General features: G+C 66.1%; 47 protein-coding genes and 1 pseudogene. 16 read left to right on the forward strand and 32 right to left on the reverse strand.

Going from position 1 to position 49,282, the window contains the following annotated elements; all coding sequences use genetic code 11:
* Nucleotides 1-155: 155 nt before the first annotated feature.
* The 13 genes and pseudogenes from IR187_RS14420 to IR187_RS14480 all read right to left on the reverse strand — a co-directional run bounded on the left by IR187_RS14420 (nucleotide 156) and on the right by IR187_RS14480 (nucleotide 11,588).
* Nucleotides 156-605, reverse strand: coding sequence for an HK97 family phage prohead protease (locus IR187_RS14420; protein WP_194955281.1), 450 nt, complete (start codon nucleotides 603-605; stop codon nucleotides 156-158).
* Complete coding sequence (locus IR187_RS14425; protein ID WP_194955282.1) at nucleotides 602-928, reverse strand: DUF6127 family protein; 327 nt, start codon at nucleotides 926-928, stop codon at nucleotides 602-604. Before IR187_RS14425 ends, IR187_RS14420 begins: the two co-directional genes overlap by 4 nt.
* Before the next feature lie 169 nt (nucleotides 929-1,097).
* Nucleotides 1,098-2,215, reverse strand: a pseudogene (locus IR187_RS14430) (phage portal protein).
* Nucleotides 2,216-2,330: 115 nt separating this feature from the next.
* The gene (locus IR187_RS14435; protein ID WP_194955283.1) at nucleotides 2,331-2,543 is read right to left on the reverse strand and encodes a hypothetical protein; all 213 of its coding nucleotides are present in this window, start codon (nucleotides 2,541-2,543) and stop codon (nucleotides 2,331-2,333) included.
* Between the two features lie 30 nt (nucleotides 2,544-2,573).
* Complete coding sequence (locus IR187_RS14440) at nucleotides 2,574-3,884, reverse strand: DNA-packaging protein (RefSeq protein WP_194955284.1); 1,311 nt, start codon at nucleotides 3,882-3,884, stop codon at nucleotides 2,574-2,576.
* Nucleotides 3,881-4,477: a hypothetical protein gene (locus IR187_RS14445; protein ID WP_324187701.1), complete on the reverse strand. Its 597-nt coding sequence runs from the start codon at nucleotides 4,475-4,477 to the stop codon at nucleotides 3,881-3,883. The genes IR187_RS14440 and IR187_RS14445 overlap by 4 nt, the downstream gene beginning before the upstream one ends.
* 64 nt (nucleotides 4,478-4,541) lie before the next feature.
* Nucleotides 4,542-4,940: a 30S ribosome-binding factor RbfA gene (gene rbfA / locus IR187_RS14450; RefSeq protein ID WP_194955285.1), complete on the reverse strand. Its 399-nt coding sequence runs from the start codon at nucleotides 4,938-4,940 to the stop codon at nucleotides 4,542-4,544.
* Nucleotides 4,937-5,494 carry a DUF1697 domain-containing protein gene (locus tag IR187_RS14455; RefSeq protein ID WP_194955286.1) on the reverse strand — a complete coding sequence of 186 codons (558 nt, stop codon included), beginning with the start codon at nucleotides 5,492-5,494 and terminating at the stop codon, nucleotides 4,937-4,939. The genes rbfA and IR187_RS14455 overlap by 4 nt, the downstream gene beginning before the upstream one ends.
* 36 nt (nucleotides 5,495-5,530) lie before the next feature.
* On the reverse strand, nucleotides 5,531-8,059 hold the full coding sequence (gene infB / locus IR187_RS14460; protein WP_194955287.1) for a translation initiation factor IF-2: 2,529 nt from the start codon (nucleotides 8,057-8,059) through the stop codon (nucleotides 5,531-5,533).
* A gap of 17 nt (nucleotides 8,060-8,076) precedes the next feature.
* A complete protein-coding gene (locus IR187_RS14465) occupies nucleotides 8,077-8,847 on the reverse strand; it encodes a DUF448 domain-containing protein (RefSeq protein ID WP_194955288.1) in 771 nt (256 codons plus the stop codon).
* Nucleotides 8,828-10,438, reverse strand: coding sequence for a transcription termination factor NusA (gene nusA, locus IR187_RS14470; RefSeq protein WP_194955289.1), 1,611 nt, complete (start codon nucleotides 10,436-10,438; stop codon nucleotides 8,828-8,830). The genes IR187_RS14465 and nusA overlap by 20 nt, the downstream gene beginning before the upstream one ends.
* Nucleotides 10,438-10,983 carry a ribosome maturation protein RimP gene (gene rimP, locus IR187_RS14475; RefSeq protein WP_194955290.1) on the reverse strand — a complete coding sequence of 182 codons (546 nt, stop codon included), beginning with the start codon at nucleotides 10,981-10,983 and terminating at the stop codon, nucleotides 10,438-10,440. Before rimP ends, nusA begins: the two co-directional genes overlap by 1 nt.
* Nucleotides 10,984-11,144: 161 nt before the next feature.
* Nucleotides 11,145-11,588 (reverse strand): hypothetical protein, encoded by a 444-nt coding sequence (locus tag IR187_RS14480; RefSeq protein ID WP_194955291.1) that lies wholly within the window; start codon nucleotides 11,586-11,588, stop codon nucleotides 11,145-11,147.
* 238 nt (nucleotides 11,589-11,826) lie between these two features.
* Between IR187_RS14480 and IR187_RS14485 the strand changes: the two genes are divergently transcribed.
* Together IR187_RS14485 and IR187_RS14490 are read left to right on the forward strand one after the other, a co-directional pair.
* Nucleotides 11,827-12,957, forward strand: coding sequence for a cell wall hydrolase (locus IR187_RS14485; protein WP_194955292.1), 1,131 nt, complete (start codon nucleotides 11,827-11,829; stop codon nucleotides 12,955-12,957).
* Between the two features lie 43 nt (nucleotides 12,958-13,000).
* Complete coding sequence (locus IR187_RS14490; RefSeq protein WP_194955293.1) at nucleotides 13,001-13,387, forward strand: VOC family protein; 387 nt, start codon at nucleotides 13,001-13,003, stop codon at nucleotides 13,385-13,387.
* A gap of 279 nt (nucleotides 13,388-13,666) precedes the next feature.
* On the opposite strand, the gene IR187_RS14495 is transcribed toward IR187_RS14490, so the two are convergent.
* The 5 genes from IR187_RS14495 to IR187_RS14515 all read right to left on the reverse strand — a co-directional run bounded on the left by IR187_RS14495 (nucleotide 13,667) and on the right by IR187_RS14515 (nucleotide 19,812).
* Entirely contained in the window at nucleotides 13,667-15,256 is a 1,590-nt protein-coding gene (locus IR187_RS14495) for an ATP-binding protein (protein ID WP_228765966.1), read from the reverse strand.
* Nucleotides 15,257-15,450: 194 nt separating this feature from the next.
* Nucleotides 15,451-16,224: a TIGR02186 family protein gene (locus tag IR187_RS14500; protein ID WP_194955295.1), complete on the reverse strand. Its 774-nt coding sequence runs from the start codon at nucleotides 16,222-16,224 to the stop codon at nucleotides 15,451-15,453.
* Nucleotides 16,221-17,129 carry a sulfite exporter TauE/SafE family protein gene (locus tag IR187_RS14505; RefSeq protein WP_194955296.1) on the reverse strand — a complete coding sequence of 303 codons (909 nt, stop codon included), beginning with the start codon at nucleotides 17,127-17,129 and terminating at the stop codon, nucleotides 16,221-16,223. The genes IR187_RS14500 and IR187_RS14505 overlap by 4 nt, the downstream gene beginning before the upstream one ends.
* A gap of 104 nt (nucleotides 17,130-17,233) precedes the next feature.
* The gene (locus IR187_RS14510) at nucleotides 17,234-18,382 is read right to left on the reverse strand and encodes a hypothetical protein (RefSeq protein ID WP_194955297.1); all 1,149 of its coding nucleotides are present in this window, start codon (nucleotides 18,380-18,382) and stop codon (nucleotides 17,234-17,236) included.
* On the reverse strand, nucleotides 18,379-19,812 hold the full coding sequence (locus tag IR187_RS14515; protein WP_194955298.1) for a glycosyl transferase family protein: 1,434 nt from the start codon (nucleotides 19,810-19,812) through the stop codon (nucleotides 18,379-18,381). Before IR187_RS14515 ends, IR187_RS14510 begins: the two co-directional genes overlap by 4 nt.
* A 135-nt stretch (nucleotides 19,813-19,947) precedes the next feature.
* On the opposite strand from IR187_RS14515, the gene nhaA reads away from it, so the two are divergent.
* From nhaA to IR187_RS14530, 3 genes are all read left to right on the forward strand, one after another.
* Entirely contained in the window at nucleotides 19,948-21,234 is a 1,287-nt protein-coding gene (gene nhaA / locus IR187_RS14520) for a Na+/H+ antiporter NhaA (RefSeq protein ID WP_194955299.1), read from the forward strand.
* Complete coding sequence (locus tag IR187_RS14525; protein ID WP_194955300.1) at nucleotides 21,234-22,586, forward strand: hypothetical protein; 1,353 nt, start codon at nucleotides 21,234-21,236, stop codon at nucleotides 22,584-22,586. Before nhaA ends, IR187_RS14525 begins: the two co-directional genes overlap by 1 nt.
* 244 nt (nucleotides 22,587-22,830) lie before the next feature.
* The gene (locus tag IR187_RS14530; protein ID WP_194955301.1) at nucleotides 22,831-23,595 is read left to right on the forward strand and encodes a tryptophan 2,3-dioxygenase family protein; all 765 of its coding nucleotides are present in this window, start codon (nucleotides 22,831-22,833) and stop codon (nucleotides 23,593-23,595) included.
* A gap of 27 nt (nucleotides 23,596-23,622) precedes the next feature.
* Here the strand turns inward: IR187_RS14530 and IR187_RS14535 are convergent, their stop codons facing one another.
* Nucleotides 23,623-25,362 carry an N-acyl-D-amino-acid deacylase family protein gene (locus IR187_RS14535; RefSeq protein ID WP_194955302.1) on the reverse strand — a complete coding sequence of 580 codons (1,740 nt, stop codon included), beginning with the start codon at nucleotides 25,360-25,362 and terminating at the stop codon, nucleotides 23,623-23,625.
* 125 nt (nucleotides 25,363-25,487) lie between these two features.
* Here IR187_RS14535 and IR187_RS14540 point away from each other — a divergent pair, with 125 nt between their 5' ends.
* Both IR187_RS14540 and IR187_RS14545 read left to right on the forward strand, forming a co-directional pair.
* Complete coding sequence (locus IR187_RS14540) at nucleotides 25,488-26,237, forward strand: class I SAM-dependent methyltransferase (protein ID WP_194955303.1); 750 nt, start codon at nucleotides 25,488-25,490, stop codon at nucleotides 26,235-26,237.
* Nucleotides 26,238-26,244: 7 nt separating this feature from the next.
* Nucleotides 26,245-26,550 carry an alkylphosphonate utilization protein gene (locus tag IR187_RS14545; protein ID WP_194955304.1) on the forward strand — a complete coding sequence of 102 codons (306 nt, stop codon included), beginning with the start codon at nucleotides 26,245-26,247 and terminating at the stop codon, nucleotides 26,548-26,550.
* 150 nt (nucleotides 26,551-26,700) lie between these two features.
* Here the strand turns inward: IR187_RS14545 and IR187_RS14550 are convergent, their stop codons facing one another.
* Nucleotides 26,701-27,990 (reverse strand): acyl-CoA dehydrogenase family protein, encoded by a 1,290-nt coding sequence (locus IR187_RS14550; protein WP_194955305.1) that lies wholly within the window; start codon nucleotides 27,988-27,990, stop codon nucleotides 26,701-26,703.
* 132 nt (nucleotides 27,991-28,122) lie between these two features.
* Here IR187_RS14550 and IR187_RS14555 point away from each other — a divergent pair, with 132 nt between their 5' ends.
* Together IR187_RS14555 and IR187_RS14560 are read left to right on the forward strand one after the other, a co-directional pair.
* Entirely contained in the window at nucleotides 28,123-28,341 is a 219-nt protein-coding gene (locus IR187_RS14555) for a hypothetical protein (RefSeq protein WP_194955306.1), read from the forward strand.
* Complete coding sequence (locus tag IR187_RS14560) at nucleotides 28,341-28,661, forward strand: HPF/RaiA family ribosome-associated protein (protein ID WP_194955307.1); 321 nt, start codon at nucleotides 28,341-28,343, stop codon at nucleotides 28,659-28,661. The genes IR187_RS14555 and IR187_RS14560 overlap by 1 nt, the downstream gene beginning before the upstream one ends.
* A 19-nt stretch (nucleotides 28,662-28,680) precedes the next feature.
* Here the strand turns inward: IR187_RS14560 and IR187_RS14565 are convergent, their stop codons facing one another.
* Nucleotides 28,681-30,018, reverse strand: coding sequence for a phosphotransferase family protein (locus IR187_RS14565; protein WP_194955308.1), 1,338 nt, complete (start codon nucleotides 30,016-30,018; stop codon nucleotides 28,681-28,683).
* A 99-nt stretch (nucleotides 30,019-30,117) separates the two neighbouring features.
* The gene (locus tag IR187_RS14570) at nucleotides 30,118-31,146 is read right to left on the reverse strand and encodes an energy transducer TonB (RefSeq protein WP_194955309.1); all 1,029 of its coding nucleotides are present in this window, start codon (nucleotides 31,144-31,146) and stop codon (nucleotides 30,118-30,120) included.
* A gap of 121 nt (nucleotides 31,147-31,267) precedes the next feature.
* Here IR187_RS14570 and IR187_RS14575 point away from each other — a divergent pair, with 121 nt between their 5' ends.
* Nucleotides 31,268-32,056 (forward strand): energy transducer TonB, encoded by a 789-nt coding sequence (locus IR187_RS14575; protein WP_194955310.1) that lies wholly within the window; start codon nucleotides 31,268-31,270, stop codon nucleotides 32,054-32,056.
* An 84-nt stretch (nucleotides 32,057-32,140) separates the two neighbouring features.
* Here IR187_RS14575 and IR187_RS14580 read toward each other — a convergent pair whose 3' ends face one another.
* The 10 genes from IR187_RS14580 to IR187_RS14625 form a co-directional block, all read right to left on the reverse strand.
* Nucleotides 32,141-33,490 carry a DUF389 domain-containing protein gene (locus IR187_RS14580; protein ID WP_194955311.1) on the reverse strand — a complete coding sequence of 450 codons (1,350 nt, stop codon included), beginning with the start codon at nucleotides 33,488-33,490 and terminating at the stop codon, nucleotides 32,141-32,143.
* Between the two features lie 6 nt (nucleotides 33,491-33,496).
* Nucleotides 33,497-34,426, reverse strand: a complete 930-nt coding sequence (locus IR187_RS14585) for an electron transfer flavoprotein subunit alpha/FixB family protein (protein ID WP_194955312.1) — start codon at nucleotides 34,424-34,426, stop codon at nucleotides 33,497-33,499.
* Nucleotides 34,427-34,454: 28 nt separating this feature from the next.
* Entirely contained in the window at nucleotides 34,455-35,204 is a 750-nt protein-coding gene (locus IR187_RS14590; RefSeq protein WP_194955313.1) for an electron transfer flavoprotein subunit beta/FixA family protein, read from the reverse strand.
* Between the two features lie 230 nt (nucleotides 35,205-35,434).
* A complete protein-coding gene (gene sucC, locus IR187_RS14595; protein WP_194955314.1) occupies nucleotides 35,435-36,643 on the reverse strand; it encodes an ADP-forming succinate--CoA ligase subunit beta in 1,209 nt (402 codons plus the stop codon).
* 103 nt (nucleotides 36,644-36,746) lie between these two features.
* Nucleotides 36,747-37,052 carry a hypothetical protein gene (locus IR187_RS14600; protein WP_194955315.1) on the reverse strand — a complete coding sequence of 102 codons (306 nt, stop codon included), beginning with the start codon at nucleotides 37,050-37,052 and terminating at the stop codon, nucleotides 36,747-36,749.
* A gap of 6 nt (nucleotides 37,053-37,058) precedes the next feature.
* A complete protein-coding gene (locus IR187_RS14605; RefSeq protein WP_194955316.1) occupies nucleotides 37,059-38,207 on the reverse strand; it encodes a serine hydrolase in 1,149 nt (382 codons plus the stop codon).
* Between the two features lie 127 nt (nucleotides 38,208-38,334).
* Nucleotides 38,335-39,027, reverse strand: a complete 693-nt coding sequence (gene msrA, locus IR187_RS14610) for a peptide-methionine (S)-S-oxide reductase MsrA (RefSeq protein ID WP_194955317.1) — start codon at nucleotides 39,025-39,027, stop codon at nucleotides 38,335-38,337.
* A 333-nt stretch (nucleotides 39,028-39,360) separates the two neighbouring features.
* On the reverse strand, nucleotides 39,361-40,572 hold the full coding sequence (locus tag IR187_RS14615) for a pyridoxal phosphate-dependent aminotransferase (protein ID WP_194955318.1): 1,212 nt from the start codon (nucleotides 40,570-40,572) through the stop codon (nucleotides 39,361-39,363).
* A gap of 199 nt (nucleotides 40,573-40,771) precedes the next feature.
* On the reverse strand, nucleotides 40,772-42,610 hold the full coding sequence (gene pabB, locus IR187_RS14620) for an aminodeoxychorismate synthase component I (RefSeq protein WP_194955319.1): 1,839 nt from the start codon (nucleotides 42,608-42,610) through the stop codon (nucleotides 40,772-40,774).
* 30 nt (nucleotides 42,611-42,640) lie between these two features.
* The gene (locus IR187_RS14625) at nucleotides 42,641-43,177 is read right to left on the reverse strand and encodes a hypothetical protein (protein ID WP_194955320.1); all 537 of its coding nucleotides are present in this window, start codon (nucleotides 43,175-43,177) and stop codon (nucleotides 42,641-42,643) included.
* A gap of 113 nt (nucleotides 43,178-43,290) precedes the next feature.
* On the opposite strand from IR187_RS14625, the gene IR187_RS14630 reads away from it, so the two are divergent.
* The 6 genes from IR187_RS14630 to IR187_RS14655 all read left to right on the forward strand — a co-directional run bounded on the left by IR187_RS14630 (nucleotide 43,291) and on the right by IR187_RS14655 (nucleotide 49,184).
* On the forward strand, nucleotides 43,291-44,976 hold the full coding sequence (locus IR187_RS14630) for a long-chain-fatty-acid--CoA ligase (protein ID WP_407699090.1): 1,686 nt from the start codon (nucleotides 43,291-43,293) through the stop codon (nucleotides 44,974-44,976).
* A gap of 112 nt (nucleotides 44,977-45,088) precedes the next feature.
* On the forward strand, nucleotides 45,089-45,520 hold the full coding sequence (locus tag IR187_RS14635) for a MerC domain-containing protein (RefSeq protein WP_324187702.1): 432 nt from the start codon (nucleotides 45,089-45,091) through the stop codon (nucleotides 45,518-45,520).
* 101 nt (nucleotides 45,521-45,621) lie between these two features.
* Complete coding sequence (locus IR187_RS14640) at nucleotides 45,622-46,086, forward strand: Fur family transcriptional regulator (RefSeq protein WP_194955321.1); 465 nt, start codon at nucleotides 45,622-45,624, stop codon at nucleotides 46,084-46,086.
* Nucleotides 46,087-46,255: 169 nt separating this feature from the next.
* Nucleotides 46,256-47,026, forward strand: a complete 771-nt coding sequence (locus IR187_RS14645; RefSeq protein ID WP_194955322.1) for a hypothetical protein — start codon at nucleotides 46,256-46,258, stop codon at nucleotides 47,024-47,026.
* Nucleotides 47,027-47,097: 71 nt separating this feature from the next.
* Complete coding sequence (locus tag IR187_RS14650) at nucleotides 47,098-48,621, forward strand: fumarate hydratase (RefSeq protein WP_194955323.1); 1,524 nt, start codon at nucleotides 47,098-47,100, stop codon at nucleotides 48,619-48,621.
* 272 nt (nucleotides 48,622-48,893) lie between these two features.
* A complete protein-coding gene (locus IR187_RS14655) occupies nucleotides 48,894-49,184 on the forward strand; it encodes a GIY-YIG nuclease family protein (protein WP_194955324.1) in 291 nt (96 codons plus the stop codon).
* The last annotated feature ends 98 nt before the right edge of the window (nucleotides 49,185-49,282 follow it).

Consider the following 49,282-nt stretch of genomic DNA (forward strand, 5'->3'; position numbering starts at 1 on the left):
AACCAAAAAAATCCTCCCCATCGACTTGCGATGGGGAGGGGGACCGCGCCCGAAGGGCGTGGTGGAGGGGCGACAACCTCGCGCCATTACCCCTCCGTCAGCGGCTTGCGCCGCTGCCACCTCCCCATCGCAAGTCGATGGGGAGGATCACCAAATCACGACCTGTACGCTTCCACCGCAATCACCCGCGCCAGCGGCTGCATCGGCATCGCCACCAAACTCACCTCGCCCAAATCCAGCCCCAGCAGCTCACGCGGATTGCCGCCGCGCGCCGCCCTCACCCGATATCCAAAGCTCAACCCCGTCAGCGCCCCGCGCGCCACCAGCCCCGCCGCGGTCGGATGCGTCACCCGCGCGACAACGCGCAGCCCGCGCGCGTCCTCGGCCAATGTCTCGATCACACCAACCACCGCCCCCGGCCGATGCTGCCACAGCAAGGGCACCGCGCGGCGCTCGCGCAAACTCACCGCAAAAGCCCCCGCCCGCACGACATCACCCCCACGATCGACCCGATCGAACACGGCGGCGTAACCCGCGAAACGAATCTCCCCCTGTCGCTTGCGGAAGGGGGTCGGGGGATGGGCCGCGGCATAAGCCCCCCTCATTTGAGCAGCCCGTCGAAACCCAGCCTCATCGCCAGCGCGACGACCAGCAACGCCAGCATCCCGCGCACCGCCCAGTCGACCACCGCCTTCCACGCGCTCGTCTTGGCATCGCGCCACGCGCGCAGCAGCTGGCGCAGATCGCCGACATCCTCGCGCGCCGCTTCATCGGCCAGCCCCAGCCGCGCCAGCGCCCGCCGCGCCCCCAGCTCGCTCGCCTCCTCGACCACCGCCCGCAGCAGCGCGGCATCGAGCGCACCGGAAGCTCCGGCCGCGCCCGTCCCCGCCAGCGCGATCAACCGCGCCAGCGCTTCATCCTCATCCATAGCGAACACTCCCTAAAGCCCGGAAAAATGCGCGCAGAGGCGCAGAGAGCGCAAAGAAACGAAAAAGGGCGGCAAAGCCGCCTCTATTCCCCATCCGTTCGGGCGTGCGCATCTTCAAGGTTAGAGCGCCGCAATCTCTGCGATCTCTGCGCCTCTGCGCGAATCCTTTTCACCCCACCCCCAACAACGCCTTCTTCTCGTCCGCGCTCAGCCAGTCCGCTGCCGACACCTCGTGCCACAGCGCCATCCGGTCCTCGGCCAGCGCCGGAACCTTGTCCAAATCGACCCGCAGCTCGGCCCCCTCGAACCATCCGCGCAGCCCCTGCGCGATGCCGCCCAAAATCTTCCCCACCAGCGGCAACACCGTCAGCCGCCACAGCCCCGGTTCGCCTCGCGATAATTGGCATAGGTCGCATCCCCCGGCAGCCCGAGCAGCATCGGCGGCACCCCGAACGCCATGGCAATCTCGCGCGCGCTCGAATCCTTCAGCGCCAGGAAATCCATCTCGGCGGGCGACAGCGACAGCGCCTGCCACTTCAGGCCACCCTCCAGCAGCAACGGCCGCCCCGCATTCGCCCCGCCCGCAAAACTCTCCGCCAGCTCCTCGCGCAGCCGCTCGACCTGCTCCGCCGACAGCGGCATCCCCTTGTCGCCCGGATCATGCACCAGCGCCCCCGACGGCCGCGCCGCATTGTCCAGCAGCGCCGCGTTCCACTTCGCCGCGGCATTATGCGCCGCAATCGCGCCCGCCGCCGCGCCCAGGCACCCCGCGCCATAATGATCATCGAGCGGATGCAGCGCCTTCACATGCACCACCGCAGTCCGCCCCGCGCCATCCTCGGCGGGCAGCACCACCGCCGACCCGCCCGCCTTGTAGCGATACGCCACGGGCCACCCGCGCGCATCGGCCTCGACCGTCACCCGCTCGGGCCGCAGCGCAAACAGCTCGGCCGGCGCCCCCGCCCCGTCGGTCAAAATCTGCACATAGCCATTGCCGTGCAGCAGCAGCTGCGACGCCAATGTCTCGACCAGCCCCTGCCCGCCCGAGGTCGCCGCGACCAGCGCCGCCAACCCCGGATCGCTCGCCACCAGCGGCGCCATCCCCGCCGCTTCGGCCACCCACCGCACACTGCGCTGGACAATCGCATTGCCCAGATACCCCGCGCGCACCTGCGCCTCGAACGACAAGGGCGCGGGCGCCGACCCCATCACCCCATAAGGCCCATACACCCGCGACAAAGCAGGCCGCGCAGCCCCCTGCGCAGCCTTCCGGCCAAACCAGTTCATGATGTTCTCCTGCATACTCCCCGCTGCCTTGAGGGAGAGGGTTGCGAAGCCTTGCGAGCATGCTCGCTAGGCGAAGCCGGGTGAGGGGGTCCCCCGCTGAACTACGGTTAGCAGCTCATCTACGCTTCGCGGCGTTGATGCCCCAAACCGACGCAAGGATTATGAGCAACAAAATAGCCAGATTAAGTCCCCGCTCTTGCCATCCTCCGGCAAGGTCGCCAGCCAGGCAAAACAAGCAGCCCGTCTGGAGGCTGTAGCTCGCCAAAAAGACCAGCGGTCCGAGCATCAGAAATGCCAGCACGATCAGTGCGATCTTGAGCTTGTCCATGCCCGGTTCCTAACATCACGAACTGGCTTTTCAAACCCGCCTAACCCCCACAACTCTGCCCACCCGCACCCCCTCCAGCAACGCCGCCAGCGCCCAAACGCAAGCATCCGCCCGATCGGGCGACCGCCCCGGCCCCGCATAGCCGCCGCCGATCTGCAACCCGCACAGCTGGTCCTCCAGCTCCACAAACGCCCCCGCATGGACCACCCGCCCGCGCTCATACGCCAGCGCCACCGGTTCCGCCCGCCTTGCCTTGCCGACGCTCGCATGCACCGCGCGCACCGGCAGCGTGCTATCCGCCTGCGCCAGCGTTTCGGCGACCATCTCGCCGCCCATATTGCTCTCCGCCACCACCCGCTCGGCGCTCCAGCGCGCCGCCGCGGCGGCGACCGCCTGCGCCCACACCCCCGGCGCGGCGCGCTTGACGCTCGCATCCTCGACCACTGCCAGCCGTCCGTCGCGCAGCAACGCCGCCACCACGATCCCGCACGCATCGCCGCGTGCGCTCGCCGGCGGATCGACCCCGATCACCACCCGCGCCAGCTTGCCAACACGGTCCGCATCGACCCGGCACCGCTCGATCAATTCCCGCGTCCACAGCGCCCCCTCGACATCCTCGAGCAACTCGCCGTCCAGTTCCTGCCGCCCCAGCCGCGTCCCGCCGTAAATCGCCGCCATCGTCGCCTGCCAGCGCGGCGACAGGTTCAGCCGGTTGCTCGCCGTCGTCCCGCGCGTCACCGCGACCCCCTTTTCCTTCATCAACCGCCGCACCAGCGGAACCCCGCGCGGCGTCGTCGTCGCCACCACCTGCGGCTGCGCGCCTATCCGCATCGTCAGCATCAGATTGTCCCACGCCGCCTCGCCCTGCGGCCATTTGGCGATTTCGTCGCACCATGCCGCTTGATGTTCTGGGCCGCGCAGGCTGTCGGGCTCGGCCGCCGAATAGAGCGTCGCGACCGCGCCATTCGGCCAGGTCAGCCGCCGCAGACTGCTCTCATAATCGGGCCGCCGCGCCTCGGGCGCGATCGCCAGCAAGCCGCTCTCGCCCTCGACCATCACCTGCCGCGCCTCGTGCAATGACGCCGCGACCAGCGCGATCCGCGTCCCCGGCGTCGCTTCCGCAAAGCCGCGCACCCATTCGGCGCCGGTCCGCGTCTTGCCGAAACCGCGCCCCGCCAGCAGCAGCCACACATGCCAGTCGCCCGCGGGCGGGCACTGATCGGCGCGCCGCCACCATGCCCAATCAGTCAGCAGCCTTTCGTATCGGTCGTCGCGAAGCCGTTTGAACCAGGCCTCATATTCCTTGTCCGACAGCGCGTGGACATCGGCCAACCCCCTCAAAAATCGTCGCCCGGCTCGCCACGCGCGGCAGCGGCGTTCGCGCGAATGGCATCCAGCTTCGCGCGCAGCCGCTCTTTCGCACTCCCCTGCGTCCCCGTACCGCCACCCGGCAGCTTCGCCCCGCGCACCGCCGCGCGATGCGCCGCCAGCAACGCCAGCCCCAGCCGATATTTCTGCGCCCGCGATTTCAGCGTCGCATCCTTCACATTGCCGCTCGGCGCCACCAGCGCCTCGGACAGCAACTCGGCCTCCAGCCGCGCAAACCCCTCGCACAGCGCCTCGTGCCACCGCGCCGCAAACCCTTCATTGCGCCGCCGCTCGCGATACATCGCGTTGCCCGTTACCCCCGCCGCGCGCGCCGACGCCGCGACATTCGACGACTCCGCCAGCGCTTCCAGAAACTGCGTCATCTGCGCCGCCCCCGGGCGCACGCTGCGCGTATCCCGGATCGCCGCCTTGCCTGTCTCCACCGCCTTGCCGATCAATGCCACCGCCCGCTCTCCCCAAACGCCAGTCGGGCCGGAACAGCCTCCCGCCAGACGGAAGGCCACCGGCCCGAATCGCAATTCTTCATGATGTGCCACCTGTGCCACATCAGCGTGACGATGTCAAGTAAAATAACCTATATGGTTATCCGGCGCGATAACGCGTAGCGCTTTATTCGCCCTCGCCACCCGCCAGATCGCGCGCAACCTTCGGATCGCGCAGCAATTTTTCGATGTGGCTCGCCTCGTCGAAACTCTCGTCGGCGAGGAATTTCAGCTTCGCGGCATATTTCATCGCCATCCGCTCCGCGACGCTCTTTTGCAGCCAGGCGGTGTTGGTGCGCAGCGCTTTCAGCACCGCCTCCTCGTCCTTGCCCAACAGCGATTTGACGAACACCGTCGCGTGGCGAAGGTCGGGCGACATGCGCACTTCGGTGATGCTCACCGGTTGCTTCGTCAGCACATCGTCATGGACATCGCCGCGCGCGATAATCTCCGACAGGATGTGGCGCACCTGCTCGCCGACGCGCAGCACGCGAACCGATGGCCCCTTGGTTTCTGCCGCCTTCATGCCGCACCCTTCTCCAATTCGTCCAGCTTCGCGACGATCCGCGCGATCGAGCGCATGTTGCGCGCGGTGCCCTTATGCTCCAGCCGCCGTTCGATCATCCGCGCGGTCAATTTGCTGTCGCCGACACCATCGCCATAATCGATATACAGCGCGCGGTCACCCGGCGCGATCCGTTCGTTCGGCCGGATCCACTTGTCGGCGGCCAGGGCGTCGAACTGCGCCTGCGTCGGCTGGCCATCCAGGAACATCGTATGGACGAACTTGTCCTCATTGGTTCCCGCAAACGGATTGTCGGCGATCGCCGCGGCCAGTTCGTCGCGGCTGCGCACCAGCGCCGCGCAATCCATGTCGAACCGGTCGGCGACCATCAGCGTCAGCTTCTCCTCCAGCCCGCGCGTCGGCCGCGCGGGGTGGGAAAAGATGACATTGCCGCTGGCCACCACGGTCTCGACGTCGGCAAAGCCCTCGGCCTCGAACGCCGCACGCAGGTCGGCCATCGTCAACCGGTTGCCGCCGACGTTGATGCTGCCGAACAGCGCGACATAGCGCGGCATGATCGTGCCTCCCGACCGGCGCCGGACGGACGCCGGTTACAGCGTCCGCTCGCGCAGCTCGACCTCGAACACCTCCAGATTGTCGCCCGGCTTGATGTCGTTGGTGTCGGCCAGCACGACGCCGCACTCCAGGCCGGCGCGCACTTCGGCGACATCGTCCTTGAACCGGCGCAGCGACGCGATCGTCGTTGCCGAAACGATGACATCGTCGCGGGTAAGCCGCGCGTGCAGCCCCTTGCGGATCGAACCTTCCAGCACCAGCAGACCCGCGGCCTTGTCGCGCTTGCCTGCCGGGAAGACGTCCTTGACCTCGGCGCGGCCGACGACATTTTCGATCCGCTCCGGACCCAGCTCGCCCGCCATTTCCTTCCGGATTTCGTCGGTCAGGTGATAGATCACGTCATGATACATGAAGCGCACTTTTTCGCGCTTCGCGATCTCGCGCGCCTTGGCGTTCGGGCGGACGTTGAAGCCGATGATCGGCGCGCCGGTGGCGGCAGCCAAGGTCACGTCGCTTTCGGTGATCGCGCCGGCGCCCGACTGGAGCACGCGGACGCGGATCTCGTCGGTCGATATCCTGTTGAGCGCATTCACGATCGCTTCGACCGAACCCTGGACATCGCCCTTGATGACCACCGGATATTCGATGACCTTCGCCTTGTCGGCGAGCGCCTCGAACATGCCCTCGAGGCTGACCGGCGCCTGCACCGTCCGCTTCTTGATCGCTTCGCTCTGACGATAGGCGGCGACCTCGCGGGCGCGCGCCTCATTCTCGACGACGGTCAGCGTATCGCCCGCCATCGGCACCCCGCCCAGGCCGAGCACCTCGACCGGCATCGACGGCGTCGCTTCCTTGATCTGCTTGCCATGGTCGTCGACCAGCGCACGGACGCGGCCGCTTTCGGCGCCGCAGACAAAGATGTCGCCAACCTTGAGCGTCCCGCGACGAACCAGGATCGTCGCGACCGGGCCGCGGCCCTTGTCCAGCTTCGCCTCGATCACCGTGCCTTCGGCATTGCGGTCGGGGTTGGCCTTCAGCTCCATGATCTCGGCCTGCAACGCGATCGCGTCGAGCAGCTTGTCGAGCCCGGTCTTCTTCAGCGCCGATACCTCGACATTCTGGACGTCGCCGCCCATTTCCTCGACCACCAGCTCGTGCTCGAGCAGGCGCTCGCGCACCCGCTGCGGGTTGGCACCGTCCTTGTCGACCTTGTTGATCGCGACGATGATCGGCACCCCGGCCGCCTTGGCATGGTTGATCGCCTCGATCGACTGCGGTTTCAGCCCGTCGTCGGCCGCGACCACCAGAATGACGATGTCGGTAACATTGGCGCCGCGCTGGCGCATGTCGGTGAAGGCTTCGTGGCCCGGCGTGTCGAGGAAGGTGACGAGCGACCCGTCCGGCGTCTTCACCTGATAGGCGCCGATATGCTGGGTGATGCCACCGGCCTCGCCCGCCTGCACATTCGCGCCGCGCAGCGCGTCGAGCAGGCTGGTCTTGCCGTGGTCGACATGGCCCATGATCGTAACCACCGGCGCGCGCGATTTCAGCTGCGCGGCGTCGTCGACATCCTCGTCGTGGCGGATGTCGATGTCGGCTTCGCTGACGCGCTTGATCTCGTGCCCGAACTCGGTGACGAGCAATTCGGCGGTGTCCTGGTCGATCGTCTGGTTGACCGTGACCGGCATCCCCATCTTGAACAGCGCCTTGACCAGATCGGCGCCCTTTTCGGCCATGCGGTTGGCCAGTTCCTGCACCGTGATCGTGTCGGGCACGACGACCTCGCGGACCTGCTTCTCGCGCGGGCCGCTCGACACCATGTGCGAACGCTTCTCCTTTTCGCGCGCGCGCTTCAGCGCCGCCAGGCTGCGCGCGCGCGCGCCCTCGTCCTCGTTCAGCGCGCGCGTGACGGTCAGCTTGCCCGACTGGCGGCGGTTGTCGCCGCCGCGGTTCGCCTTCGGTTCGGGGCGCTTGGGTTCGGGGCGCTTCGGTGCCTCGACCGGGGTAAAGCGACGCGGTGCGGGGGCGGCGGTCGCGGCGCTGCGCGCGGGGACGGCCTCGCCCTCGTCGGCCTTCGCGGGCGGCGCGTCCACTGCGGGCGCGTCCTCGGCGGGGGTCGGGGCGGCGGCGGGCGCGGCAACGGGCTCGGCCTGGCGCGCCTCGGCGCGGGCCTTTTCTTCCTCGGCGGCGCGGGCGCGCGCCATTTCCTCACGGCGGCGCGTTTCCTCGAGCGCGGCCATACGCGCTTCCTCGGCTTCGCGCAGCAGCTGCGCCTGGCGTTCCTGCCGCGTCATCAGGCTGTCATTCTCGCTCGCGCGCGGCGCGGCGGGTTTGGCGGCCGGGACGGGTGCCGGCGCCGGTGCAGGCGCGGCCTTGACCTCTTCGGCTTCGGGTGCAGGCACGGCTTCGCCCGGCCGACCGAGCACGCGGCGGCGCTTCACCTCGACCACCACCGTATTGCGGCGACCGTGGCTGAATTGCTGCTGCACCTGTCCGGCCTCGACCGTCCGCTTCAGCCCCAAAGGCTTGCGGGTCAGCGTCGGTTTGTCCTGTTCGTCACTCATCGAAACTCATCATTCCTTCAAAACGCGTCCGAAGCGGCGGAGCCTGTCGGCGCCGCCCCAATTTTGTCCTCGCCAGCAAGCGGCGGGGCGTGCAGGTCGGAATCGCGGTTGGCCGCGTCCCTACTCCATCCTGTGAAAAACTGCCAGCGGCTCAAGTGCGCCAGCACCCGGTCGGCGGCGCGGGCGTCGGTCAACGCCAGATGCACCGCATTTTCGCGCCCCAATGCCATAGATAGGGTGCCGCGGTCCACCGGCAAGACCAGTCCCTCGCGACCCGACCCTTCGGCGTCCTCGCCGACGCGCCAGGCCTGCGCCAGTTTCTTGCGCCCGTCCTCACCGGCATCGCGGGCATGGAGCAGCATACGCACCTGTCCCTTGCGCGCCGCGGTCTCGATCTTCTCGTTGCCGCTCAGCAAGGTGCCCGCGCGCGCCTCCAGCCCCAACCGGTCGAGCGTCGCGCGCGCGAGCTGCGCTTCGATCCGCGCGCCCAGATCGTCTGGGATGGTAAAATGGCTGTCCTGCAACGCCCGCACCAGCCCGCCCTTCAGCTTGCCCTTCGCCTGCGCCGCTTCCAGCGCGGCGCGCGTCACGCCGATCCACGCCCCGCGCCCCGGCGCCTTGCCATGGACGTCAGGCGCAATATCGCCGTCGGGGCTGAGCGCCAGACGCACAAGCCTTTCGGCCGGCGAAACCTCGCCGGTGATGACGCAGCGCCGCTCGGGCGCATGCTGGCCGCGCCGACCAGCGCGGTCTGGTTCGCTCAGCTGATCATTGTGCGGGGTCCGCATCAGCGGCCTCCCCGGTTGCCGGTTCGTCGTCGAACCAGTGCGCGCGCGCCGCCATGATGATCTCGTTGCCCTGTTCTTCGCTCAGGCCGAATTCGCCCAGCACGCCGCCCTTGTCCTCGGCGCGCTCGCTGCGCGCCGGGCCGCGGCGGTTGTCGGTGCGCTTCTTGGCGATCAGCTCGTCGGTGGCGAGGTCGGCGAGGTCGTCGAGCGTCTTGATCCCCGCCTTGCCCAGCACGACCAGCATCGCTTCAGTCAGGTGCGGGATGTCGGCCAGATCATCCTCGACGCCCAGCTCGCGGCGTTCGGCGCGCGAGGCTTCCTCGCGGCGCTCCAGCCCTTCGAGCGCGCGGCTCTGCAGTTCCTGCGCCAGTTCGTCGTCGAACCCTTCGATGCTCGCCAGTTCGTCGATGCCGACATAGGCGACTTCTTCCAGCTCGCTGAAACCTTCGGCGACCAGCAGCTGCGCCAGCGTTTCGTCGACGTCCAGCTCTTCCTGGAACATCGTCGAACGCTCGACGAATTCGCGCTGGCGCTTTTCGCTCGCGTCGGCCTCGGTCATGATGTCGATCTGGCTGCCGGTCAGCTGGCTGGCCAGACGGACATTCTGGCCGCGGCGACCGATGGCGAGGCTCAGCTGGTCGTCGGGGACAACGACTTCGATGCGGCTGTCATCTTCGTCGATGACGACGCGCTGGACCGTCGCCGGCTGAAGCGCGTTGACGACGAAGGTCGCGGTGTCTTCGGACCAGGGGATGATGTCGATCTTTTCGCCCTGCATTTCCTGGACGACCGCCTGAACGCGGCTGCCCTTCATGCCGACGCAGGCGCCGACGGGGTCGATGCTGCCGTCATAGCTGATGACGCCGATCTTGGCGCGCGAACCCGGGTCGCGGGCGGCGGCCTTGATCTCGATGATCCCGTCGTAAATTTCGGGGACTTCCTGCGCGAACAGCTTCTTCATGAAGTCGGGGTGCGCGCGCGAAAGGAAAATCTGCGGCCCGCGCGTTTCGCTGCGCACCGACAGGATGAGCGCGCGGACGCGGTCGCCGACGCGCATCAATTCGCGCGGGATCTGCTGGTCGCGGCGGATGACGCCCTCGGCGCGGCCCAGGTTGACGACGATATGGCCGAATTCGACCGACTTCACGACGCCCGTGATCAGCTCGCCGGCGCGATCCTTGAATTCTTCATATTGGCGCGCGCGGTCGGCTTCGCGGACCTTCTGGAAAATGACCTGCTTCGCCGACTGCGCGTCGATGCGGCCCAGGTCGACCGCGGGCAGCGGGTCGACGATGAAGTCGCCGAGCTGGGCGTCCTTCTGCAACTTCTGGCCCGCGGCCAGATCGACCTGCTTGAAATAATCCTCGACCGCCTCGACAACCTCGACGACGCGCCACAGGCGCAGGTCGCCGGTCTGCGGGTCCAGCTTGGCGCGAATGTCATTCTCGGCGCCGTAACGGGCGCGCGCGGCACGCTGGATCGCTTCCTCGATCGCCTCGATGACGATGCCCTTGTCGATCATCTTCTCGCTGGCGACGCTGTTGGCAATCGCGAGCAGCTCGGCCTTGTTGGCGGAAATGGCAGTGGCCATCAGTCCTGTCCTTCTTCTTCCAGTTCGTCCGCACCCTCGACCGAGAGCGGAACGGTTGCGGCAATCAATTTGTCGGTCAGCACCAGCTTCGCCGTGTCGATCGCGTCGAACGGCAACGGATGCTGCACCCCTTCCTTGTCCAAAATCATGACGGTATCGCCGTCGATCCCGACCAGCTCGCCGTTGAAGCGCTGGCGTCCGTCGCGCTTCTCTTTCAGCGCGATCTTCGCCTCATGGCCCGCCCAGTCGGCGAAGTCGGCGCGGCGCGTCAGCGGCCGGTCAATGCCCGGCGACGACACCTCGAGCCGGTACGCTTGCTCGATCGGGTCCTTGCCCGCTTCCTCCAGCGCGTCGAGCCGGTCCGAGATGCGGCGCGACAGGTCGGCGCAATCCTCGATCGTCAGCTGGCGCGTCTCGGGCCGTTCGGCCATCACCTGCAACGTCGGGTCGCTCTCGCCCCCGAAAAAGGCGACGCGCACCAGCGCGAGGCCCATCGCCTCGGCTTCAGGCGCGATGATCGCGTTCAGGGCGTCCAGATCGACCAAGTTATTCTTTCAAATCGGGTGACCGGAAAGCATGTGGGTATCGCCGCCGCGGCCCGCGGCCCCGACGTCCCAACTGGCTGACCATGTCAAGAAGTAGGCCGCATATAGGCAGCACAGCGTGAGTCGGCAAGGGAAAATGGGCACGACGAACTGCGCCGCGATTATCCGATATGTTCGACCTCGATGTGCGGCCAGCGCGCCGTCAGCTGCGCCGCCCAGCGGTCGGGCGGCCAGGGAACGACCTCGGCATCGAACCAGAACAGCCGGTCGCCCGCAAGGTCGTACAGGTGAATCTCGTCGGCGCTGTCGTCCTGGCGGACGATCCGAACGCGGCCGATGCGTGAGGGGTGAATGCGCCCCTCGTCGCCGCCGCTCGCACCGATCCGGCCCTGCCACCAGATCAGCTCGCCGGTCGACGGATCGATCCGGCTGCCGCGATTGGGGTTCGCGAGCAGCGCCAACCCGGCGCCGAGCGCGAACAGGGCGCCCATTCCCTGCGCCAGCGGCACCAGCCAGGGCGCGCATTCGCGGCCGTCGGCGCTGCAATTGTCCGCCGGGTCGATCGTCGAACCGGCACAGAAAAACAGCGCTCCGACGGCCAACAAAAGCCACAGTCGAAAATCACTCCGCGCGCTGCGCCAATAGGATGGAAATGGGGGGTCGGCCATTGCGGCGGTCTACCGCAGAGCGCTCAACACAATGCTAACAACCGCGGCGCCTTACGTCCCGCTGCGGAACAGGCAACCGATGCTGCAACATTTTGTTGGCGTTTGCGCGTATAAGGCGATCGGCGCCCGTCCCTGCGAATCATTGCGGGGGGCGCCGATGGAATAAGACACACGCATGAAGCCCGAACTGTCCCTGACCGCCCGCTCGACGTGGCGCGATCCGCCGCCCGAAAGGCCGGCGGGGCCGGGTCGCGGGTTCTGGGCCGCGATGGCGGCAGCGGTCATCGTCGCCTGTCTCGCGATGCTGCTGGCAAGCGGGCAGTTGCGCCCGCCTGCGATGTTCGGCCCGTACAGCGTCACTGTCCCGCTCGACTTTCGCGCCTATGATCCGGCGCGCTGGGCGATCATGAATGCAGAAGACTATCAGGACGCGCTCAAGATCGACCCGACGCTGCCCGATCCGGCGAGCATCGGATACGGGGATGCGGCGGCGCTGCCCCCCGTCGATCCGGCCCAATTGCGCGGCCAGGCGCTGGTCGGCCCGCCAGCCGCCTCTTATGCCTTTCGCGGCATCACCGCGCTCGACCGCGAGCGTGCCCATTATTGCCTGACCGCCGCCATCTATTACGAAGCGGCATCCGAAACCGACGACGGCATGCGCGGCGTCGCGCAAACCGTGCTCAACCGCGTCCGCCACCCCAGCTTTCCCAACACGGTTTGCGGCGTCGTGTTCCAGGGGTCGGAGCGGGCGGGCGTGTGCCAGTTCACCTTCAGCTGCGACGGCGCGATGGCGCGCAACCCGAGCAAGGGCAACTGGCTGCGCGCCAGCCGGGTCGCCTCTGCGGCGCTTGGCGGTTATGTCTTTCCGGGCGTCGGGCTTGCCACCCATTACCACACCACCGCGATCTGGCCGCGCTGGGGTAAAAGCCTGGTCATGACCAATATCGTCGGCGCGCATATCTTCCACCGCTGGCGTGGCCGCTGGGGCATGCCCGACGCGTTCCGCGCGCCCTATCCCGGCCGCGAGCCCGTGCCGGGTCCCTATCTGCCGCTGGCGCAGCAGCTCGCGATCCTGAAGGGTCAGGGATTGCCCCCCGGCGCGGGACCGGCGCCGCTGCTGACCGGTCCGGCAGCCACCCTGCCCGACGTCGCGCCGGCCCCGCTGCCCGGCGCCATGACGTCGGATCCGCCGGTTGCCGCGCCCGCAGCGGCTGCGGTCGCCGCACCGACCTATGCCGACCCGCGGCTCAACCAGTCGGGCCAGATCCGCGAGGAATTTCGCAGCAGCGGCGAGTGGAAACGCTGACCGGAAAGGTCTAGGCTGCCATCCGGACGACGGGGAGGCTGCGATGGGACATGTCAAAGGTATCGGCGGGTTGTTTTTTCGGGCGCGCGATCCCGATGCGCTCAACGCCTGGTACAAGGAACGGCTGGGCATCGGCGCCGGCTGCAACGCCGACGACACCGGACCGGTCAACGAATGGGTGTGGAACGTCACCGCCGGCCCGCTGGTGTTCAGCGCGTTCAAGGCCGACACCGATTATTTTGCTGCCGACAGGCAACATATGCTGAACCTGCGCGTCGACGACCTCGACGCGGTTCTCGCGCCATTCCGCGAAGCCGGCGAGGAAATCATCACCAAGCCCGAATGGGACGACCCGGCCGTCGGCCGCTTCGCGCGCGTCCACGATCCTGAGGGCAATCCGATCGAATTGTGGGAACCGCCGCAGACCTGATTTGCAAGGGCGACGGGGCGCGGCAGGTTTCGACCGGTAGCGGCCATAAGATCCTCCCCGCTTGCGGGGAGGGGGACCACCGCCGCAGGCGGTGGTGGAGGGGGTTATCGGCCTGACGCGCCGCCGAAGGACGCCACCCCCCTCCGTCAGCGCTTCGCGCTGCCACCTCCCCACAAGTGGGGAGGATTTAACGTCAACTCCCCACCCCGAAGCGGGCGCTATGCAAAAGGTAACAACCGCAAGCCTTGACGGATCGGCCGGCGCCGAAGCCGACGCGCTTTACCGTCCCTGGCTGCGCCAGCGTTTGACCACGCGCTCAAGGATTTCCGCCTCGCCGCCCGTCTCGCGCCACAGCTTGGAGAACAGCGGATCGCTCGACGCGGGGCGCTTTTCCTCTTCCAGCGTGTCGAGATAGACGCGGATCGGAATCGACACGCCCTCGCCGCACACGATGCACTCGCGGTTGCGCAGCGCCGGGATCGAATCGATGAACCCGCGCGCGCCTTCGGGCATCGCCGCCTTGACGAAATGCTGGTCGCGCTCGTTGTTGAGGCGCATCGAGATGATCGTGCCGCATTGCGACAGCACGCCTTCGGCCAGGTCGGACGGGCGCTGGGTGATCAGGCCCAGCGACACGCCATATTTGCGGCCTTCTTTCGCGATCCGTTCCAGTATCTTGCGCACCGCCTGCCCGCTGCCGACGTCCTTCGACGGAATGTAGCGATGCGCTTCCTCGCAAACGAGCAGGATCGGGCGCTGCGGCTCGCCGCGCGACCAGATCGCATAGTCGAAGGTCAGACGCGACAACACCGCGACGACGACGCCGGTGATGTCCGACGGGACACCCGACACGTCGATGATCGAGATCGGCCGGCCGTCCGACGGCAGGCGGAAAATCTTGCCGAGAAAGCTCGCCATCGTGTCGGCGACCAGCATCCCCGAGAACATGAAATTATAGCGCGGGTCGGCGCGCATTTCCTCGATCTTGCCCTTGATCCGCATGAACGGCGCCGACGAGGTGGCCTTGTCGAGCTTCCCCATTTCGTTGGTCAGGATGCTGAGCAGGTCGGAAAGCAGATAGGGGATCGGCGAATCGACCGTGATCTTGGTCATGCCCTCGGCCAGCCGGTTCTTGGTCCGCGCCTGGAGCAGACAGCGCGACAGCACGTCGCAGTCGGCCTGACGGTCGCGGCCCTCGGCGGTCACGAAAACCTCGCAATGTTCCTCGAAATTCATCAGCCAATAGGGCATGGCGAGGTTGTCGACGTCGAACAGCGCGCCGGTGCCCTTGAACGCCGCCGAATATTCGCCGTGCGGATCGATCATCACGATGTGGCCCTGCGGCGCGAGTTCGCAGATCTTGTGCAGGATCAGCGCGGCGCTGGTCGATTTACCGGTCCCGGTCGATCCGAGCAGCGCAAAATGCTTGCCCAGCATCGCGTCGACATAGAGCGAGCCGCGAATATCCTTGGTCGGATAGACGGTGCCGATTTCGACATGCGCGCGCTCGTCGGCGGCGTAAATCTGTTTGAGGTCGTTGCTCGTCGCTGCAAACACCTGGCTGCCCGGGATCGGATAGCGGGTGACGCCGCGGCGGAAATTCGAAATGCGGCCGGTGATCTTTTCTTCTTCGCCTTCGCCCAGAAAGTCGATCGTCGCGACGATCAGCCCTTCGCCGCGTTCGTGCAGCTGCTGGTCGCGAATGCTGGCGATCAGCCAGACAGTGCCGACCCGCACCTTGACCTGCGCGCCGACCTGCCCCGCCATTGCCAGCGCGGCATCGGTCGATCCCGACAATTTGCCGATGATCGCCGCGTCGAGCAGGATGCGCGACGCCGAGCCGGAAATATCGATCACCTCGCCGATCATCAGATCGTCGCGACGATGGCCGGCAACCGGCGCGACCGTCGCAGCAGCGCCGCCGCCCGCGAGCCGGACATGCTGTGCCGCGGTCGAATCTCCGGCGGGAAACCCGCCCCCTTGCATATCCATCAATTTGCCCCGCCTGTCATGGTCCCGGCGGCGCTTATCGCAGGCGAGAGTAAATATAGGTTAAAGGCGGCTCAACGACGGCGGAAGATCGCGGCCGCGGCATAGCCCAGCAGCAAGGACAGGATCACCGCGGTCAGCCCATAGAGAAACCCGTGCCGCTCCGCCGCCAGCGCGACGAACCGCTCGAATCCGGCCTTGCGGATCTGGACATCGCGCGAAGCGACCGCGAGCACGCGGCCGCGGCTGATCAGAAAGGTTTCGGCGCGATAGGTCCCGACCGGTACCCGCGCTGGAACGGGGATGCGGGCGCGATACAGCACCCCTTCGGTGATCTCGACCGCCGCCGGATTTTCATAGAACAGCCCCAGTCGCCGATACAGGTCGGTCAGCCCCGCCTCGAAGCGTTCGAGCTTGCTGGCCTCGGAAAATTCGCTCGGCGACATCGACAGATTGGCGAGGCCAAGCTCAAAGATCGCCGCGGTGCGTTCGTCGACCAGCTTGTCGATCGGCCGCGACGACCCGATCGCGTAAAAACCCGGCGAGGTGCGCAGCCGGATGCTGCTCGCATTGACCCAGATGCCCGCCACCCGCCGCTTTTCGCGCAGCACGATGGGACGCACCGGCCCTTTCAACACGACGACAATGTCGGCACGATCGTCGGGCAGCCGCTGCCCGGGATACAGGATTGCGCCGAACAGCAGCAATTCCTCGCCGGTGAAGCTGTACTGGATGTCGATCGCGCGGCTTGATACATCGGGGACCAGTCGCGGGTCGTCGCTTTGCGCCGCGGCGGTCAGCGGCGCCAGTGCGGCGAGCCACAACAGCAAGGCGGCCGCGCACCTCATTGCACCGAATAGATTTCGCCGGGCCGGATGAACAGGCCGACCGCCATCTGCAACGCGACCAGCAGGACGATCGCGGCGAGCACCAGCCGCAGATATTCGGGCCGCGCCCGCTGCGCAAAACGCGCGCCGAACTGTGCACCGGTGACGCTGCCCAGCAACAGCAGCACCGCCAATACGATATCGACCGCGCCGGTTGTCATGGCGTGAACCATCGTCGTCGCGATGGTCACGAACAGGATCTGGAACAGCGAGGTGCCGACGACGACCTGCGTCCCCATCCCCAGCAGATACAGCATTGCGGGGACCATGATGAACCCGCCGCCGACGCCAAGCAGCATCGTCAGCACCCCGACGGCGGCGCCGAGCAACAGCGGCGCGAGCGGCGAGATATACAGGCCCGAGCGATAGAAGCGCCAGCGCATCGGCAGGTTGGCGACCATCGGATGGTGGCGCCGCTTGCGCGCCGGTGGTGGCAGTCCCGCCTGTACGGCGCGATAGCTGAGCCATGCCTCGCGACCCATAAAAGTGCCGACGGTGCCGAGCAGCACCACATAAAGAATGGAAATCACCGTATCGATCTGTCCCCAGGCGGTGAACAGCTCGAACAGCGCGGCGCCGATCAGTGATCCGACCAGCCCCCCCGCCACCAGCACCGCGCCCATCCGCAAATCGACGCCGTCGCGTTCGAGATGTGCAAGCACCCCGGAGACGCTGGCACCGGTAACCTGCGTCGCCGCCGATGCCGCCGCCACGGTCGGCGGAATACCGTAAAAGATCAGCAACGGGGTGGTCAGAAAGCCGCCGCCCACCCCGAACATGCCCGACAGGAAACCCACCCCGCCGCCCAGCAGCACGATGACCAGCGCATTGACCGACAGATTGGCGACGGGAAGATAAAGGTCCATGGCCCCGAACAGACTTCAACGGCGCCGGAACAGCGCCGATTGCCAAAACCGTAGACGATTTTTTCGGGGCGGGGAATCGCCTCCGCGCTATATTTTGCCGCGGTTTAGAAGTCGGTCGCCAGCGTCAGCGCCAGCCCGCTTTCGGGCTGCGCGTCGCCCGCGACGCGTTGTCGCCAGTCGAGGGCGATCCGGCTGCCCTCGCCGACTTGCGGCAGGCGCACCGTCACCCGCGGCCCGACGTCCAGCCGCGCCGCGCCGGGCTGGACCGCCCCTGCTGCCAGCGCACCGAACCGCACCGGCGTCGCCTCGTCGGGCCCGACCCGGCGGTCGACAACCACCGCGCCGTCGGCGAAGCCGTCGCGCCGCCGCGCACCGACGATGCCCGCCTGCGCATAGGCCTCGAGACGAAAATCATGGGGTAATGTAACATCGCCGACCCCGCCTGTCACCATGGCGGCGAGCGCGGTTCGTCCGTCGCGCCCCGCCGCCAGCCGTTGCTCGACCGCCAGGTCCACCGGCCAGCGCGCAACCGGCGCAATGGCCAGACCGAACGCGACTTCGCGCTGCTGGATCCGCTGCACGGCCAGCGTGGCGCGGCCATACACGCGTGTCCGGCCGCTGTCGCCCAGTCCATAGGCGAGACGAAGCCCCGCCTGGCTGCCGCCGAGCTGGCCCGCCGCTGCGATCCCGTCGGGAGCCGCCCGCCCGCCGTCGCGCAGGTACAGCCAGCCGCCGAGCGACCAGCCCGCCATCTGCCGACGCATCCAGAACGGCTTGCCTTGGCCCGGCGGCGCCTGCTGCGCGGCAGCGACCGGATACCAGTCGGCGCGGCTGTTGCGCATCGCCGACTGTATCGCGCCGCCCGGTCGCTCGGGAAACAGCCGCGCAATCAGCGCCGCGCGCAGGCCATGGCGGTCGGCCCCGCCCGAATCGCCGACCGGACGCTCGACCGACAGGCCGGTGGTACGGGCAACCCCGTCCCGCGCCGCCATCGCCGCGCTGCGGCCCGTCATCCACGCCTGACCCGTCGCACCCTCGCGCCCGTGCGTGGGTGCGGCAGGGTCGCTGCTCCACGCCACGACAGGGACCGTTGGCGGCGGCGCCAGCCGCAGGGGTGGCGCCGGAACCGCGGGCGCCGGGACTTGCGGACTCCAGTGCGCCGCAACGCGGAGCACTGTCCATCCGCCGACACACAACAACAGAAAGCGCAACGGCCGCGCCTCGCGCGCCATCGCTGTGCCGCGCAGCATCATCGCGCGACGGTCACGACGGCGACGGCATCCGCGCCATCGCTGGCCGTTTCGCATTCGCGATGCTCGGTCTTGTCCCAGACCACTTCGCCCGACCGCAGCATCCGCCAATAGATCGTCATTGCGCGCCGTGCCGCAAGGATGGCCATGACATTGGCGACAAAGGCGCGCGGCACTGCCCGAACGCCCTCGCGCCAGCCATAGCAGCGCGCAGCAAACAGGCTGCGCATCGCGAGTCGCCACATCAGCAACATGGCATTCAGGGCCAGCAACATCGCGGTCCCTTCGCCGACATCGATCGCCGACCAGCCGAGCAGCGCCTGTCCGGCCCAGCCAAACACGGTCAGCAGCAGCCCTGCATAGGCGGCGAGCAGAACCAGCGCCGCCAATGGCGCACGGCGGTCGCGCCACAGCATCCAGCGCGCCATCCACAAGCGCCCGGGCTCCACGTCGCCTGCGCGCAGCCGCGACCCCGGCCAGCCCAGATGGTCCCATCCCGCCAGCGCAATCCCCGCGATCCAGCGTGCCTTTTGCCGCACCGCCGCGTCGGCACGGCCCGGAAAGGCGCCACGCGACACGATGCGACTACCCTCTGGCCCGACGCAATCGACAAAACGCGCCCGCAACCCATAGGCGCCGATCAACATCCCGATCTCATAATCTTCGGTCAGGCTGTTGCAGCGAAACGGCTCGCCACCGCGATCGATTGCCAGCAGCGCCAGCGTGTGCCGCGTCATCGCACATCCGACCCCCGCCGATGGCAGCGGCATCCCGAGCCGCGATCGCACCACCATTTCCTTGCCATGCGCTTCGGCGAATTCGTCGCCATAATGACCGCCGATCCAGCGCGCGCCGGGCGCGATGATGGGAACGACCGGAATCTGGACCATCGCGCAGTCCGCCAAGTGGCGTCGATACAGAGCGATCTCGCGTGGATGTACATGATCCTCGGCATCGTGCAGCACGATGGCGGCAAAACGGAAACCCTCGGCGCGTTCGTCCTCGCCCATCGCCGCCCACAGACCGTTCAGATTGTCGCCCTTCGTCGTCGGGCCATCGCGCTCGCTCACCACCAGCCGCAGCCGGCGGTCGCGCGCGACCAGCGGCGAAATCGCGAACAAGGTCGCCGCATCGTTGGGATAGCAGCCGATATAGATGCGTATATCTTCGCCCTCCCACGCCGCCAGCGCGCGGCGCAGCGTGGCCGACAGGATTTGATGCTCGTCCCACGCGGGCAGAAAGACCGCAAAGCGACCCGGCAGCAGACCTGTCCCGCGCATTGCGTCCGGAGCACCGCCGCGCGTTCCCAGCCACAGCGCGTCGAAAAACAGATCGTCGAGGCCGATCAGCAATATGCCGACCGATGCGAACAGCATCAGTTCATAGCCGGCCCCCTGCACCAGCCATTCCAGCCATGCGGTCGATAGCTCCACCCACCAGCCCCGTGATACCGTGACGTCACGTCACCGCCCCCGCAAAACTGCTAAATCCCCAAGCGAAATTGTAAAGGCGATGAGTTGGGGCTAGGACACCGGCCAACCGCAAAACAAAAAGGGACAGATCGACCAATGACTGGCAGAAATCCACCGCGTTCGGCGTTACGCGCGTTTCTTGCGAGCGAAAGCGCCGGGGGTATGCTGCTGATTTTCGCGGCCATAATGGCGATGATTATCGCCAACTCGGCGCTGGGCGAAACCTATTACCATGCCATCCATGCCGTGACCGGCCCGGTGCTTACCGACAAGCTCGGCCCGATGACCGTCCATCTGTGGATCAACGACGGGTTGATGGCGATTTTCTTCCTGCTCGTCGGGCTCGAAATCAAGCGCGAATTCGTCGACGGGCGGCTCGCCAGTTGGGACCGGCGGCGCCTGCCCTTCATCGCTGCGGCGGCCGGAATGGTCGTTCCCGCCGCGCTCTATTTGCTGTTTGCCGGATCGACTCCCGGCCTCGCGCAGGGCTGGGCGATTCCGGCCGCCACCGACATCGCCTTTGCGATGGGCATCCTTGCGCTGCTCGGCAAGCGCGCGCCGACCTCGCTCAAACTGTTCCTCGTCACCGTCGCGATCGTCGACGACATGGGCGCGGTTGCGATCATCGCGCTGTTCTACACGGCAGAGATCAACATGATCGCGCTCGCGGCCGCCGCCGCGATCCTCGCCATGATGTTCGTCATGAACCGGCAGGGTGTGAAAAGCCTGCCGCTCTATCTGCTCGCCTTTCTGTTCCTCTGGTATGCGATGCTGCTGTCGGGCGTCCACGCAACAATCGCCGGCGTGCTCGCGGCGATGGCGATCCCGTTCGAGCGGACACCGGGTGCACCCGACAGCCAGACGTCGCCGCTTCACCGGCTCGAACATGGCCTGCACCCCTGGGTCGCCTTTGCCATCGTGCCGCTGTTCGGCTTTGCCAACGCGGGGGTCGACATCGGCGGCCTGACCGCCGAACAGATTTTTGCGCCGCTGCCGCTCGGCATTGCGGCAGGCCTGTTCTTCGGCAAGCAGTTCGGCATCTTCGCGAGCGTCTGGCTGGCGGTTAAATTCGGCATTGCAGGCAAGCTGCGCGGCGCGACCTGGCTCCAGATCTATGGCGTCGGGATGCTGTGCGGCATCGGCTTCACGATGAGCCTGTTCATCGGCGGTCTCGCCTTCCCGGGCAACGCCCTGCTGATCGAGGAAGCCAAGATCGGCGTACTCATGGGCTCGCTTGCCTCGGCGCTGGTCGGCTATGCGATCCTCCGCTTCGCTCCGTTGCACCATGAACATTTCGCCGTCGAGCGCGAGGCGGCGGTGGAAATCGCCACGGACGGCGATGTCGAGGACACGTCGGAGGATGTGGACAAGGCGCCGGCGTGATGCAGCGATCGATTGCGCTGACTCTCGCCGCCGCCGCAACCCTTGCCGGATGCGCGGCGGAACAGGCGGCCCGCCCGGCACCCGCAGCCGAGGTTGCGGCGGTCGAGGTTCGCCGGACCCCGGCATCGGCGCGCGCGCTTGACGCGATCGCCGCCGATTATCTGCGCACGACGCTCGAAATCGGGACCCACGAGGACGGCTATATCGACGCCTATTACGGCCCGCCCGAGCTGAAGGCCGCGGCCGAGGCGGCCCCGCGCGACAAGGCCGCGCTGCTCGCCGCGACGCGCGAACTGGCTACGCGGCTCGCCACTATTGCGCGCCGTCTGTCCGACCCGCTCGACCGCCGCCGTGCCGCCTTCCTGCGCGCCCAGCTGCGCGCCGCCGAAACGCGCCTGATGATGATGCAGGGCACCCGCTTTGCCTTCGCCGACGAGGCCGAGCGGCTGTTCGGCGTTCGCCCGCAATTGAAGCCTCTTGCCGACTACGACCGGCATCTCGCCGCGGTCGAGGCACTCGTCCCCGGCGACGGTCCGCTGGCAGAACGGGTCGAAGCCTATCTCGACCGCTTCACCATTCCCAAGGACCGGCTGCAAAAGGTGTTCGATGTCGCCATCGCGCGCTGCCGCGGCCGCAGCCTCGCGCATATTCCGATGCCCGCGGGCGAAAGCTTCCGGCTCGAGTTTGTCACCGGCAAAAGCTGGAGTGGCTATAATTATTATCAGGGCGCCTATCACAGCCTGATCCAGGTCAACACCGACCTGCCGATCCGCCTGTCGCGCGCGATCGACCTGGGCTGTCACGAGGGCTATCCCGGCCACCATCTGCTCAACATGAAGCTCGAGGAAAAGCTGGTGAATGAGCGCGGCTGGACCGAGTTCAGCGTCTATCCGCTCTACAGCCCGCAAAGCCTGATCGCCGAGGGCACCGCCAATTACGGTATCGACCTCGCCTTTCCCGGCGCCAGCAAGGCCGAAACCGAGCGCGACGTGCTGATGCCGCTCGCCGAAATTGCCGTGCCATCGGACGACCGCTACTGGCAGCTGCTCGCCGCGACGAAGGCGCTCGGCGGCGCGCGGCTGACCATCGCGCAGCGATATCTCGACGGCGTCATCGACCGGAAGACCGCGGTGGCGCTGACCCAGAAATATCTGCTGGTGTCGGAAAAGCGCGCCGAACAATCGGTCAGCTTCACCGACCAATATCGCAGCTATGTGATCAACTACGGCCTCGGCGAGGCGATGGTTCGCGCGCATGTCGAGCGCGGTCGGCCGAGCCGCGACGAGATGTGGCGCCGGATGGCGAAGCTGGTCAGCGAACCGACGCTGCCGTCGGACCTGCTGGCCCGATGAAGCGCACCGCGCCCCTGCTCTGGCTCGGCCAGTCGGGATCGCCGCGGCGGCCTCCGGCGGGGGTGTATCCGCGGGGTTGAGCGACAGACCAAAGCCCCTCCCCTTCGGGGGAGGGGCAGCGAGACTTGGCAGCTTGCTGCCTAGTCGCAGCGGGGTGGGGACCATCGGCCTTGCGCAAGGCCGATGGTCCCCACCCCACCCCCCCTGAAGGGGAGGGGCTAAGCAATGCCCAAGGGACACTCCCATGCTAGACAAAACCGACATTCACACCCGCCTCGAAGCCCCCGTCCTCAAGGACTATGGCGTTTACCTCGCGGTCGACCGCCTGCTCGATTGCCAGAAACCGCTCGCCGACCTCGTCACCCCCGACGAGCTGCAATTCCAGATCGTCCATCAGGTCGAGGAATTGTGGATGAAGCTTGCCGCCTTCACCCTCGCCGAAATCGACCAGCATTTGCGCGATGGCCAGATCATGCGCGCGATCACCCTGTTCGGGCGCGTCCACATGCTGCTCAGGATGATGACCGAGCAACTGGCGCTGATCGAAACGATGAGCCCCTATGATTATCAGGCAATCCGGCTCCAGCTCGGCAATGGTTCGGGACAGGAAAGCCCGGGGTTCCAGATGCTGCTGACGCTGCCCACGGGGCTATGGGACACCTATCGCAGCCTCTATCTGGAGCCGCAGGGGCGGACGCTCACCGACATTTACGACACCGGCTACGCCCATGACGAAGCCTATGTCGTCGCCGAGGCACTGATCGAATTCGACGAGCTGTTCCAGAAATTCCGCGCCCACCACATCTACCTCGTCCACCGCTCGATCGGTATGGGATCGAAAGCGATCAGCGGCCGCGCCGTCGACCTGCTCGACGCCGGCGCGCGGCACCGTTTCTTCCCCGAACTCTGGGCGATCCGCGCCCAGATGACCGACCGCTGGGGCGCCGAATATGGCGTGAAACGCGACAGCATCCGGCACGGCGATGCGGGCCACGGCAGCGGGGTTTAAGCTGGGCTAAGGTGAAGGACGACCCCCCTATTCCGCCGCCATCGCCATTTCGACGCGCTGCGGACCGCGGATGACGCCGCCGGGGGTTGGCCCCTGCATCGTGCCGTCGCGGAAGGTCACTTCGCCCGACTTGATCGTCGCGACATAGCCGTCGGCCTTTTGCAACAGGCGCTTGCCGCCCGCGGGAAGATCGAAGGCGAGCCAGGGCTTGCCGAGTTTCAGCCGCTCCATATCGATGACATTGAGGTCGGCGAGATAGCCCGGCGCGAGCACCCCGCGGTCCTCAAGCCCATAAAGCAAGGCGGTGTCGCGGCATTGGCGCTTGACCGCATGTTCGAGCGCGATGCGCTTGCCCGCGCGGTCGCGCACCCAATGCTGGAGCATGAAGGTCGGCGACGCGGCGTCGCAGATCGTCCCGCAATGCGCGCCGCCGTCGGACAGGCTGTTCACCGTGTCGTCGGCGGCCTGCAAATCCTCGAGGAAATTGAGGTTGCCGTCGCGGTAGTTGAGGATCGGGAAATAAATGAAGCCCTTGCCATCGTCCTTCATCAGCAGGTCATAGGCATATTCGCCCGGCGACACCCCCGCCGCGGTGGCGCGCGCCATGATGCTTTCGTCCATTTTCGGTTCGTAATTGAAATCGGGGTCCATTTCGAACTGCACCGGCCAGCCGAGCGCGACGATTTTCAGGAAATCCAGGATGTCACTTTCGGGCCACACATTCTCCTCGGCGATCATCCTTGCCTTGAACGCCGGGTCGCGCAGTTTCGCGAGCTGCGCCTCCCACGGCAGGTCGATGATTTCGTTCCACGCGGGCTTGAAACGGAACGGATGCACCGTCCCCTGCCACGCCATGATGACGCCATTGCCGCGCAGCGCGATCTGCGCGACGATGTTCGCGCCGGTCGCATTCTGACGCCGCATTTCCTCGATCTGCTCCTCGAGCGGCAATTCCTTGGCGATCGATTGCAACGCGGCAAAGGTCACCGGCAGCCCGGTTTCGCGGCTGAGGTCGCCCATCCACTGAAATTCGTTCCACTCGCGCTTCAGGTCGCTCGCCATTTCGAACACGCCATAACCGACGCGCCCCATCGCGCGGCCGATCGCGATCAGCTCTTCGGCGGTCGCGGTGGTGCCGGGGACGAGTTCGCCGTCGATCGATTTGTGGAGCACGGTGCGGCTGGTCGAGAAACCGAGCGCACCGGCGCGGATGCCTTCCTCGACGATGCGCGACATTTCGGCGATGTCCGCATCGGTCGGGATCGCCCCGGGTTTCTCGCGGTCGCCGAGCACATAGGCGCGCACCGCGCCGTGCGGGACGTGGCACGCGACGTCGACGGTGCGCGGCAATTTCTCGAGCGCGTCCATATATTCGGGGAAGGTCTCCCAGTCCCAGCTCATACCCTCGGCGAGCGCAGTGCCGGGGATGTCCTCGACCCCTTCCATCAGCGAGATCAGCCAGTCGTGGCGGTCGGGTTTGGCGGGCGCGAAGCCGACACCGCAATTGCCCATCACGACGGTCGTGACGCCGTGCCAGCTCGACGGCGCCATTTCGGCGTCCCAGGTTGCCTGCCCGTCATAATGGGTGTGGACGTCGACGAAGCCGGGGGTGACGATCTTGCCGCTGGCGTCGATTTCGTCGCGCCCCGCGGCGAGGTTTTCGCCCACCGCGACGATCCGGTCGCCATCGACCGCGACGTCCGCGACAAAGGGCGCGCCGCCCGTCCCGTCGACGACGGTGCCGCCGCGTATCACCAGATCAAACATCCCGAGTCTCCCGATCTTTTTAGTTTCACGAAGAAACCTATCATCAAAATCGCGATATGCAAATCAACGGGCGAACGGGGCGCGATGCTGTTATACCGATGCGATACACCACGGGAGTCGATGCCATGATCCGTCCGCTTACCCTCGCCCTGCTGCTCGCCCTGTCGGCGACCCCGCTCGCCGCCAAAGAAGCCGCGGCGACCGATTATGCCGCCGCGCTTGCCGATCCGGCGCGCCCCGCCGCCGACCGCGAACGTGACGCGGCGCGCAAACCCGCCGAGCTGCTGGCGTTCGCGCAGATCGCGCCGGGCGAACAGGTCGGCGATTTTGTGATGGGCGGGGGATATGTCACCCGCCTGCTCGCCGCTGCCGTCGGCCCGGCGGGCAAGGTCCACGCCTTCCAGCCCGCCGAGTTCATTGCCTTCAGGGCGCAATATGGCACCGATCAGGCCGCGGTCGATGCCGCTTATGCCAATGTCGATGCCGTCGCGGGTCCGTTCGCGGCCCCCGCCTTTGCCGCGCCGCTCGACACGATCATCACGGTGCAGAATTTCCACGACCTGTACCTCAAGCCCTTTCCCGAAGGCACCGGCGACAAGGCGAGCGCCGCGCTGTTTGCGGCGCTCAAGCCCGGCGGCACGCTGGTGATCGTTGATCACAGCGCTGCCGACGGCACCGGCACGACGATGGCCGACAGCCTGCATCGCATCGACAAGGCGGCGGTGATCGCGGCGCTGACCACGGCCGGGTTCAAACTGGAGGCCGAGAGCGACCTCTACCGCCGCGCCGACGATCCGCGCACGACGAACGTCTTCGACGCCGCAATCCGCGGCAAGACCGACCAGTTCACCCTGCGCTTCCGCAAACCGGGATAGGATCAGCATGGCCGACGATGATTATGTCTATGACGAAGCGAGCGGCGAATGGATGGCGGCGGGCGACATCGCCGCGCGCGACGCCGCCGACGCCGCCGGACCCGAGGTGCGCGACGCGGTCGGCAATCGGCTGAGCGACGGCGACGCGGTGGTGCTGGTCAAGGATCTGACCGTCAAGGGCGCGGGGCAGACGTTGAAAGTCGGCACCGTGATCAAGTCGATCCGCCTGACCGGCGACGCGCAGGAAATCGATTGCCGACATGAGGGGATCAAGGGGCTGGTGCTGCGGGCGGAGTTTGTCAGGAAGCGGTAGGGCGAAACAATCCTCCCTGTCGCGCAGCGATGGGGAGGTGGCAGCCCGAAGGGCTGACGGAGGGGCTTTGACGCAACCGTCGCCGCCCCTCCACCATCGCCTGCGGCGACGGTCCCCCTCCCCATGGCTTCGCCACAGGGAGGATTTTCTTTACCCCAACGTCCCCCGCCGCGGCCCCAGATAGCCGAACAGATACGCCGCAACCTTGCGCATCTGAATCTCCTCGGCACCCTCGGTAATCCGATACCGCCGGTGGTGGCGGTAGATATGCTCGAACGGTTTGTGACGCGAATAACCGATGCCGCCATGCACCTGCATCGCGCGGTCGGCGGCTTCGCAGCACAGACGGTTCGCCCAATAATTGCACATGCTGACCTTGTCCGACAGCTTGTGTTCGATATCCTTGTGCGGGGTATTGTCCATGTCCCATGCCGTCTTGCGGATCAGCAGCCGCAGCATTTCGGCCTGCGTCGCGAGCTCGACGAGCGGGAACTGGATCGCCTGGTTCTTCGCCAGCGCCTCGCCGAACGGCTTGCGCTCGCGGGCATATCGCACGCTTTCCTCGATACAATAAACCGCCGCGCCCAGCGAGCTCGCCGCCTGCCGGATGCGGTTCTGGTGGACGAAGCTCTGCGCGATCGACAGCGCGCCGCCGACCGGGCCAAGCCGCGCGCTGTCGGGTACCCACACATCGGTGAAGGTCATGCGCGGATGGTCGGTCGGCATGTTGAACGTCCACATATATTCGTCGACTGTCATCCCCGGCGTGCCGGTAGGGACGAGCAGGCAGGTGATCCCTTTGGCATCGCCATCCGCGCCATCGGTGCGGCAAAAGGTCGCGCAGTGGGTCGCGACGTGCATCCCCGTAATCCACATCTTGCGCCCGTTGATGCGCCAGCCGTCGACGCCGTCGCGGGTCTCGCGCACCGCGCGGGTTTCCATGTGGGTCGCGTCGCTGCCATGGTCGGGTTCGGTCAGGCCAAAGGCGGTGCGGCGCTTGCCCTCGAACCCGCCGAGGATGAACTCCTGCTTCTGCTCCTCGCTCGTCGCAAACTGTTCGAACATCTCGACGAAGGGGAAATTGCCGACGATGCTGTGCTCGTTCTGCAGATCGTTATGCAGCCCCAGCCCCTTGGCGGCGAAATGCTCGCGGATCACCGCCATCCACAGGTTCGACCCGTCCTTGCCGCCATATTTCTTCGGCGCCGAGAAGCGCCAATGCCCCGCAGCATCGGCTTTGCGCGTCGCGGCCTTGAGCAGCTGTTCCCACTCGTGGCGCGGCAGCCCCTGATTGTCCCAATCGGTGCGGCTGTGTTCGCGGCGATGGTCGAAGAAACGGATATTGTCGTCCGCCTCCTCCAGCGGCTTGATCTCGGCTGCGATGAACGCGTCGAGTTCGTCCAGATAGGCCTGTAAATCGGGTGCAATCGCAAAATCCATCGCCTTGTCCTTGATCGTGAGAGTGATGTCCCGGGGTCAGACCCGTTGCCGATCGCAACGCTGCAGGCCCGCTTTTCGGGAACCTTCGCGCCGCACCGGCATTAAAATATCGAAGCTGGAAAGAAGGATGTCATGAGCAAACAAGCCGAAAAACCGACGCAACAGCAATTGTCGCAAGAGGCGCTGGCGCGCAAGCAGGCGGCCGAAACGGCACCCGACTATCTGCGCCATCAGGAAGACACCGCCGCCGAAGGTTCGATCGCGCAGCCCAACCCCGATGCGCCGGTTGACGGCGCATTCGAACAGGAGGGGCATCGCCCCGTCCTCGAACGCAGCCGGAAGGTGCGCTGATGCAAATCCTGGTGAACACCGACAATCGCACCCCCGGTCCCGCCGGTCGAACCGCCGCGCTCGAACAGCGCATCGGCGAGCGCCTGAACCGCTTTTCCTCGCGCCTCAGCCGCGTCGAGGCGCATATCCGCGATGTCGACGGCGACACCAATGGCGCGCGGGGCATGGAAGCGCGGCTGGAGGCACGGCCCAACGGCGGTGACCCGCTGTCGGCCAAGGCCGATGGCGTCGATGCCGAACAGGCGCTGAACAATGCCTTGGCCGCGATGATCTCGCGGCTCGACAGCCACTTCGGCAAAGCGGACCGCGTCCGGCCGTAACTTTTCGGACTGCGGAGGTTCATCCGGCGTCGCCCCATTGCCGCCGCGCCGCGGCCAGCGAAGCATATTTCGGGCTGTCGACCGCGCATTTGTCGATCACTGCGCGGCGCAGTTCTGCGAGCAGGCCGGGCTGCGCAAGCGTCACGGCGCCGCTCAGCAACGCATCGGCCAATGCTCGATCCTCGGCGCGCGCGCCGGCGTCGAGGTCGCGCATCACGATGCCCAGCGCATTCATCGCCACCGCGACCTGAAACTTGCCATGACCTTCCGCGACGGGCTTGATGTCGCTCGCCAGCCAGTCGCGCACCGCCTGCATCATCTCGCGATTGGTCGGTTCGCCCGTCGGCCCGGGGGAAGCAACGGGCGGCGACGGCAGCGGGCGGTCGCGTTCGTCCGCGGACGCTTCCGCCTCCAGCAGCAACAGCAGGTCTAGCTCCTGCTCGGCAGTTCGCCGCCCGATGACGACGCGTTCGACCGTCGGGTCGGCGCCGCTGCGCCACGCCTGCCCCATCTGCAGACAGCCGAGCGCCCACCAAAGGGTGCGATAGACGAGCCAGAAGTGGAAGCGGTCACGATCGACTTTTACCCCGCCCGCAGCTTCATAGGCCGCGAAATACTGCTCGAGGCTGCCCACCCCGAACGCCGGTTGATCGATCCGCCCGAACCGCCACACCGCCATGCACCCGAACGCCAGATCCTCATGCGCGTCGCCGCGGTGCGCGAGTTCCCAGTCGAGCACAACCGACAGCCCGTCCGCGTCGACCATGATGTTGCCCATGCGGTAATCGCCGTGGACCAGCACCGGCTCCGCAGGCGGCGGCAGATGATCCTCGCACCATTTGATCGCCAGTGCGATCACCGGCCGGTCGCCGCCATAGTCCAGAAAGCGCGCCTTCAACTCGGCCAGCGCCGCGGCGGTGTCCATCAGCGGAATCGCGGCCGGAATGGTCCCGGCGGGAATGGCATGAATGCGCGCCAGTTCGCGTCCCAGATCGGCCAGTAACGACGGCGGCGGATCGGCCAATATCTTCGCCGGATTCACCTCGGCGATCACCCGCCGCATGACATAGCCGGTCCCCATGCCGTCGCCGTCCGCCAGCACCCCGACAACTTCGGGCGCCTTCACCCCGGCGCCGTGCGCCGCCATAACCAGCGCCGCCTCGTCGGCATGGCCATAGGGCCGCCCCGCCATATAGTCCGCCGACGGCGCCCGGCGCAGGACATAGCCGCCGCCCGCCCAGTCGAACGCCCAGCTTTCCATATTCGCCCCGCCCGACAGGCGGGACAGCCCCGACAAGGAACCGGGCCCGACGGCTCTGGTCATGAAGGCGGAAAGAAACGCGTCAAGATCGGTCATGCACCCAGCGATGCGGACGAATCGCAGCAAGCGCAACCCGGCAATTTCTTGAATGCTAAGAAAGCTAAGTTTAGGCGGCCGCAGAGACGATCGTCGTCCTCACAGGATGAAGACCGCGGTGTTCCGCCAATAGGATGCCAGCGGCGCACCGTCCGCATCCAGTGCAGGTTCGAACTCGGCGTTGCGCATGATGGCGCGGCACACCGCATCATCGAACGCTTTAGGGCGCGTCGATTGCTGGATGTGGCACGCTGTCGGCTTGCCATCGACGCCGATGTTCAATCGGAAATGTACGATCGCTCGTTTGCCGTTCATGATCATCTCTGGCGGATAGTCGCGCGGCTGGACCCACCGCCGGTAATCGCTCTTCGGCACGGCCGGGCGCATCAGATTGGCATGTTTCGCCACATCGATCCCCCAATGATCGAGCAGCTCGTCGGTGCATTTGCGCAGCGCTGCCAGCGGCGACGCAAGCGATCCTGTATCGAGGACGAAAGGCCGTCGAACGGGCTTGGAGACTTCGACAAAGGTGACGGCGGCTTCCTGCTCGCGCGTAATAGTGGACGCACGGAACGAAGATTGACCTGCCTTTTCCGCGGCCTCGAAAGCTGCGATTTCCGATTCGTCGCGCGGCGCAATGCGAAGCCCGCCACGAATGATCAGCGCGGGGATTTTGGTAGCCGAACTTGCAGGGAAAAAGCTGACCTTTTGCTCGGCCTCATGGGGACCGAAACGAAGCGTCACGCTGCCCTCGTCCCGAACCGTATAGGTCGGTTTTCCGGTAAAATTGAGCTGCAGCATATCTCCGGGCTCATAGCGGCTGAAGACCATCACAACCTTGTCGTCGCCCTCGCCAAAGCTGCGGCCGATGCTGCAACTGTCATCACCATAATGCAGGTTCCATGGGGAACTCGGCGCAAGGCGGAGCGACTCTTTCGCCGCAACATCGACCGTCGAGAGGCAGAAGCCGAGCAAAGCGGCTGTCACGATCGTCACGGTGTCCTGGCGCATGGCCATCTTATTGGCCACGTGCGCGAAAATCGCAAGCGCTGCCACGTCGTTCCGCGGCGAATCGCCGAACAGCAGCGATAGCACCGCTGCATGCGCAGGCACCCGCTGCTGCGCCATCGGTCCCGCGCCAGCCCGGCGGCACCACCGCAACATTGCTGCTTGACCCGAACCGCAGATTGCGGACAATTCTGCGATGCGCGCTGTCGGTCGATCGGTCCCTATCCTTGCTATCTCGCTGATGTCGGCTGAGCCGGCCATGGCGAACGAGCCGCCGGTCTTGACCCCCGCCTCGGCTTGGCAGGTCGATTATGCCGACGAGGAATGTCGTCTGCTGCGCACCTTCGGCCGCGGCGAGGACGCCGTCACCCTTCGTATCGCGCGCGGATCAGGACTGCAGAGCTTCGACATGGTTGTTGCGGGCGTGAAGATTCCCCGCCTGGGGAGCAGCGTGGCCATCAAGGTCACGATGGAACCGCAAGGCGTGTCGGCGGATTTCGAAGGCTATTCGATGGGTGTCCCCGACCGGCCCGAAAAATTCATCCGCTGGTACGACGGTGATCCCAGAATCCTCGCCGCAGCGACCAACCGACAACAGGTTCGGTTGAGCGCCGACGACAGGTTCGACGTCGCCATGCTCTGGACCGACGCCAAATCGGCGCTGGCGGCGCTGCAGGTCTGTCACGACGACCTGCTGAAAAGCTGGGGGATCGAAGCCGACGCCATGCGAAGCTGGGCGGTCCCGCCGGAGCCGATCGGTAGACCGGGGCGCTGGGTGACCAACGCCGATTATCCGCTCGAAGAGACGCGGCGCGGAATCGAAGGCACCACTGCCTTCCAGCTCAAGATTTCGCCGCAAGGCGTCGTCGAAAAATGCATCATTGTTCGCAGCAGCAAATCCAACGTGCTGGACCGGCGCTCCTGCCAGTTGATGCTCGAGCGGGCGAAATTCAAGCCCGCAATCGGCGCGGACGGCCAGCCAATGGCAAGCTTTTACGTCAACAGGGTCCGCTGGCAGGTTCCGAAATAGGACGTCGACGGACGCCGCCGCAATATCGCTTGGCCATCCGTTGGTCCGGCACCGGACCGCGCCCGATCGCCAGTCCGACGGCAGCTAGGGCGCGGTAGCACCCCCGTCGGCCGCCGTCAGCTCGCCGTTCTGGATCAGCCAGCGCGGGTAATCGGCCTGCACCGCCGCGATGATGCGGTCGATCGCGGCGGCGATGCGCTCGCCCTCTTCCTCGCGGTCGCGCTGGACGATGACGCGGCGGGCCTGGGCATCGATCAGCACGCGATCGCGGGGCACCAGTTCGCCGACCGTCAGCCCCGCCAGGATCGCCTGCCCCGCTTCCTCGCGCTGTTCGAGCGCCGCGACGCGGCGGTTGAGCTGTTCCTCCAGCTGCGCCGCGGCGTTGGTCTGTTTGCGCAGCTGGACGATGTTGACGCGAACATCGCGGTCGAGCGCCTCGCCTGCGGTCTTGCCGAGCGCGTCATTCAGCTGCGGCGAATATTGTTCGACCAGCACAACGCCGTCGACCGCGATCTGGTCGCCGTCCAGCCGCACCGTCAGGCTGTCGATGCGGTCGTCCTTCTTGAGCAAGTCGCCAAGGTCGGACTGGACGATTGTCCGCGCCCGCACCTCGCGCGCGATGTTGTTGAGCGACAGCGCGAGCGGGATCGACAAAATGCCCAGCGTGGCGATGATCCCGGTGATCTGCATCGCCGTATGTTGCGGGGTCAGCGACGGTCCGAACCGGTTCAGCCGCGCCACCACGGTCGCGGCAAAGGCGATGGCCAGCGTGTTGGTCAGGAACAGCAGCGCCGCACCCAGCGCAAAGTCGAGACGTCCCGTCGCCAGACCGAAACCGATGGTCGACAGCGGCGGAACCAGCGCGGTCGCGATCGCGACGCCGACCATCACGCCCGACAGCTTGCGCATGATCGCATAGACGCCCGCGATCCCGCCCACGACCGCGACGCCCAGGTCGAGCAGCGTCGGCTGGGTGCGCGCGCGCAGTTCGGGGGTGACGTCCTTGATCGGCGACAGCCAGATGATGATCACTGCCACCAGGACAGCGACCGCCATCCCGGCCCCCAGCGTGACAAGCGACCGTTTGATGAGCGTGCTTTCCAGCGTCGCGAGCCCGAACCCGATGCCCATGATCGGACCGAGCAGCGGCGACACCAGCATCGCGCCGATCACCACGGCCGCCGAACTTTGCAGCAGGCCGAGCGTCGCGATCGCCGACGACAGAATGATCAGCAACAGGAATTTCTTGTCCAGCCGCGCGTCGCGCGCCACGCTGGCCAGGGTCAGCGACCGGCCGTGGGTATCGTCCCCTCCGGCCGGTGCGTCGGCGTCGTCGATGTCCGCGTCAACCCGCCCGCGACGCGCCGACCGGCGACCGCCGGCGTTGAACGGCGCGTCGCCCAGTCCGGGCACTCCGGGGTGCTGGCCCGCCATGACCGGTCAGATCTTGGCGGTCAGGTCCGGAACGGCATTGAACAAGTCGGCAACCAGGCCGAAGTCGGCGACCTGAAAGATCGGGGCGTCCTCGTCCTTGTTGATCGCGACGATGGTTTTCGAATCCTTCATGCCCGCCAGATGCTGGATCGCGCCCGAAATGCCGATCGCGAAATAAACTTCGGGGGCGACGATCTTGCCGGTCTGACCGACCTGATAGTCGTTGGGGACATAGCCCGCATCGACCGCAGCGCGGCTGGCGCCGAGCGCGGCGTTCAGCTTGTCGGCGAGCGGGACGATGACTTCCTGATATTTCTCGCTCGAACCCAGCGCGCGGCCGCCCGACACGATGATCTTGGCCGAGGTCAGTTCGGGGCGATCCTGCTTGGCGATTTCGGCGCCCACAAAGCTTGAGATACCGGCATCGCTTCCTGCCGAGACGGCTTCGATCGTCCCCGAACCGCCCGAGGTCGCGGCCTTGTCGAACGCAGTGCCGCGCACGGTGAGGACCAGCTTGGTGTCCGAGCTTTCGACGGTCGCAATCGCATTGCCGGCGTAGATCGGGCGCGTGAAGGTCTTCGGACCCTCGACCGACAGGATTTCCGAAATCTGCATCACGTCGAGCAGCGCGGCGACGCGCGGCGCAATATTCTTGCCGGTGGTCGTCGCGGGCGCGAGGAACGCATCGTGGCTGCCCATCAGTTCGGCGATCAGCGGCGCGACATTTTCGGGCAGATTATGATCGAAGGCGGCGTTGTCGGCGACATGCACCTTGCCGACGCCAGCAATCTGCGCGGCGTCCTTGGCGACGGCATCGACGCCGCTACCCGCGACGAGCAGATGGACTTCGCCAAGCTGCGACGCCGCGGTGACCACCGCGAGCGTGGCGTCCTTGACGGCCTTGCCGTCATGTTCGACCCAAACCAGAGTTTTCATAGCAAACTTCCCTCTATTCCGTTCAGGCTCAGCTGTGGACGCCCATTGCCTTCAGCTTGGCCACCAGTTCATCGACGTCGGCGACCTTGACGCCCGCCGAGCGGACGGGCGGTTCGCTGACCTTGACCGTCTTGACCCGCGGTGTCGTATCGACGCCGTAATCGGCGGGGGTCTTGGTATCGAGCGGCTTCGACTTCGCCTTCATGATGTTCGGTAACGACGCATAGCGCGGCTCATTCAGACGCAGGTCGGTGGTGACGATCGCGGGAAGCTTGAGCTTCACCGTTTCGAGACCGCCGTCGACTTCGCGGGTCACGCTGACATGATCGCCCTCGACATTGACCGCGCTGGCAAAAGTGCCCTGCGCCCAGCCGGTGAGCGCGGCGAGCATCTGGCCGGTCTGGTTGTTGTCGCCGTCGATCGCCTGCTTGCCGAGGATGACAAGGCCGGGCGCTTCGGCATCGGCAATCGCCTTGAATATTTTCGCGAGCGCCAGCGGCTCGACGTCGTCGTCGGTCTGTACCAGGATCGCGCGGTCGGCGCCCATCGCGAGCGCGGTGCGCAGCGTTTCCTGCGCCTTCGCCGGGCCGACGGACACTGCGACGATTTCGGTCGCGACGCCCTTTTCCTTCAGCCGGATCGCCTCTTCGACGCCGATTTCATCGAACGGGTTCATCGACATTTTGACGTTCGCCAGATCGACACCGGTGCCGTCGGCCTTGACCCGCGGCTTGACGTTATAATCGAGCACCCGCTTGACGGGGACGAGGATTTTCATGGGCTCAAAGCTCCTCTCAACAAATTGTGCACTGCGCCATAATTCGCGCTTACGTAAACGTCAACCTAATGCCCCTCTCCCCTTGAGGGAGAGGGTTGCGCAGACTTGCCAGCTTGCTGGCTAGTCGAAGCTGGGTGAGGGGATGAAACGTCGCAGGCCCTCACCAAGTTCGACTAGGGCCTAGCGGCCCAAGTCTCCCTATCCTCTCCCTCAAGGGGAGAGGACTAAAGTCACGCGACCGCGCGCACCTCGGCGACAATCTTCTTTGCCGCATCACCCAGATCATTGGCCGCAACAATCGGCAGCCCCGAATTGGCGAGGATGTCCTTGCCCTGCTGCACATTCGTGCCTTCCAAACGAACGACCAAAGGCACCGACAGATTCACTTCCTTCGCCGCCGCGACGATGCCGTCGGCGATGATGTCGCACTTCATAATGCCGCCAAAGATATTGACGAGGATGCCCTTCACCGCGGGATCCTTCAGGATGATCTTGAACGCCGCGGTCACCTTTTCCTTGCTCGCGCCGCCGCCGACGTCGAGGAAGTTGGCGGGAAATTCGCCGTTCAGCTTGATGATGTCCATCGTCGCCATCGCAAGACCGGCACCATTGACCATGCAGCCGATGTTGCCGTCGAGCTTGATGTAGGCGAGGTCATATTCCGACGCCTCGACCTCGGCCGGGTCTTCTTCGGTCAGGTCGCGCAGCTCGGCAATGTCCTTGTGACGGAACATCGCATTGCCGTCGAAGCCGACCTTGGCGTCGAGCACCAGCAGTTCGTCGCCGTCCTTGCCTTCGCAGACCGCGAGCGGGTTGATTTCGATCTGCTCGGCATCGGTGCCGAGGAACGCGGCATAGAGTCCGGTCAGCACCTTGGCGGCCTGCTTCGCCAGATCGCCCGACAGGCCGAGCGCCGCGGCGACGCTGCGGCCGTGGTGCGGCATCAGGCCAGTGGCGGGGTCGATGGTGATCGTGTGAATCTTTTCGGGCGTGTCGTGCGCGACGGTTTCGATGTCCATCCCGCCCTCGGTCGAGGCGACGACCGCAATGCGGCTGGTGGCGCGGTCGACGAGGAGCGCGAGGTAAAATTCCTGCTTAATGTCGGCGCCGTCGGTGATGTAGAGGCGGTTGACCTGCTTGCCGGGCTCGCCCGTCTGGATCGTCACCAGCGTGTTGCCCAGCATGTCCTTGGCGTGCGCTTCGACCTCTTCGATCGACTTGGCGAGGCGGACACCGCCCTTGGCATCGGGGCCGAGTTCCTTGAACTTGCCTTTGCCGCGGCCACCGGCATGAATCTGCGACTTCACGACATACAGCGGCCCGGGCAGCTGCTTGGCCGCCGCGACGGCTTCCTCGACGCTCATCGCGGCAATGCCCTTGGGCACCGCGACGCCAAATTTCGCGAGCAGTTCTTTCGCCTGATATTCGTGGATGTTCATGGGGTCTGCCGGGCCTTTCGAGTCTTGGGGCGGGGAGAATTGGCGCCGCCTAAGCACAAGTCGGCGGGCAAGGCTAGTCCCGCCGCACCCCAGTTATTCTTGCCTAGCGAAAAGCGCAGAGCGCCGCCGAACTGGTCGTCACGGTCAATATCTCGGGGTCTTTCAGCGCGCGGACTTTGTGCAGGAACTGGTTCAGCGACAGATCGCTGGCATTTTTGTCCTTCAGGCTGGCGAGCGAGCCCAGTCGCCGCAGTTGCAGCAGCGACAGCCGGTCGACCATGCGTTCGGCCATGCAGGCCGCGATCGGTTTCGACAGGCCGGCATTGACCAGCCCGGTGCGCAGCCGGGTTTCCGGCGTCGCACAAGCGGCGAGCGAGACGGTCAACAGTGATAGGACAGCAAGGCGCATCGGTGGTTATCTTCCGTGAAATTCGGCCACCGCGCCCGACACCGCCTGCATCAGCGCCATGCGCGACGGGATCGGCGATGTGGTCGTTCCCATCAGAACAACGATCGCATAGCGCGTTCCATCGGGCGCTGTCGCGATACCGATATTGTTATAGCCCGCTGTCATGCCGTTCAGATTTTGTCCGGTCCCGGTCTTGTGCAGAAATTTCCAGTCGGGCGGCAGCCCAGCCTTCAACCGGTTGGGGCCGCTCCGCGTCCGGCTCATCACGCCGAGCAGATATTCGGTCGATTCGGGCGACAGCAGCGCGCCGCGCGCCAGCCGCGTCAGCGCGCTGGCGATCGCGTCGGGGCTGGCACCGTCGACGGGATCGGCCAGATAACGGTCCATCGCCGCCTGCCGCGTTGCGGCGTGCAACGCCGCGCGCGCGGTTTCGAAATTGCGGCCGATCGAATAGCTTTGCTGCCAGCTGAGCCCCGCGATGCCGCTCTGGAGCTGGCGTTCGCCGGGACCGAAACGGATCGCGCCCAGGTTCTTTCTGGCCAGAAACGACTGCACGGTCGCCGGACCGCCGATCGTCCGCAACAGGCTGTCGTTTGCGGTATTGTCGCTCTGGGTGATCGCCGTTTCGATCAGCGCGCGGACCGACATCGTCACCGACCCCTCGCTGCGGACGCGCGCCGCCAGCGGTTGATAGAACAAGGTCAGGTCTTCGGGGCCGATGCGGACCTGTTGGTCGAGCCGCAGGCGGCCCTGGTCGACGGCATCGAGCGCCGCCATCGCCACCCACAGTTTCGAGACGCTTTGCTGCGGAAACAGCTCGCCGCCGCGCTGCGACACCGCCCATTCGCCGTCGATGCGCTGGACCGCGATGCCCGTCTTGCCGGGAAAGCCGCGCCACAGGAAATGGATGCGTTCGGCCAGCCCCGCGGGCGCGCGCCGGAATCCGGGGTCGATGGGCTCGGTCGGGCGCGATACGGCGGGTCGTGACGGCTGGCCGACCGGCACGGCGACCGACCCTGCGGGCCGCGGCGCCGTTGCCGACGGGGCAGGCGAGCGGGCAGGCGGGGCGACCGCGGCACTGCTCACGCACCCCGCCAGCACTGCTGCGCTGGCCAGGATCGCCAGAACCGGCTGACCGGAAAACCCAAACTTCATGCAAACCCCGCCACCAGCAACTTGTACATAATCTTCCGCCACCTGCTCACGCAGGCGCGCCAGACGGACCAGCAATTTGCGACGAGTGATTCTTCTGGTGCGACGAGTGGCGCAACGGGCCGCAGGGTCAAGGCGCGGAGGTCGGACGGACCATGTCGGGGAAAAGCCGCTTCAGCGCCGCCAGTTTCGGCGCATCCCAGCGGACGATATAGCCGTTCGACGGGTTGCGGCGCATGAAATCCTGATGATTCGCCTCGGCGCGATAAAATTGCTTGTAGCTTTCGACCGGCACGACGATCGGCTTGTCGAAATAACGCCCCTGGCCGATCTGTGCCAGATAGGCGGTCGCGACCTGGCGCTGCGTCGCGTCGAGCGGGACGATCGCGGCGCGATATTGCGAACCGACGTCCGGCCCTTGGCGGTTTTTCAGCGTCGGGTCCGCGATCACCGAGAACAGGACGCGCAGCAGGGTGCCATAGCTGACCTGCGTCGGATCATAGACGATCCGCACTGCCTCGGCATGGCCCGACTTGCCGTCGTGCGTCAGTTCATATTTTGCGGTCGCGGCGCTGCCGCCATGATAGCCCGATTCGACCGAGATCACGCCCTTGACGCGCTCGAACACGCCCTCGACGCCCCAGAAACACCCGCCCGCGAGCACCGCGGTCGCGCGCTTGGCGTTGACCGCGGGGTCGAGCTTGGCGGGGGGCAGCTTGACGACGCTTTCGGCCTGCGCGGGGGCGGCGCACTGCGCCACGATCGACCCGGCGACCACCGCCGCCAGCAGGCGCGGGAAACGTGCGGCGCCCGACTGCGTCACGCGGGGATCGGCAGCGCGGGCTGGTTCAGCACGATATAGGTCGCGCCAATCGCGAAACCGGCGAGCATCGACAAAAACCAGTCGGAGCGGAAAAGGTTGAGCATGGGGAGCCTCGTTTTTTATCTATCATGGTTCGCGGCCAGCGCCGCCGTGGTTACACCGACGATATGGCGCGCCCCGACCAACCGTGCAGTGATGTCCGTCACCTTACACAAGATGACTTACTTTCCGGTGAACCGGGCGCTTAACCGCCGTTCAGCTTCAAATAGACGCTGCCGCCGACATTACAAGACCGGTCGGTACAGAATTCCTATGCGGGGGACGAGTGGTGCTTTAACGCAGCGCGGCGCACGCCTGCTGGATGCGCACGCACGCTTCCTTCAGTACCGCTTCCGAGGTCGCGTACGACACGCGGAACGCGGGCGAGAGGCCGAAGGCGCCGCCATGCACCGCCGCGACCTTTGCGCTGTCGAGGAAATAATCGATCAGCGCTTCGTCGCTGTCGATCAGCTTGCCGTCGGGGGTCGTCTTGCCGATGCACCCGCTGGCGTCGGGATAGACATAAAAGGCGCCATCGGGGGTTGGGCAAGTCAGTCCGGGCGCATCGTTGAGCATCGCGACGACCATGTCGCGGCGCTTCTTGAACGCGGCGTTGCGATCGTCGAGGAATTGCTGCGGCCCGCCGAGCGCCGCGGCGGCGGCGGCCTGCGCGATCGAACAGGGGTTCGACGTCGATTGCGACTGGAGCTTGCCCATCGCCTTGATCAGCCAGGCCGGGCCGCCCGCGTAACCGATCCGCCAGCCGGTCATCGCATAGGCTTTCGAACAGCCGTTCACGGTCAGGATGCGGTCGATCAGGTCGGGACAACGCTGCGCAAAGGTCGTGAATTCGAAATCGGCGTACCAGACATGCTCGTACATATCGTCGGTCATCACCATCACATGGCCGTGGCGCCGAATGACCTCGCCCAGCGCATCGAGTTCTTCGCCCGAATAGGCAGCGCCCGACGGGTTCGACGGCGAATTGAGCATCACCCAGCGCGTTTTCGGGGTGATCGCCGCGTCGAGCTGCGCGGGGGTGATCTTGTAATTCTGCGCCGCGCTGCCCTCGATGATCACCGGCGTACCGCCCGCAAACGCCACAATGTCGGGATAGCTCACCCAATAGGGCGCAGGGATAATGACCTCGTCGCCCTTGTCGACCGTCGCGACCAGCGCATTGAACAGCGTGTGCTTGCCGCCGACATTGACCGAAATCTGGTCGAGCCCGAAATCGAGCCCGTTGTCGCGGCGGAACTTGCCACGGATCGCTTCCTTCAGCGCCACCGTGCCGTCGACCAGCGTATATTTGGTCTGGCCCGCCCGGATCGCTTCGATCGCCGCTTCTTTGACGAAATCGGGTGTGTCGAAATCGGGCTCGCCGGCGCTCAGGCCGATCACGTCGATGCCAGCGGCTTTCAGCGCCGACACGCGCGCGGTCATCGCGAGCGTTGCCGATGGCTGGATGCGGTTGAGGGCGGCAGAGACATGGGGCTTCAGCGACATGACGATACTTTCCGTGGCTGGCGCGGACAGGCAGCGATTTGACAGGAAATTGTGCGGGGCCGCGCCTAAAGCCTCCGCCCCCAATTCGCAAGCGCAGCGTGGGATAAATTAGCTATTCAGCGCCAGCAAATACCGTAGCCCTGAGCTTGTCGAAGGGCGCCTGTCAGATAAGCGCCCGTCTTCAGGCTCAGGGCTACGGTTACGATGCTCGATCGCCCGCCTGGACCAGCCGCGCCGGGATCAGCCCGCGCAACGAATTGCCGATGAAGAAACCGTCCGCCAGGTCGGCCAGCCGCAGGTGCGATTCCACCGCCCGCCCCTTTTCGATCAGTTCGGCACGCAGCACGCCGGGAAGCAGTCCGAGAGCCAGCGGCGGGGTGAGCAACTGGCCGTCGCGTTCGACAAAGACATTGCTCCAGCTGCCCTCGGTCACGAACCCCGGTGCGTCGACAAAGACGACCTCGACCGCGCCGCTGTCGCTGCGAGCCGCATCATAGGGTGCGCGCAGGCTGGTCTTGTGCGCCAGCCGGAAATCGTCCGCTGCCAGCGGCGCCGGACATACCGCCACCGGCACCGGCAGTTCGGCGAGCCGCGGCATCGGCGACACCTCGACCGCCAACGCCCCCGACGACGCGAGCCGCATCCGCACCCGCGCGGCATGGCGCATACGAAAGGTCGCCGATTGCAGGCTGTTGCGCGCGCCGTGCCGGTCGAATGCAAAACCCAGCGCCTCGGCGCTGGCCTTCATCCGCGCCAGATGCCCCTCCAGCCGCTGGACCCCCTCAATCGGATCGAAGAACATGGTCTCGATCAGGTCGAAACGCGTCCCCGCTGCCCCCACAAACTCCCCCTTTGCCAGACATTCGCGCCATTCCTCGGCCGGCCGGCTGTCGGCGACGATTCCCGAACCCAGACCCAGCGTGGCCCGATTCGTCCCGCCATGCAAGGCGCTGGAATCGGGAAAGATCAGCGTCCGGATAGCAACATTGAACGCCGCGTCGCCTCCGGGCTCGATAAAACCGATCGATCCGGTGTAGAGCCCGCGCGCATCGGCTTCGAGTTCGTCGATGATCTCCATCGCCCGCACCTTGGGCGCGCCAGTGATCGAACCGCAGGGAAAGGCCGCCCGCAGGACGTCGATGGCGCCGCTGCGCGCGGGCAGGCGCGCCGTGACGTCCGAAACAAGCTGGTGGATCGTCGGAAAGCTCTCGACGCGGAACAGGTCGGGCACCGCCACCGACCCCGGCACCGCGACGCGCGACAAATCGTTGCGGATCAGGTCGACGATCATCAGATTTTCGGCGCGCTGCTTGGGATCGTCGGCCAGCGCCCGCGCCGCGGCGGCGTCCGCGGCCGCATCCGGTAGTCGCGCCGCCGTTCCCTTCATCGGCCGCGCAATGACCTCGCGCCCGCGCAGGGCAAAGAACAGCTCGGGCGACAGCGACGCGATCGCGCGCTCGCCGGTCCAGATAAAGCCGCCATATCCGGCGCGCGCCGTTTCGCGCAGCCGCGCATAGACCGCCAGCGGGTTGCCCGCCACCGGCACTTCGGCGCGAAAGGTGACATTGGCCTGATAAATGTCGCCTGCCGCAATATAGCCGAGCGCCGCCTCCACCGCCGCGATATGGTCGGCGCGTTCGACCTGCGGCGCGACATCGCCGACCCACGCCCCCGCCGGATCGGGCAACCGCTCCGCCACCTGCGCGGGGTCGATCCGCTCGACCCGTTCGAACAACCCGAACCAGCCAAGCGGCACCGTGTCCGCCGCCGCGACCGCAGTCGTTGCGCCGCGCCAGGCCGGCGCCAGGCCCTGTCCCGCCTCATAAGCCAGATATCCGGCGGCATAGAGTCCGCGCCCGGCGGCGGCCTCCAGCGCCGACAGCAAATCGGGGATGTCCGCCGCCGCCGACGCCACCAGCGTTTCGACCGGATCGACGAACAACCGCGCCGCGGCCGCCCCCCGAATACGGGCATCGTCGAGCAGGACGAACGGAGTGGCTCCCGCGTCAGCGCGCAGCAAGGTCGCGGCAGCTGCCATTGCCCGGGCGTCCCCCGCGCCGTGCAGGGTTCAGCGGTCGCGCTTCATGCGGATGGTCCGCCCGTCTTCGATCGAGGCGAAATAACTTCCCATCGACGCGGCCTTGATCTTCACCTTCTGTCCCGGCTTCGGGTCGCGCACCAAGCGGGTGGTGTCGATCTGAACCCAGACCGCACCGTCCTCCATAACCAGCGTGTATTTACCCGACCGGTCGACGCTGGCCGACCGCAGCACCGTCTCGATCTCTTTCACCTCGTCCTCGTCGCCGCCAAAAATGCCGCCCAGCTTCGGAAAGGAAAAGCCGAACAGACCCCGCCGCGCCTCGCGCGCCGTCGCGCGGTCGGTAAAGGTGATTTCACGCGCCGAATCCGCCGCCGACAATTCGGCGACCTCGCGATCGAAACAGGCGAGGCGCGCGGCGGGATCGGCAATGTCCCGACACGCATACAGCTCCTGAATTTGCGCCGGTCGGACCGGTGCATCCTTATCTTTTGCCGCAGCCGGCGCTGCAACGACGCAGGCAAGAAGGGCAAGCGGGACGGCGACGCGCGACGACAGTTGCAACATGATAAAACCCCTGGCGAGAAAGATGGCCCTGCCTAGCGGCGGCGCTCACGCGCCGCAAGCGCGGCCCGGTTGCGATGTCGGCTTACTGACCCTAGTGTCAGGAAAGCCACAGAATGAGAGGATATATTCCCCCGATGGACAGCGCCTTTTCCTGGTCGACCGATTACCACCATCCAACGGACTGGGATCAATCCTTCGCGCCGCTGTCGCTCCCGGACATGTTCGCAGCCAGCGTCGCGCGGCGTGGCAATGCGCCGATGCTCGACTTCATGGGCCGCCATTTCAGCTATGCCCAGGTTGCGCGCGGCGCGGCGCGGGTCGCGCGCGGGTTGCAACAGCTCGGCCTTGGCAAGGGCAGCCGGGTCGGCCTGTTCCTGCCCAACGTCCCGCATTATGTTGCGGCTTATTATGGCGCACTGGCGATCGGCGCGACGGTGGTCAATTTCTCGCCGCTCTACACGGCGCGCGAACTGGAGGAACAGGTCGAGGATTCGGGCACCGACACGCTGTTCACGGTCAGCGCCGCCGCGCTGCTTCCGACCGCGCTGCAAGTTCTCGACGGGTCGAGCCTCAAGCGCCTTGTCATCGGCTCGGTTGCCGGCGGGCTCGCCTGCCACAAGGCGATCCTCTACCGCCTGTTCAAACGCGCCGACATCGCTCCCATCCCGTCTGATCCGCGGGTCATCCGCTTTTCGGCGCTGATCGCCAACGACGGGCGCCCCGATCCGGTCGCGATCGATCCGGAACGCGATGTCGCGTTGATCCAATATACCGGCGGCACCACCGGCACACCCAAGGGCGCCAAGCTGACCCACCAGAATCTGACCGCCAACGCGCGGCAGGTGAACGCGATCGACCCCGACCATGCGGCCGACGATCGCATCCTCGGCGTCCTTCCCTTCTTCCACGTCTTCGCCAACACCTGCGTGCTCAATCGCACCGTGCTGAACGGCGGCACGATCACCATGCTGCCGCGCTTCGACGCGAAGCAGGCGCTCGCCGCGATCACCCGCACGCGGACGACCGCGCTCCCCGGGGTGCCGACGATGTACCAGGCGCTGCTCGACCATCCCGATCTGGCAAAGACCGACTTCTCTTCGCTGCGCGTCTGCATATCGGGCGGCGCGCCGATGCCCGCCGAGTTGCGCGAGAAATTTACCGCCGCCACCGGCGCCTCGCTGGTCGAGGGCTATGGCCTGACCGAAAGTTCGGGGGTGGTCGCGACCAATCCCTATGACGGCCCGGTTCGCCCCGGCACGATCGGCCAGCCGCTGCCCGCCACGCACGTCCGCCTGCTCGACAAGGAAGACCCGACGAAAGCCGCCGCCGACGGCGAGCCCGGCGAACTCGCGGTCAAGGGGCCGCAGATCATGCAGGGCTATTGGAACCGCCCCGACGCCGACCTCGACAGCTTCACCGCCGACGGCTGGCTGCGCACCGGCGACGTCGCGGTGGTCGAGGAGGGCGGCTATATCCGTATCGTCGACCGGCTGAAGGACATGATCGCGGTCGGCGGCTTCAAAGTCTATCCGAGCGTGATCGAGGCGCATCTTTATGAGCATCCCGCGGTGAAGGAAGCAATCGTGCTCGGCGTCCCCGACGCCTATCGCGGCGAAGCGCCGAAAGCGTTTGTCACGCTGGAGGAGGGATTCGACGTGTCGGGCGAGGCGCTGGCCGCCTGGCTCAACCCGCAGCTCGGCAAGCACGAGCGGGTGAAAGCCGTCGAAGTTCGCCTCAATCTGCCCAAGACGATGATCGGCAAACTCGACCGCAAGGCGTTGCGCGCCGAAGAGGCTTAGCAGCCAAAGGTCAACGCTCCACAACCCCGTGCACGACTTGCGCAATGAGACGTTGTAACCTCTGTCATGTTATGCCATATCCACCTTCGCAATTGCCTCAACGGAGAATCGGGTGACCCAAGTCGCCAGCCTTGCCCCTGCCCGCACGCGTCTCGGCGCGGTGCTTCGGGCTGCGCGCGATTCGCGTCCGTTGACGTCACTGTCGGGCGACCAGCTGGCGATGGGTCTGTCAGGACTGTGCCTTGTTCACTGCCTCGCCAGCACGGTGCTGTTCGCATCGATCGCATCGCTGGGCGTCGCGTTCGACAATCATCTGTTCCACGAGGTCGGACTGGTTATCGCGATCGGCTTTGCGCTCGTGACTCTGGTTTCGGGTGTGCTCAGCCACGGTTATATGATGCCGTTCGGCGTCGGCAGCTTCGGGCTCGGCATGATGGCGGGCGCACTGTCGCGGCCACACGACGGCAGCGAGGTGCTGGCCACCATGGTCGGAGTCGCGGTTGTCGCCCTGGCGCATGACCTCAACCGCCGCGCGCGGCACTAGACGCGGCGCCGAAACGGACCGGCCGCAACTTGCGGGCACCGGCCAAACAGCTTACATGTACGGCACTGGCGCGGGATTTCCCGCGGCACAAGGAAATGGCAATGGGCAAGCATGACCATCCGCATGTCGAGGCGAGCGGCGCCTCGCTCGCCAAGGCGGCGCAAACCGCGCTCGAAGGCGCGGGCGAGGCATGGACCGACATGCGCGCCGAGATTTTCGACGTTGTCGCCGCGATCGGCAAACCCGCCAGCGCTTATGAAATCGCCGATATCGTGTCACAAAAGCGCGGCAAGCGCGTCGCGCCGAACAGCGTCTATCGTATCCTCGACCTGTTCGTCGCCAACAACCTCGTCCGCCGCGTCGAGAGCGCCAACGCCTTTGTCGCGAACAGCCATCCCGGCTGTCTGCACGACTGCATCTTTCTGATTTGCGACGAATGCGGGACCGCAGTGCATGTCGACGACGACAAGCTGTCGACCGGGGTCCGCGCCGCCGCCAATGCGACGGGCTTCGCCGCCGAACGCCCGGTGATCGAGGTGCGCGGCAAATGCGCCGAGTGCCAATAAGGTGAGCCGCCGCGCTCCGCCGGACATCTCAATTCCTGAACAGATAAAGGCCGTTCCCCGGCGAAAGCCGGGGTCCAGGGCGTTAGCAGGCAAGCGTCGCATGATGACGCCCTGGGCTCCGGCTTTCGCCGGAGAGCAGCGGCTGGTGCGACCGGGATAAGCGCCAGCAATGATCGGGGGGCTTCAGCAATGGATCGAGGCGCAGCGCGAACGCCCGCCTGCACCGACGCGCTTATGGTTCTGGACGTTGGGGTTCGGCGTCGCGGTGCTGCTCTTCGGCGCCTATCTGACGCAAGTCTTTCCGCAAAGCGGGCACGACATCGCCCCCGGCTATGGTCCGCCCGTTCTCGCGTTCGAATTTGCCGGCGGTCAGGCCGACCTCGAAGCGATCTTCGGCTTCTTCACCGACCCGCAGCAAGTGACGCGGCTGGCGGCGATGCGCGCCGGTAACGAGCAGGACTATCTCTACATGCTGCTCTACGCGGGCTTCCTCGCCAGCGGCTGTCTGGCGCTGTGGCGCGAACTGCGCCTGCGGCCGCTGCTCGCCGCCGCCGCACTCCCGGTCGCCGCAGCGCTTTGCGATGCGTATGAAAACTGGCTGCTCTTCGACATCCAGGCCGCTTTCACGCTCGGCGACTATTCGCCCGCCATGGCCAGCCTGCCCTACCCCGTCGCGGCGAAGTTTCTGCTGCTTGCGGCGACCAACGTCGTCATCGGTGCCGCCGCGACGCAGCTCGGCCGTTGGTGGGCACTGTTCGGTACCGTCGCAATCCTCGCCGCAATCCCGACCGTGATGGCACTGATCACCCCCGCCGCTTTCGCTTGGGCGCTGGTCCCGTCGGCGGCAGCGGGCTGGTTGCTGCTGCTCGCGCTGGCCGCGGCCGGCAGCTGGCGGGCGCTGGCAAGCAAGCGCCCGCTCGTCGATCCGCGCCGCGCCTGACCCCCTTTCCACGCCGCGCGGGCGGGTCTAGGGATTCCCGCGAATCCCGCGAACAGGGCGAAAGGCTGCACATGAACACCGTCATCATCCGCGAAGACGACCTCGTCGAAACGATCGCCGACGCGCTCCAGTACATCAGCTATTTTCACCCGATGGATTATATCCGCGCGCTGGGCGCCGCCTATGAGCGCGAAGTGTCGCCCGCCGCGAAGGACGCGATGGCGCAGATCCTGTCGAACAGCCGCATGTGCGCCGAAGGACACCGGCCGATCTGCCAGGACACCGGCATCGTCACCGTCTTCATCAAATGGGGCATGGAGTGCCGCCTCGACAGCCCGCGCAGTCTGCAACAGGTCGTCGATGAGGGCGTGCGCCGCGCCTATCTCCACCCGGAGAACAAGCTTCGCGCCTCGATCCTTGCCGACCCGGCTTTCAGCCGCGTCAACACCAAGGACAACACCCCCTCGGTGCTCAACGTCGAAATGGTGCCGGGCAACAAGGTCGTGATCGACGTCGCCGCAAAGGGCGGCGGCAGCGAGAATAAGTCGAAGTTCAAGATGATGAACCCTAGCGACAGCATCGTCGACTGGGTGCTCGACATGGTGCCGCAGATGGGCGCGGGCTGGTGTCCGCCCGGCATGCTCGGCATCGGCATCGGCGGCACCGCGGAAAAGGCGATGCTGCTCGCCAAACAGTCGCTGATGGACCCGATCGACATGACCGAGCTGCTCGCGCGCGGCCCGTCGTCGCCGACCGAAGAACTGCGCATCGAGCTGTATGAAAAGGTCAACGCACTCGGCATCGGCGCGCAGGGGCTCGGCGGCCTCGCCACCGTGCTCGACGTCAAGATCGCCGACTGGCCGACCCATGCGGCGTCGAAGCCCGTCGCGATGATCCCGAACTGCGCCGCGACGCGCCACGCGCATGTGACGCTCGACGGCAGCGGCCCTGCTTTCCTCGAACCGCCGGTGCTCGCCGACTATCCGCAGATCGACTGGCAACCCGACACCGCGGCGATCCGCGTCGACCTCGACCATCTCACCCCCGAAGTCGTCGCGAGCTGGAAACAGGGCGACCGCCTGCTCCTGAACGGCAAGATGCTCACCGGTCGCGACGCCGCGCACAAGCGCATCGCCGAAATGCTGGCGAAAGGTGAGGAACTGCCGGTCAGCTTCCGCGACCGCGTTATCTATTATGTCGGTCCGGTCGATCCGGTCGGCGAGGAAATCGTCGGCCCCGCCGGCCCGACCACCGCGACGCGCATGGACAAATTTATGGACATGATGCTGGATCAAGGCCTGCTCGCCTGCGTCGGCAAAGCCGAACGCGGCCCCGCCGCGACGCAATCGATCGCCAAACATAAGAGCGCGTACCTCATGGCAGTCGGCGGCGCGGCCTATCTGGTGGCACGCGCAATCAAAGGCAGCAAGGTGGTGGGCTTCGCCGACCTTGGCATGGAGGCGATCTACGAGTTCGAGGTGCAGGACTTCCCCGTCACGGTGGCGGTCGACAGCGAAGGCCAGAATGTCCACGTCAATGCGCCGATGCTGTGGCAGCAGCGGATCAGGGACGAGGGGTTGCTGGCCGGAGTGTGACGCTGACTTTGTAAGGCGCGCAGTTACAAGCTTGTCATTTGGAGCGCCGTAAAATGTGTAGCTATTGAGATGATCCCACAATCAAAGGGATCATCTCGATGGACGATAAAAGCCGCATGGCCGAGTTGCTCCGCCGCCTCCAAGGGCGCGGCCTCACTTTTCCTTCCCCGTCACCCCGGCGAAGGCCGGGGTCTCGCCCTCTCGATCCGAAACCTCCGGAACGGCGAGAACCCGGTCTTCGCCGGGATGACGATGTGGGGTAGGGTTGCGTCATGCGTCAACCCTGCGTCTACATCCTCACCAATCGCGGCAATCTGCTCTTCTACATCGGCGTGACGAGCGACATCGCCGCGCGCATGATGCAGCATCGGGCCGGGGAGGGGTCGGCGCATTGTAGCCGCTACAACATCTACAAGCTCGTTTATGTCGAATTCCACGCCACGATGTACGAAGCAATCGCCCGCGAAAAGGCGCTGAAGCAATGGCATCGCGACTGGAAGCGGCGGCTGATCAGCGAGAGCAATCCTGAGTGGAATGATCTGTTTGAAACGATACTGAACTGACGGCTTTCAACTTCACCGGCGAGATCCCGGCCTTCGCCGGGATGACGATCTCAAAAACCGACCTCCCAACCACACGTCACCCCGGCGAAGGCCGGGGT

It is taken from the genome of Sphingopyxis solisilvae, from assembly GCF_015475875.1.
GTDB classification, from domain to species: domain Bacteria; phylum Pseudomonadota; class Alphaproteobacteria; order Sphingomonadales; family Sphingomonadaceae; genus Sphingopyxis; species Sphingopyxis solisilvae.

Excerpts from the sequence above, each read along its gene's own strand:
- IR187_RS14580 (WP_194955311.1), bottom strand. The coding sequence starts at position 33,490 with ATGGCGGGCCAGCACCCCGGAGTGCCCGGACTGGGCGACGCGCCGTTC.
- IR187_RS14590 (WP_194955313.1), bottom strand. The coding sequence starts at position 35,204 with ATGAAAATCCTCGTCCCCGTCAAGCGGGTGCTCGATTATAACGTCAAG.
- IR187_RS14535 (WP_194955302.1), bottom strand. The coding sequence starts at position 25,362 with ATGTTTGATCTGGTGATACGCGGCGGCACCGTCGTCGACGGGACGGGC.
- IR187_RS14625 (WP_194955320.1), bottom strand. The coding sequence starts at position 43,177 with ATGTTGCAACTGTCGTCGCGCGTCGCCGTCCCGCTTGCCCTTCTTGCC.
- IR187_RS14600 (WP_194955315.1), bottom strand. The coding sequence starts at position 37,052 with ATGCGCCTTGCTGTCCTATCACTGTTGACCGTCTCGCTCGCCGCTTGT.
- IR187_RS14420 (WP_194955281.1), bottom strand. The coding sequence starts at position 605 with ATGAGGGGGGCTTATGCCGCGGCCCATCCCCCGACCCCCTTCCGCAAG.
- IR187_RS14555 (WP_194955306.1), top strand. The coding sequence starts at position 28,123 with ATGAGCAAACAAGCCGAAAAACCGACGCAACAGCAATTGTCGCAAGAG.
- IR187_RS14575 (WP_194955310.1), top strand. The coding sequence starts at position 31,268 with ATGTCGGCTGAGCCGGCCATGGCGAACGAGCCGCCGGTCTTGACCCCC.
- IR187_RS14530 (WP_194955301.1), top strand. The coding sequence starts at position 22,831 with ATGCTAGACAAAACCGACATTCACACCCGCCTCGAAGCCCCCGTCCTC.
- infB (WP_194955287.1), bottom strand. The coding sequence starts at position 8,059 with ATGAGTGACGAACAGGACAAACCGACGCTGACCCGCAAGCCTTTGGGG.
- IR187_RS14645 (WP_194955322.1), top strand. The coding sequence starts at position 46,256 with ATGATCGGGGGGCTTCAGCAATGGATCGAGGCGCAGCGCGAACGCCCG.
- IR187_RS14435 (WP_194955283.1), bottom strand. The coding sequence starts at position 2,543 with ATGGACAAGCTCAAGATCGCACTGATCGTGCTGGCATTTCTGATGCTC.
- pabB (WP_194955319.1), bottom strand. The coding sequence starts at position 42,610 with ATGGCAGCTGCCGCGACCTTGCTGCGCGCTGACGCGGGAGCCACTCCG.
- nusA (WP_194955289.1), bottom strand. The coding sequence starts at position 10,438 with ATGGCCACTGCCATTTCCGCCAACAAGGCCGAGCTGCTCGCGATTGCC.
- IR187_RS14485 (WP_194955292.1), top strand. The coding sequence starts at position 11,827 with ATGAAGCCCGAACTGTCCCTGACCGCCCGCTCGACGTGGCGCGATCCG.
- IR187_RS14585 (WP_194955312.1), bottom strand. The coding sequence starts at position 34,426 with ATGAAAACTCTGGTTTGGGTCGAACATGACGGCAAGGCCGTCAAGGAC.
- rbfA (WP_194955285.1), bottom strand. The coding sequence starts at position 4,940 with ATGAAGGCGGCAGAAACCAAGGGGCCATCGGTTCGCGTGCTGCGCGTC.
- IR187_RS14615 (WP_194955318.1), bottom strand. The coding sequence starts at position 40,572 with ATGTCGCTGAAGCCCCATGTCTCTGCCGCCCTCAACCGCATCCAGCCA.
- IR187_RS14570 (WP_194955309.1), bottom strand. The coding sequence starts at position 31,146 with ATGGCGCAGCAGCGGGTGCCTGCGCATGCAGCGGTGCTATCGCTGCTG.
- IR187_RS14455 (WP_194955286.1), bottom strand. The coding sequence starts at position 5,494 with ATGCCGCGCTATGTCGCGCTGTTCGGCAGCATCAACGTCGGCGGCAAC.
- IR187_RS14505 (WP_194955296.1), bottom strand. The coding sequence starts at position 17,129 with ATGGACCTTTATCTTCCCGTCGCCAATCTGTCGGTCAATGCGCTGGTC.
- IR187_RS14425 (WP_194955282.1), bottom strand. The coding sequence starts at position 928 with ATGGATGAGGATGAAGCGCTGGCGCGGTTGATCGCGCTGGCGGGGACG.
- IR187_RS14650 (WP_194955323.1), top strand. The coding sequence starts at position 47,098 with ATGAACACCGTCATCATCCGCGAAGACGACCTCGTCGAAACGATCGCC.
- IR187_RS14525 (WP_194955300.1), top strand. The coding sequence starts at position 21,234 with ATGCAGCGATCGATTGCGCTGACTCTCGCCGCCGCCGCAACCCTTGCC.
- IR187_RS14490 (WP_194955293.1), top strand. The coding sequence starts at position 13,001 with ATGGGACATGTCAAAGGTATCGGCGGGTTGTTTTTTCGGGCGCGCGAT.
- sucC (WP_194955314.1), bottom strand. The coding sequence starts at position 36,643 with ATGAACATCCACGAATATCAGGCGAAAGAACTGCTCGCGAAATTTGGC.
- IR187_RS14510 (WP_194955297.1), bottom strand. The coding sequence starts at position 18,382 with ATGATGCTGCGCGGCACAGCGATGGCGCGCGAGGCGCGGCCGTTGCGC.
- IR187_RS14640 (WP_194955321.1), top strand. The coding sequence starts at position 45,622 with ATGGGCAAGCATGACCATCCGCATGTCGAGGCGAGCGGCGCCTCGCTC.
- IR187_RS14495 (WP_228765966.1), bottom strand. The coding sequence starts at position 15,256 with ATGATCGGCGAGGTGATCGATATTTCCGGCTCGGCGTCGCGCATCCTG.
- IR187_RS14465 (WP_194955288.1), bottom strand. The coding sequence starts at position 8,847 with ATGCGGACCCCGCACAATGATCAGCTGAGCGAACCAGACCGCGCTGGT.
- IR187_RS14560 (WP_194955307.1), top strand. The coding sequence starts at position 28,341 with ATGCAAATCCTGGTGAACACCGACAATCGCACCCCCGGTCCCGCCGGT.
- nhaA (WP_194955299.1), top strand. The coding sequence starts at position 19,948 with ATGACTGGCAGAAATCCACCGCGTTCGGCGTTACGCGCGTTTCTTGCG.
- IR187_RS14565 (WP_194955308.1), bottom strand. The coding sequence starts at position 30,018 with ATGACCGATCTTGACGCGTTTCTTTCCGCCTTCATGACCAGAGCCGTC.
- IR187_RS14540 (WP_194955303.1), top strand. The coding sequence starts at position 25,488 with ATGATCCGTCCGCTTACCCTCGCCCTGCTGCTCGCCCTGTCGGCGACC.
- IR187_RS14545 (WP_194955304.1), top strand. The coding sequence starts at position 26,245 with ATGGCCGACGATGATTATGTCTATGACGAAGCGAGCGGCGAATGGATG.
- IR187_RS14605 (WP_194955316.1), bottom strand. The coding sequence starts at position 38,207 with ATGAAGTTTGGGTTTTCCGGTCAGCCGGTTCTGGCGATCCTGGCCAGC.
- IR187_RS14655 (WP_194955324.1), top strand. The coding sequence starts at position 48,894 with ATGCGTCAACCCTGCGTCTACATCCTCACCAATCGCGGCAATCTGCTC.
- IR187_RS14630 (WP_407699090.1), top strand. The coding sequence starts at position 43,291 with ATGAGAGGATATATTCCCCCGATGGACAGCGCCTTTTCCTGGTCGACC.
- IR187_RS14550 (WP_194955305.1), bottom strand. The coding sequence starts at position 27,990 with ATGGATTTTGCGATTGCACCCGATTTACAGGCCTATCTGGACGAACTC.
- IR187_RS14500 (WP_194955295.1), bottom strand. The coding sequence starts at position 16,224 with ATGAGGTGCGCGGCCGCCTTGCTGTTGTGGCTCGCCGCACTGGCGCCG.